The sequence below is a fragment of the Rhodopila sp. genome, assembly GCF_035548095.1.
Taxonomy (GTDB): Bacteria; Pseudomonadota; Alphaproteobacteria; order Acetobacterales; family Acetobacteraceae; genus Rhodopila.
The window spans coordinates 1-57,671 of record NZ_DASZUV010000021.1 but is presented as its reverse complement, the minus strand read 5'-3'; the positions used below and the strand labels follow the sequence as shown (position 1 = coordinate 57,671).

Annotated in this window: 48 protein-coding genes; 16 read left to right on the top strand and 32 right to left on the bottom strand. The window is 68.5% G+C overall.

Features of this window, described 5'->3' with window-relative positions; genetic code table 11:
- Positions 1-302 precede the first annotated feature (302 nt).
- Complete coding sequence (locus VHC04_RS16320) at positions 303-1,607, bottom strand: alpha-hydroxy acid oxidase (protein ID WP_325683179.1); 1,305 nt, start codon at positions 1,605-1,607, stop codon at positions 303-305.
- 181 nt (positions 1,608-1,788) lie between these two features.
- On the opposite strand from VHC04_RS16320, the gene VHC04_RS16315 reads away from it, so the two are divergent.
- The 3 genes from VHC04_RS16315 to VHC04_RS16305 all read left to right on the top strand — a co-directional run bounded on the left by VHC04_RS16315 (position 1,789) and on the right by VHC04_RS16305 (position 5,101).
- On the top strand, positions 1,789-2,253 hold the full coding sequence (locus tag VHC04_RS16315; protein ID WP_325683177.1) for a VOC family protein: 465 nt from the start codon (positions 1,789-1,791) through the stop codon (positions 2,251-2,253).
- 268 nt (positions 2,254-2,521) lie between these two features.
- A complete protein-coding gene (locus tag VHC04_RS16310; protein WP_325683175.1) occupies positions 2,522-3,679 on the top strand; it encodes an LLM class flavin-dependent oxidoreductase in 1,158 nt (385 codons plus the stop codon).
- A 231-nt stretch (positions 3,680-3,910) separates the two neighbouring features.
- Complete coding sequence (locus tag VHC04_RS16305) at positions 3,911-5,101, top strand: CaiB/BaiF CoA transferase family protein (RefSeq protein ID WP_325683173.1); 1,191 nt, start codon at positions 3,911-3,913, stop codon at positions 5,099-5,101.
- A 207-nt stretch (positions 5,102-5,308) separates the two neighbouring features.
- On the opposite strand, the gene VHC04_RS16300 is transcribed toward VHC04_RS16305, so the two are convergent.
- From VHC04_RS16300 to fgd, 5 genes are read right to left on the bottom strand one after another with little or no spacing between them, the layout of a single operon-like run.
- Complete coding sequence (locus tag VHC04_RS16300) at positions 5,309-6,100, bottom strand: arylamine N-acetyltransferase family protein (protein WP_325683171.1); 792 nt, start codon at positions 6,098-6,100, stop codon at positions 5,309-5,311.
- Positions 6,101-6,102: 2 nt separating this feature from the next.
- Complete coding sequence (cofC, locus tag VHC04_RS16295) at positions 6,103-6,759, bottom strand: 2-phospho-L-lactate guanylyltransferase (RefSeq protein ID WP_325683169.1); 657 nt, start codon at positions 6,757-6,759, stop codon at positions 6,103-6,105.
- A complete protein-coding gene (gene cofD / locus VHC04_RS16290) occupies positions 6,759-7,715 on the bottom strand; it encodes a 2-phospho-L-lactate transferase (RefSeq protein ID WP_325683167.1) in 957 nt (318 codons plus the stop codon). The genes cofC and cofD overlap by 1 nt, the downstream gene beginning before the upstream one ends.
- On the bottom strand, positions 7,712-8,479 hold the full coding sequence (gene cofE / locus VHC04_RS16285; protein ID WP_325683165.1) for a coenzyme F420-0:L-glutamate ligase: 768 nt from the start codon (positions 8,477-8,479) through the stop codon (positions 7,712-7,714). The genes cofD and cofE overlap by 4 nt, the downstream gene beginning before the upstream one ends.
- Before the next feature lies 1 nt (position 8,480).
- A complete protein-coding gene (gene fgd, locus VHC04_RS16280; protein WP_325683163.1) occupies positions 8,481-9,488 on the bottom strand; it encodes a glucose-6-phosphate dehydrogenase (coenzyme-F420) in 1,008 nt (335 codons plus the stop codon).
- A gap of 324 nt (positions 9,489-9,812) precedes the next feature.
- Between fgd and VHC04_RS16275 the strand changes: the two genes are divergently transcribed.
- Together VHC04_RS16275 and VHC04_RS16270 are read left to right on the top strand one after the other, a co-directional pair.
- Positions 9,813-10,202 carry a DoxX family protein gene (locus VHC04_RS16275; protein WP_325683161.1) on the top strand — a complete coding sequence of 130 codons (390 nt, stop codon included), beginning with the start codon at positions 9,813-9,815 and terminating at the stop codon, positions 10,200-10,202.
- A 157-nt stretch (positions 10,203-10,359) separates the two neighbouring features.
- The gene (locus VHC04_RS16270) at positions 10,360-11,709 is read left to right on the top strand and encodes a discoidin domain-containing protein (protein WP_325683159.1); all 1,350 of its coding nucleotides are present in this window, start codon (positions 10,360-10,362) and stop codon (positions 11,707-11,709) included.
- Between the two features lie 109 nt (positions 11,710-11,818).
- Here VHC04_RS16270 and rbfA read toward each other — a convergent pair whose 3' ends face one another.
- The 5 genes from rbfA to rimP form a co-directional block, all read right to left on the bottom strand.
- Positions 11,819-12,271, bottom strand: a complete 453-nt coding sequence (gene rbfA, locus VHC04_RS16265) for a 30S ribosome-binding factor RbfA (RefSeq protein WP_408903826.1) — start codon at positions 12,269-12,271, stop codon at positions 11,819-11,821.
- Positions 12,241-15,015, bottom strand: coding sequence for a translation initiation factor IF-2 (gene infB, locus VHC04_RS16260; RefSeq protein WP_325683155.1), 2,775 nt, complete (start codon positions 15,013-15,015; stop codon positions 12,241-12,243). Before infB ends, rbfA begins: the two co-directional genes overlap by 31 nt.
- The gene (locus VHC04_RS16255) at positions 15,012-15,533 is read right to left on the bottom strand and encodes a hypothetical protein (RefSeq protein ID WP_325683153.1); all 522 of its coding nucleotides are present in this window, start codon (positions 15,531-15,533) and stop codon (positions 15,012-15,014) included. Before VHC04_RS16255 ends, infB begins: the two co-directional genes overlap by 4 nt.
- Before the next feature lie 268 nt (positions 15,534-15,801).
- Positions 15,802-17,367, bottom strand: coding sequence for a transcription termination factor NusA (gene nusA, locus VHC04_RS16245; protein WP_325683151.1), 1,566 nt, complete (start codon positions 17,365-17,367; stop codon positions 15,802-15,804).
- A 36-nt stretch (positions 17,368-17,403) separates the two neighbouring features.
- Positions 17,404-17,925 (bottom strand): ribosome maturation factor RimP, encoded by a 522-nt coding sequence (gene rimP / locus VHC04_RS16240; RefSeq protein WP_408903825.1) that lies wholly within the window; start codon positions 17,923-17,925, stop codon positions 17,404-17,406.
- Between the two features lie 281 nt (positions 17,926-18,206).
- On the opposite strand from rimP, the gene VHC04_RS16235 reads away from it, so the two are divergent.
- The 3 genes from VHC04_RS16235 to VHC04_RS16225 are packed head-to-tail and all read left to right on the top strand — an operon-like array spanning position 18,207 to position 21,289.
- Positions 18,207-19,463 carry an acyltransferase family protein gene (locus tag VHC04_RS16235; RefSeq protein ID WP_325683146.1) on the top strand — a complete coding sequence of 419 codons (1,257 nt, stop codon included), beginning with the start codon at positions 18,207-18,209 and terminating at the stop codon, positions 19,461-19,463.
- 9 nt (positions 19,464-19,472) lie between these two features.
- On the top strand, positions 19,473-20,507 hold the full coding sequence (locus tag VHC04_RS16230; RefSeq protein ID WP_325683144.1) for a TrmH family RNA methyltransferase: 1,035 nt from the start codon (positions 19,473-19,475) through the stop codon (positions 20,505-20,507).
- On the top strand, positions 20,507-21,289 hold the full coding sequence (locus VHC04_RS16225; RefSeq protein ID WP_325683142.1) for a 2-keto-4-pentenoate hydratase: 783 nt from the start codon (positions 20,507-20,509) through the stop codon (positions 21,287-21,289). Before VHC04_RS16230 ends, VHC04_RS16225 begins: the two co-directional genes overlap by 1 nt.
- A gap of 1 nt (position 21,290) precedes the next feature.
- On the opposite strand, the gene VHC04_RS16220 is transcribed toward VHC04_RS16225, so the two are convergent.
- On the bottom strand, positions 21,291-21,704 hold the full coding sequence (locus VHC04_RS16220) for a type II 3-dehydroquinate dehydratase (RefSeq protein WP_325683140.1): 414 nt from the start codon (positions 21,702-21,704) through the stop codon (positions 21,291-21,293).
- Between the two features lie 401 nt (positions 21,705-22,105).
- Here VHC04_RS16220 and VHC04_RS16215 point away from each other — a divergent pair, with 401 nt between their 5' ends.
- The 3 genes from VHC04_RS16215 to VHC04_RS16205 all read left to right on the top strand — a co-directional run bounded on the left by VHC04_RS16215 (position 22,106) and on the right by VHC04_RS16205 (position 24,619).
- Positions 22,106-23,137, top strand: a complete 1,032-nt coding sequence (locus tag VHC04_RS16215; protein WP_325683138.1) for a zinc-binding dehydrogenase — start codon at positions 22,106-22,108, stop codon at positions 23,135-23,137.
- Between the two features lie 3 nt (positions 23,138-23,140).
- Positions 23,141-24,034 (top strand): lipid A biosynthesis lauroyl acyltransferase, encoded by an 894-nt coding sequence (locus VHC04_RS16210; protein WP_325683136.1) that lies wholly within the window; start codon positions 23,141-23,143, stop codon positions 24,032-24,034.
- Between the two features lie 117 nt (positions 24,035-24,151).
- Positions 24,152-24,619 (top strand): hypothetical protein, encoded by a 468-nt coding sequence (locus VHC04_RS16205; RefSeq protein ID WP_325683134.1) that lies wholly within the window; start codon positions 24,152-24,154, stop codon positions 24,617-24,619.
- An 85-nt stretch (positions 24,620-24,704) separates the two neighbouring features.
- Here VHC04_RS16205 and VHC04_RS16200 read toward each other — a convergent pair whose 3' ends face one another.
- Both VHC04_RS16200 and VHC04_RS16195 read right to left on the bottom strand, forming a co-directional pair.
- Complete coding sequence (locus VHC04_RS16200) at positions 24,705-26,210, bottom strand: flavin-containing monooxygenase (RefSeq protein ID WP_325683132.1); 1,506 nt, start codon at positions 26,208-26,210, stop codon at positions 24,705-24,707.
- A gap of 81 nt (positions 26,211-26,291) precedes the next feature.
- Complete coding sequence (locus VHC04_RS16195; protein ID WP_325683130.1) at positions 26,292-28,613, bottom strand: xanthine dehydrogenase family protein molybdopterin-binding subunit; 2,322 nt, start codon at positions 28,611-28,613, stop codon at positions 26,292-26,294.
- 137 nt (positions 28,614-28,750) lie between these two features.
- Between VHC04_RS16195 and VHC04_RS16190 the strand changes: the two genes are divergently transcribed.
- A complete protein-coding gene (locus tag VHC04_RS16190) occupies positions 28,751-29,134 on the top strand; it encodes a c-type cytochrome (RefSeq protein ID WP_325683128.1) in 384 nt (127 codons plus the stop codon).
- A 203-nt stretch (positions 29,135-29,337) separates the two neighbouring features.
- Here VHC04_RS16190 and VHC04_RS16185 read toward each other — a convergent pair whose 3' ends face one another.
- Complete coding sequence (locus VHC04_RS16185; protein WP_325683126.1) at positions 29,338-31,071, bottom strand: MFS transporter; 1,734 nt, start codon at positions 31,069-31,071, stop codon at positions 29,338-29,340.
- Positions 31,072-31,505: 434 nt separating this feature from the next.
- Here VHC04_RS16185 and VHC04_RS16180 point away from each other — a divergent pair, with 434 nt between their 5' ends.
- Positions 31,506-33,899 carry a CaiB/BaiF CoA-transferase family protein gene (locus VHC04_RS16180; RefSeq protein ID WP_325683124.1) on the top strand — a complete coding sequence of 798 codons (2,394 nt, stop codon included), beginning with the start codon at positions 31,506-31,508 and terminating at the stop codon, positions 33,897-33,899.
- A 290-nt stretch (positions 33,900-34,189) separates the two neighbouring features.
- Here the strand turns inward: VHC04_RS16180 and VHC04_RS16175 are convergent, their stop codons facing one another.
- The 9 genes from VHC04_RS16175 to VHC04_RS16135 all read right to left on the bottom strand — a co-directional run bounded on the left by VHC04_RS16175 (position 34,190) and on the right by VHC04_RS16135 (position 43,196).
- A complete protein-coding gene (locus VHC04_RS16175) occupies positions 34,190-35,599 on the bottom strand; it encodes an NAD(P)(+) transhydrogenase (Re/Si-specific) subunit beta (protein ID WP_325683122.1) in 1,410 nt (469 codons plus the stop codon).
- Positions 35,600-35,611: 12 nt separating this feature from the next.
- A complete protein-coding gene (locus VHC04_RS16170; RefSeq protein ID WP_325683120.1) occupies positions 35,612-36,007 on the bottom strand; it encodes an NAD(P) transhydrogenase subunit alpha in 396 nt (131 codons plus the stop codon).
- Between the two features lie 18 nt (positions 36,008-36,025).
- Complete coding sequence (locus tag VHC04_RS16165) at positions 36,026-37,165, bottom strand: Re/Si-specific NAD(P)(+) transhydrogenase subunit alpha (protein WP_325683118.1); 1,140 nt, start codon at positions 37,163-37,165, stop codon at positions 36,026-36,028.
- Between the two features lie 153 nt (positions 37,166-37,318).
- Positions 37,319-38,095 carry an enoyl-CoA hydratase-related protein gene (locus tag VHC04_RS16160; RefSeq protein ID WP_325683116.1) on the bottom strand — a complete coding sequence of 259 codons (777 nt, stop codon included), beginning with the start codon at positions 38,093-38,095 and terminating at the stop codon, positions 37,319-37,321.
- Complete coding sequence (locus tag VHC04_RS16155; protein WP_325683114.1) at positions 38,095-39,312, bottom strand: CaiB/BaiF CoA transferase family protein; 1,218 nt, start codon at positions 39,310-39,312, stop codon at positions 38,095-38,097. Before VHC04_RS16155 ends, VHC04_RS16160 begins: the two co-directional genes overlap by 1 nt.
- A 179-nt stretch (positions 39,313-39,491) precedes the next feature.
- Entirely contained in the window at positions 39,492-40,499 is a 1,008-nt protein-coding gene (locus VHC04_RS16150) for a putative transporter (RefSeq protein WP_325683112.1), read from the bottom strand.
- Positions 40,500-40,626: 127 nt separating this feature from the next.
- Positions 40,627-41,955: an ATP-binding protein gene (locus VHC04_RS16145; protein WP_325683110.1), complete on the bottom strand. Its 1,329-nt coding sequence runs from the start codon at positions 41,953-41,955 to the stop codon at positions 40,627-40,629.
- Between the two features lie 3 nt (positions 41,956-41,958).
- Complete coding sequence (locus VHC04_RS16140; protein WP_408903824.1) at positions 41,959-42,660, bottom strand: response regulator; 702 nt, start codon at positions 42,658-42,660, stop codon at positions 41,959-41,961.
- Entirely contained in the window at positions 42,660-43,196 is a 537-nt protein-coding gene (locus VHC04_RS16135; protein ID WP_325683108.1) for a MarR family winged helix-turn-helix transcriptional regulator, read from the bottom strand. Before VHC04_RS16135 ends, VHC04_RS16140 begins: the two co-directional genes overlap by 1 nt.
- 112 nt (positions 43,197-43,308) lie before the next feature.
- Between VHC04_RS16135 and VHC04_RS16130 the strand changes: the two genes are divergently transcribed.
- Complete coding sequence (locus VHC04_RS16130) at positions 43,309-44,211, top strand: branched-chain amino acid aminotransferase (RefSeq protein ID WP_325683106.1); 903 nt, start codon at positions 43,309-43,311, stop codon at positions 44,209-44,211.
- 286 nt (positions 44,212-44,497) lie between these two features.
- A complete protein-coding gene (locus tag VHC04_RS16125) occupies positions 44,498-45,361 on the top strand; it encodes an isocitrate lyase/PEP mutase family protein (protein ID WP_325683104.1) in 864 nt (287 codons plus the stop codon).
- A 12-nt stretch (positions 45,362-45,373) separates the two neighbouring features.
- Here VHC04_RS16125 and VHC04_RS16120 read toward each other — a convergent pair whose 3' ends face one another.
- From VHC04_RS16120 to purB, 7 genes are all read right to left on the bottom strand, one after another.
- Positions 45,374-46,312: a hypothetical protein gene (locus tag VHC04_RS16120; RefSeq protein ID WP_325683102.1), complete on the bottom strand. Its 939-nt coding sequence runs from the start codon at positions 46,310-46,312 to the stop codon at positions 45,374-45,376.
- Positions 46,313-46,485: 173 nt separating this feature from the next.
- Positions 46,486-47,862 carry an Hsp70 family protein gene (locus VHC04_RS16115; protein ID WP_325683100.1) on the bottom strand — a complete coding sequence of 459 codons (1,377 nt, stop codon included), beginning with the start codon at positions 47,860-47,862 and terminating at the stop codon, positions 46,486-46,488.
- 75 nt (positions 47,863-47,937) lie between these two features.
- Entirely contained in the window at positions 47,938-48,999 is a 1,062-nt protein-coding gene (locus VHC04_RS16110) for an isocitrate/isopropylmalate dehydrogenase family protein (protein WP_325683098.1), read from the bottom strand.
- 123 nt (positions 49,000-49,122) lie between these two features.
- Complete coding sequence (locus VHC04_RS16105) at positions 49,123-49,896, bottom strand: creatininase family protein (protein WP_325683096.1); 774 nt, start codon at positions 49,894-49,896, stop codon at positions 49,123-49,125.
- A gap of 211 nt (positions 49,897-50,107) precedes the next feature.
- On the bottom strand, positions 50,108-51,475 hold the full coding sequence (locus VHC04_RS16100; RefSeq protein ID WP_325683094.1) for an MATE family efflux transporter: 1,368 nt from the start codon (positions 51,473-51,475) through the stop codon (positions 50,108-50,110).
- A gap of 457 nt (positions 51,476-51,932) precedes the next feature.
- Positions 51,933-54,305, bottom strand: coding sequence for an HAD-IC family P-type ATPase (locus tag VHC04_RS16095; RefSeq protein WP_325683092.1), 2,373 nt, complete (start codon positions 54,303-54,305; stop codon positions 51,933-51,935).
- Between the two features lie 261 nt (positions 54,306-54,566).
- A complete protein-coding gene (purB, locus tag VHC04_RS16090; RefSeq protein ID WP_325683090.1) occupies positions 54,567-55,898 on the bottom strand; it encodes an adenylosuccinate lyase in 1,332 nt (443 codons plus the stop codon).
- A gap of 178 nt (positions 55,899-56,076) precedes the next feature.
- Here purB and VHC04_RS16085 point away from each other — a divergent pair, with 178 nt between their 5' ends.
- Complete coding sequence (locus tag VHC04_RS16085) at positions 56,077-56,664, top strand: YjbE family putative metal transport protein (protein WP_325683088.1); 588 nt, start codon at positions 56,077-56,079, stop codon at positions 56,662-56,664.
- Between the two features lie 12 nt (positions 56,665-56,676).
- Here the strand turns inward: VHC04_RS16085 and VHC04_RS16080 are convergent, their stop codons facing one another.
- On the bottom strand, positions 56,677-57,210 hold the full coding sequence (locus VHC04_RS16080) for a phosphatase PAP2 family protein (RefSeq protein WP_325683086.1): 534 nt from the start codon (positions 57,208-57,210) through the stop codon (positions 56,677-56,679).
- Positions 57,211-57,671 lie beyond the last annotated feature (461 nt).

Sequence of the window (57,671 nt, the reverse complement as noted above, 5' to 3'; positions counted from 1 at the left end):
GAAGGGCTCTCCCGTTCGCCGTGGAGACATACGCGCAGGTTGTGGCAAAGCCTGGGCAGGTTGTGTCAAAGCCAAGGCGGCACGGATGAAAATTCCGTGTTCCTGCCATGCCGGATTCGCGGGAAAAGCGCTGCGCTGCCTTACGTTGTAACGGCCGTGATCGCTGGCTGTTCAGCGGGTTGCAGGCCGCCGTTCGATCAATGGTTCAGCATTCACAGAAGCCGGTGTTACCGGAATCCGAGCGGAGACGCGTATGCAGCGAATCACGCTTGCCCGCTCGGACCCCAACGTCCCGACGCGCCTCAGCCGCGATATTCCGGCGTCGTCTGCAGCAGCGGAAACGCGCTATGGGCATGGGGCTGCGCCACCACCGGTGCGTTGCGGAACACATAGCCCGGATGCAGCTCGGCCAATGAGCGCGCCCCGCTCAGCGCCATCGCCACGCCGAGCTCGTGCTCCAGCAGTTCCAGCATCTTCGCGACCCCGGCCTCGCCATCCGCGGCCAGCGCGTAGCAATACATGCGGCCCATCGCCACCGCGTCCGCGCCCAGGGCAACCGCCTTCACGATGTCCGTGCCGCGGCAGATGCTGCCATCCACGATCACCTTCGCCCGGCCCCGCACCGCCGCCATCACCTCGGGCAGCACGTCCATCGAGCCGCGGCCATGATCCAGCTGCCGCCCGCCATGGTTCGAGACATAGACGCCGTCGACGCCGTATTCGCAGCACAAAGCCGCATCCTCTGCCGTCGCGATGCCCTTCAATATCAGCGGCATCCGGTGCTTCGCCTTGAAGCGCTTCACGTTTTCCCAATTGAAGCCGGCCTGGTAGCTCTGCCCGGTCGCCACCGCGCGCCAGGGCTTCACGAACCGGCCGGCGATGTCCCGCTCCCGCCGCGAATAGGCAGCGGTGTCGACGGTAATCGCGAACGCATCGTATCCGGCGGCCGCCGCGCGCTGCACATGCGCGTCGATCCACTCATCGTCACCACGCACGTAAAGCTGGAAGATCTTCGGACCGCTGGCCGCCGCCGCGGCTTCCTCCAGCCCCGGATGGGTCACCGAGCTGACCATGATCGGCACGCCGAAGGCCGAAGCCGCCCGTCCGGCTGTCGCCGCGCCGCCCGGATGGAACGATTCCAGCGAGCCGACGGGCGCCAGGATCACCGGCAGCCGCAGGGACCGGCCGAACAAGGTCGTGCCCAGCTCCACCTTGGAGACATCGACACAGACCCGCGGCCGCAGCGCCAGACTGTCCAGCGCCAGCCGATTACGGCGCAACGTGGTCTCGCTCTCGGTCGCGCCGACCAGATATCCCCAGATATGATCGGACAATTTCGCCCGAGCGGCGGGAATGAATTCATGCAGACACTGGAAGTCACCCGCTGGCTCGAACAGATGCTTTCCTTCCTCCTGGCCCATCATCCCCTCCATATCTGGCTGATACCTATCAATGCCAGCCCGGCCGGGCGGTGGGAAGAGGTCGGGGGTCTCACCCCGAGCCTGCGCCGCCGCGTTGCGGACCAGCTTGCCGGGGCGGGCCGAAGTATATTCGCCTTGGTCGAAGACGGGCGTACCGCCGACCAGGGTGGTGGTAGAGCCGCCCACGCGCTGGACGAGGTGCTTGCCGCCGGCGGCGGATTGTCGCGTCCCGCGCGGCGGGCTCGTTTTTATATCGATATAGCCTGCCGCCGGTCGATCACGCGCTTGTGTTCGCTTTATGTTCCTATCTGCCGCAGCCGTCTGTATGATGCCGGCAGGCACATCTTTTCACAGGAGGACGACGACAATGGCCGTATCACCCGTTCCCGCCGGCTATCACAGCATCACCCCGTACCTGGTCGTCAACGGCGCCACCAAGGCGCTGGACTGGTACCGCGAGGTTTTTGGGGCGCGCGAGGTCATGCGTCTGGATGCGCCGGGTGGCCGCATCGGCCACGCGGAATTCCAGATCGCGGACAGCCGGCTGATGATCGCCGATGAGAACCCGGACTGCGACGCCAGAGGGCCGGCCGCGTTCGGCGGTTCGCCGATCACGCTGCTACTTTACGTGCCGGACGTGGACGCCGTTTTCGCCAAGGCCACCGCCGCGGGCGCCGAGGTCAAGCGCCCGCCGGCCGACATGTTCTATGGTGACCGCTCCGCCACCGTGGTGGATCCGTTCGGCCATAGCTGGCACATCTCGACCCATATCGAGGACGTGTCGGAGGACGAGATCAAGCGGCGCCTGGCAAAGATGGCGGCGCAGGGATGATACCGGGCGGCATTGCTGCCGACGTTCCGCTTCCCATTCCCGTCATGGCGGGCGCAGGCCCGCCATCCACGCCCTTGCCGGCAAGGCGCAGGGTGCAAACGGGATTTCCGACGAGAGCCGTGGCTGGCGAACCCGCGCCTGGCCGGTCGAAGAGGGCTCATCATGAGATCATGAGGCAGCCGCCGCGGCGGTGCCTCCCCTTGGGGCCTCCCCTTGACGCCACCCTCCGCCTGCCGCCGGATATCCCCCAAAATCAGGAGGCTGTCCGATGATCACCAAATTCGCCACTGTCTACCCCGGCCATGTCGACCTGCCCGACCATGGCCAGAATGCCACCCCGGCCAACGAACGCCGCTTCAGCAACGAGCATCTCGCCAGCGTGTTCGCCAAGACCGAAGCGGTCGCCGAGGTCATGGACAAGGGCGGCTGGGACACGTTGTGGCTGGCGGAACATCACTTCCAGTACGAGGGTTACGAGGTCATTCCGAACCTGCTGATGGTCGCGGTCCACCTCGCCCACCTGACGAAGACCTTGAAGACCGGCTGCGGCTTCAACATCGCGCCGATGTGGCATCCGCTGCGCCTCGCCGAGGACTACGCCGTCGCGGACATCCTGACGAAGGGCCGCACCGTGTTCGGCGTCGGCCGCGGCTATCACACGCGGGAAGTGGAAACGTTCGGCGCCCCCTTGCTGGATCAGAACGCCAACCGCGAGCTGTTCGAGGAGCAGGTCGAAATCATCTTCAAGGCGTTCAACAACGAAACCTTCAGCCACAAGGGCAAGCACTACACCCTGCCGCCCGAGGTTCCCTATCGCGGCTATGTGCTGAAGGAGCTGACATTGGTGCCGCGTCCGCGGCGCCTGCCGGTGGAAACCTGGCAGCCGGTGGTCAGCGCGACGCCGCGGGCGATGGACTTCATGGTGAAGCACGGCATCAAGGGCGCGGTGGGCGGCGGTGCGGCCACGCTGCAGCAAGGACCCATCACAGCCTATCGCGACGCCGCCGCCCGCGCCGGCCAGGACCTGAAACTCGGCGAGAACCTCATGCTCGGCATTTTCTTCCATCTCGCCGACAGCAAGGAAAAGGCCGTGCAGCGCATGCGCCCGCTGTATGAGGAGCACGCCAAGATGTTTGCCCCGCTGGGCTTCCTGCCCGGCGCGACACCGGACCAGGTCGCCGCCATCGGCCGCCGCGGCGGCTGGTACGAAGCCGGTGTGCCACAGCTGGAAAAATACATGGAGACAGGCGCCTGGTTCGCCGGCACGCCAGAGCAGCTCGTTGCGTATCTGAAAGACCTCGAAGAGCGCTATCCCGGCATGGAGCACATCAATCTCAGCACCCCCATGGGCACGCCGCAGGCAGTGATGCTGGAGCAGCTTCAATGGGTGTCGGACGCGGTGATGCCGAAATTCCGGCGCGGGTAAGGTCACGCCGCCCCGTTCCGGTCGAGCGTCTTCGCCGGCGCACCGCCTTTCCCGTTCGCGACAGCCAACGAAAACCGCCGCTCCGTCAGGAACGCATCATCCTGCGACGCGCTGGCAACGGGCTTTACCGACCCGACACCCGAGGCTTACGCTTCGGCAAAACAGGAAGAGCGCACCATCCATGGTCATTGTCAGACGGACCGATCCCACATGCCGCCATGGGAAGCGGGCATGAGCAGACTTCCGCTCGATGGCGTCACCGTCATCGATTTCGGCCAGATCTTTCAGGGCTCCTACGCTTCGGTCCTGATGGCCAAGGCCGGAGCGCGGGTCATCAAGGTGGAGCCGCCGCGCGGCGAACCGTTGCGCCAGCGCGTGCCGCCCGGACGCAAGAGCACCCTGCCCTTCGCCATGCTGAACGCCAACAAGCGGGGTATCACGCTCAATCTCAAGGCCCCGCGCGGCAAGGAATTGCTGTTCGAGATGGTGCGTCGCGCCGACGTGCTGCTGGAGAACTTCGCGCCCGGCGCGATGGACGCGCTTGGCGTCGGCTGGTCCGTCCTGCACGCGGTCAATCCGCGCCTGATCTACGCCACCGCGTCCGGCTACGGCATCTCCGGCCCGGACAAGGAAGCGCTGGCGATGGACCTGACCGTGCAGGCGGCATCGGGCATCATGAGCGTCACCGGCTATCCCGACAAGCCGCCGGTGCGCGCCGGCATTACGGTGGCCGACTTCATGGGCGGCACACATCTTTACGCCGGCATCATGACCGCGCTGTTCGAGCGTGAACACACCGGCGAAGGCCGCCTGGTGGAGATCGCAATGCAGGAATCGGTCTATTATACACTGGCGGCCGCGCTGGAATCCTACAGCCGGCACGGCAAGGTCCCGCCACGCGTCGGCAACAATTCCGGCGGCTCCGCCGCGCCCTATGGCCTGTATCCGCTACAGGACGGCTGGCTGGCGGTCCATCCGGGCACGGAACAACACTGGCGGAACATCCTGCAGGCCGCCGGGCGGGAGGACCTGCTGGACGACCCGCGATTCAGGACGATGCATGACAGGGCGGCGCACCTGGAGGAAACCAACGCGATCGTCAGCGCCTGGACCAGCCGGTTGACGAAGGCCGAGGCCATCGCCATCGCCCGAAAATTCAAGATTCCCTGCTCACCCGTGCGCGACGTGTCCGAAGTGATGCACGACCCGCACATGCACGAACGCGGCATGCTGGAAACGGTCGACCACCCGGATCTCGGCCGGGTGGTCCTGCCGACCACGCCGCTGCGGCTGCACGGTGCCGGCGTGGCACCGGCCGAACCCAGCCCGCGCCTCGGACAGCACAACGCCGACATCTACGGCACCTGGCTGGGCCTCGGCGCGGCGGAGATCGAGGAATTGCGGCGGCAGGGGGTGATCTGAGGTCAAGCGGCGCCGAGCCCGCCTGGGCGGTTGCGGCCTGTGCGCCATGCTTTATCGCCTCTTTGAGTCAAGGGCGCCATTTATGCCTTCCAACCGCCGGCTTCAGGCGAGCGCGCTCCAAGGCCCGCGATAACCGGACGGCCCAGGCGGGGCGAGCGGACTTCGATAAAATGGTATGATACGAAATCAACGCGCAGGCTGCCGGCCCTACTCCCACCCGGGCACGGCGGACACACGCAGCGTTTCGATCTCCGGCAGGTCGAACCCGAAATGATCCGCCACGAACGCCCGCAGCGCCGGCCGGTCCGGCAGCGTCACGGTCCGCGCTGCGCCGTCCTGAACGATCTTCGCCTCCCGGTTCATCACCGTCACCTGACCGGACGGGATGAACCGGCTCATCATCACGTTCTGCGTGAACGGTGAGGCGGGATGTGAAGCGACGTAGTGATTACCGACCTCGAAATCGACCGGCTGATCCTCCCGCAGCAAGGACCCCCAGCACGGCCGGTCGCCGTCCAGCAGCACCCAATACGCACCGTCCCGCGCGATGCGGTGCCGGCCGACCGTTTCGCCCGACAACGGCAATGGCACGGGTGCGGCAGGGCCGCCGAACCCCGGGTCGGACACGAAACGACCCTGCGGCAGGTCCACGACAAGCAGCATATGCGTCAGCGGCGCCGCCTCCAGCGGCGTCACCAGCAGGACGCGGGCCATGTGCGCCGTGTGACGAAACCCCAACGCGTCCAGCACGGCGGCGAACAACGTCGTGTGCTCGAAACAATAGCCGCCGCGCCGCGCGCCGACCAGCTTGGCCTGGAGACGATCCAGGTCCAGGGACACGTCGCGCCCCAGCAGCACGTCCAGCCCCTCGAACGGGATCGCCATCATGTGCGCGCGCTGCAGCGCCGTCAGCGTCTCCAATGTTGGCGTCAAGGCGCCGCGGTAGCCGATGCCGAGGTAGCCGATACGGGCCAGATAAGCATCCAGGTCCAGCGCCATGGCTACAGTCCGAACTCCTCCAGCAATGCCAGGGTGCGTGTCGGCATGCGTGGCTGCGCCGCCATCAGCTTGCGCAGGTCGGCGCCGTGGTCGATGTCCAGGCCGATGCCCGGCAACCGCACGATGGTCGGCTCGATGCCGGCCTTCCGCGCCGCCATGAGGTGCGGGAAATAGGAATCGTCGCCGAACCGCAACGGCACCGCGAAGGGTGGCGCGCACAGGACGGCGTTGGAGCCCAGTTCGTCATGTGCCGGCACGATGGTGAAGGACGGCGCCGGCAGGGCCGACCCCACGACGATGTCGATCTCGGCCGAGGTCACGCGCGGGATGTCGCCCGGCACCGTCAGCAGCGCCCCCCTGCCCTCGGCGGTGAGAATCCGAGCCATGCCGTTCACGGCGCCGGTGTGGCCATCCAGGGCACCTTCGGTCACCACGCGCGCGCCGTACCGATCCGCCAGCGCGACGGCCACCGGATCGACGGTGTTGACCAGGATGCCGGCCAGCCGCGTCGCGCCGGCCAGGGCGCTGAGCACATCCTCCACCATCGTCGCCGCCAGCTTCTCCCGCTGGGCCTGCGACAGCACCGATCCGGTGCGAGTCTTCGCGCCGGTGAACTGCTTCACCGGCACCGCCGCCCAGACCTCCAGCGCCGCCGGCATCAGCGCTGGCCGCGCGGGGTCCGCCGCCGACGCAGGACGGCGGCGGCATCCAGCACGATCCGCGCCAGCGCCTCCCGGTCTTCCAGCGTCGTCATCAGGGTTTGCGCCAGCGTGACGCGGGCGTCGATCGACACGACCTCCGACATGTCGGCATGGTCGATCACATAGCCGTCCAGCAGGTCGGCATAGCGCGCGGCGACCGATCCGGCGCTGGCATCCAGCCCCAGCTCCGTCATCATCTTCGCCGTCGGGCCCTTCACCGCGCGCCCGGCGATGATCGGCGACACCGCAATGATCGGCGCGGCGCAGGCCGCCATGGCGGGACGCACGCCGGGGATGGCCAGGATCGGCTCCACGCTGATGAACGGGTTGGACGGGCAGATCACCACCGCTTCCAACCTCGGATCGGCCAGCGCCGCCAGGAAATCGGGATGCGCCCTGGCCGCCTCCGCGCCATGAAACTTCAACGCCCTGACCACCGGCTCACAGCGGCGATGAACGAAATATTCCTGGAAATCCAGCCAGCCCTGGTCGGTCAGCAGCCGGGTCCGCACCGGATCGTCGCTCATCGGCAGCACCCGCGGGCCGACGCCCAGCTTGCGGCACAGCACCTCGGTGACGTGCGACAGCGTTTCCCCGGCCCGCAGTCGGCGCGTCCGTTCCACGTGCAGCGCCACGTCGCGATCGCCCAGGCGGAACCAGGTCTCGCCGCCCAGCGCCTCCATCGTCTCCATGAACGACCAGGTCTCGTCGTGCCGGCCCCAGCCGACCTCCTTGTTGGCCAGGCCGGACAGCGTATAGGCGACCGTATCGATATCCGGCGAGATCGACAGGCCCAGATGCTCGAAATCGTCGCCGGTGTTGACGACCACCAGCAGGTCGTCCCGTGGCAGGACGCGTGACAGGCCCAGGGCGAGCTTGGCGCCGCCCACCCCGCCGGACAGGGCAATGATCACCGGAACAGATCCTCCTCCGGCGGCCGCACCAGTTCGGCCACCGGGACGGTGGGGGCATGCCACGTCAGGCCGCGCAGGACAACCACGGGCTGGCCTTCGGCGGCCTGGCCCTGCAGCAGCGAGGCGGCCGAGGCGATCTCATCGGCGAAGCCGATGATGGAGACTTCCAGCGTGCGCCCGAACAGGTCCGGCTGGCCGCGCAGGTCGATCAAAGAGGGCAGCCCGGCCGCGCCGATCGCCACGCCGGCGGTGCCGCGGCGCCACGGACGCCCGAAGCTGTCGCTGATCACGACCCCGACCTCCACGCCATGCGCGCCGGACAGCCGCGCTCGGATCGCCTCGGCCGATCCGTCGGGATCAACCGGCAGCAGCAGCGCACGCTGGGCACCGTCCTGCTCCGCCACGTTGGACTGGTCGACGCCGGCATTGGCCATCACGAAACCCAGCCGGTGCTGCATGATCATCAGGTTGGGGCGGGAGCGCACGACCTTGACTGATTCCGACAGCACGACTTCGACGATGCGGGGATCCTTGCCGACCTCCTTCGCCAGCTCCACCGCGCGCCGGGACGGCGTCACGTCGGCAAGGTCCACCGTGCGGCCTTCCGCCTTGGAGACGATCTTCTGCGCCACCACCACCACGTCGCGGTGCTGCAGGCGCTGGCCGGCGGCTTCCAGGCCGCGCAGGATCAGCGCCGGCAGGTTGTCCCCGGCCCGCACCATCGGCAGGTTCGGGACCGCGAACAGTTCCAGTCGCGTGGTCATGTCACCCGAAACGCTGGCGCAGCTTCGGCAGCACCATCTCACCATACAGCTTGATGAAGCGGGCCTGGTCCGGGCCCGGCGCGTGGAACACCAGGTGGCGGAAGCCCATGTCGATATACGGCTTGATCTTCTCGATATGCTCGTCCGGATCGCTGGACACGATCCAGCGGCTGGCGGCCCGTTCGATCGGCAGCGCGTCGGCCAGACGCTCCATCTCCCGCGGGTCGTGCACCGTCATCTTCTCCTCCGGGGTCAGCGCCAGCGCGGCCCAGACCCGGGTATCCTCCAGCGCCTTCTGCTTGTCGGTGTCGAAGGAGACCTTCATTTCGATCATGCGATCATAATCCGGCTTCGGCTTCGAGGCGAGCTTCAGCCCTTCCTCCACATTCGGCAGCAGGGTCTGCGTGTACAGGTCCCATTTCTTGCCGCTGGTGCAGATGAAGCCATCGGCCATGCGGCCGGCATATTTCGCCACCTGCGGGCCGGCCCCGGCGACATAGATCGGCAGATGCGCGCCCGGCTTGTCATACACCGTCGCATCCTGCGTCTTGTAGTACTCGCCCTGGAACGACACGTGGTCCTCGGCCCATAGCTTGCGGATCAGGCTGATCGCCTCCCGCATGCGGGCGAAACGCTCCTTCATCTCGGGCCAGACCATGCCGGTGGAGGGCACCTCGTTCAGTCCCTCGCCGGTGCCGACGCCCAGAATGACGCGCCCGGGGAACATCGAGCCCAGCGTGCCGAAAGCCTGCGCCACCACCGACGGGTGATAGCGGAAGGTGGGGGTCAGCACCGAGGTGCCCATGACGATGCGCCGGGTGGAGGCGCCCAGCGCCCCCAGCCACACCAGGGCGGCCGGTGCATGGCCATCAGTGTGTTTCCAGGGCTGGAAGTGGTCGCTGGTGAAGACGGAATCGAAGCCCGCCTGCTCCGCCAGGACCGAGAAATCCAGCAGCGGCCTCGGCGCGAATTGCTCCGCCGATGCCTTGTAACCCAGCTTCAGGGTCATGGACCTGCCTCCTTTTGCGAATGGGCGGCAGGCTAGTCCCGCCGGAAGCGGCCGGCAATGCGGGCCGGCGCAACGGTGTTCCCCCACATCCGGCCGCTGCGGCGGCGGTTGCGGCACGTGGAATCGGCCCTACGCGCGACGCGTCACCCTTCGGCATGGCGGGCGCGGGGCGGCACGCCATGGCTTTCCGCTGACCCGTGTTCATCGCTATGCCTTCTCGGCGAAGGCGCGTCGGGGTGGACGGGTGGCGGGGCACATCCCTTGCCGGAGGCCGCCGCGCATGGTGAAGCTTCACGACCGATATCGTGACCAAAAGGACGATCAATGGACTTCCTCGCTCGGTTCGCCCCATTCCTGCTGTCCGTGCTGCGGTTCATGGCGGGGCTGCTGGTGCTGCAGCACGGCACCTCGAAAATCCTGCACTTCCCCACCGGGCCGATGAACGCCACGCCGCTGGCCAGCATGAGCGGGATCGGCGGCTTCTTCGAGCTGATCTGTGGCGCGCTGCTGGTGATCGGCTTTCAGTCCAGGATCGCGGCCTTCCTGCTGAGCGGCATGACCGCGGTGGCCTATTTCACGGTCCACGCGGAAAAGGGCTTCTATCCGTTGCTGAACGGTGGCGAACTGGCGGCGCTGTACTGCTTCACCTTCCTGTATCTCGCGGCGGCGGGTCCCGGCCCGATTTCCATCGACGCCGCGAGCGGGCGGCGCTGACCCCCCCGGTCGGGACATGGGATCGTTGCTCGCACCGCCATGAACCGCTACCCATCGGGTCATGGCGCGACATCGCTTTTCCCTGATCGCCCGTGCCCGCCGGGAAGGCCAAATGGGGCAAGGCCAAATGGGGCACGGCCAGATGGAGCAAGGCCAAATGGGGCGGCTTGCGGCGCTCCAGGACTGGATCGCGTATCACCGCGCCATCGGCATCAGCCATATCTATCTCTATGCGACGGACCCGGACCCGACGGAGCTGGCCGATGTGCTGATCCCGCATCTGTACGGCCAGGCTCCGTTCGTGACGCTGCTGCACTGCCCGAACGCCGACCGGCGGACGATCCACCTGCACGCGGTGGAGAGGTTCCGGCAGGAGACGGACTGGTTCTGCGCCCTGGGTGTCGAGGAGTTCCTGGTCCTGCGGCAGCTGGACGATCTTTATGCCTTCATGCTGGACCATCGGCACCGCTGCGATGGCCTTTGCTTCCACACCGTGCCGTACGGGGCCGCCCATCTGCCGCGCCACACGGTCGCGCCGATGCTGATGACCCATCTGTGGCGCGCCGCCGCACCGATGGCGTCCACACGCATGCTGTGGCGCGCGGACGCAGTGACTCCAGACCAGGCGCGCGACGCTGCAGGGCCCTTCTGGCAGGCGCCGGATGCCCTGGGCGCGGCCGGCCTTCGCTGTCACGATGTCCTGTTCCAGGACATGGCGGGCTACAGCGCCGATTCGGACCGCTTCATCCGCCGGCCCGGCTTCGCCCAGGCCGTGCTGGACCGCGCCTATGTGGCCGATCTGCGCCGGCCGGACCCGCTGGCCCCCGCACCGGCGGTCTACGACCCTTATCTGGCCGGTTTCTGGCACCGCTACACCGCGTCGGCAGCGGATATCGCCATCCTGCCCGACCAGCCGCCATCCGCACACGGGAACGCGGCGCCCGGGAGCGTTGCACCGGGGAATGCCGCCGCTATCGGCGATACCGCACCAGGGAACGGCGCATTTGGAAACGTCGCGCTGGGCAAGCCCAGCTGGCAAAGCTCGATCTTTCACCCAGGGCAGACCGAACCGATCGGCAGCCGCAGCTTCGGCGGCGGCAATAACGGGCTGCGCCCCCGCAGCTATGGCTTCCACACCACGCGGGAACCCGGACCCTGGTGGATCGTCGATCTGCTGGCCCCGCACGAGATCGCCGAGATTCGCATCCACAACCGCGGCGACAATCCCGACGTCGCGGGGCGCGCCTCGGCCCTGGAGGTGCGGATCAGCGTCGACGGCGCGGCGTGGCACGGTCTTTTCTCTCAGCCCGACCGGCCGTTCGGGCTCGACCACCAGCCGCTGCGGATCGTTCCGGACGCACCCGCCCTGGCCCGCTTCGTCATGGTGCGGCTACGCGAGGCGGGGATCCTTCATCTGGAGGAGGTGGAAGTGTATGGCACTCCATCCAGCGCGGCGACACCGCTGGTCGGCACCGCCCTGACCCGCGAGGCCCTGTCACCGGCCTGACGCCGAAATCCGATCGGGGGCTGACATCCGCTCGGGCACCCGGCGCGCCACTCCATCCGGCCGAGCCGGACTCACCCCGGGCCTCGCGCCCGAAGCTCACGCCCGAAGCTCACTCCCGGGACGGAGTGTCGTCGGCGTTCCCCGGACCATGTTCCAGATCGCGTGCGACATCGGGCCGGTGCATCAGGGCGTCGATCTTCATGGCATAGTCCAGCGCGTGATCCGGCTGGAACACCAGGTCGGGGGCGAATTTCAGCCGCATGGCGTGAGCCACCTGCCCGCGCAGATAGGGCGCGGCGCGTTTCAGCGGCGGCAGCAACGCCTCCACATCCGAGCGTCCCAGCCGCGAAATGAATACGTGTGCGTGCTTCAGGTCAGGGGTGACCCGCACTTCGGTGACGGTGATCTCGGCGGCCGCCAGGTCGGGATCGCGGAATTCGTGCCGCGCGAAGACGCCGGCCAGCACGTGGCGGATTTCCTCCGCCACGCGCAATTGCCGCTGGGATGGTCCTGTCGTGGGCGACTGCTTCCTCAACCGGGAATCATCTCCACTTCGAAGCACTCGACAACGTCGCCTTCCTGCAGATCGTGGAAGTTGGCGAAGGACAGACCGCATTCGTATCCACGTGCGACCTCGCGGACATCGTCCTTGAAGCGCTTGAGCTGCGACAATTCGCCGCTGTGGATGACCACGTTCTCGCGCAGGACGCGCACGCCGGCGCCGCGCTTGACCAGGCCCTCGGTGATGTAGCACCCCGCGACCTTGCCGGTCTTGGTGATGTTGAACACCTTGCGGACCTCGGCGTAGCCCAGGAACTTCTCCCGCGCCTTCGGCGCGACCTTGCCCTTGACCAGCTTCTCGACGTCGTCCGCGACCTCGTAAATGATCGAGAAGTAGCGGATGTCCACGCCGTCGCGCTGTGCCATCTCCCGCGCCTGGGACGTCGCGCGGACATTGAAGGCGATGATCACCGCGTTGGACGCCTTGGCGAGCTGGACATCGGATTCGGTGATCTGGCCGACGCCGGCCAGCAGCACGCGGACCTTCACCTCCTCGTGCTCCAGCTTCATCACCGTGGTCTGGATCGCCTCGGCGCTGCCCTGGACGTCGGCCTTGATCAGGACGGCGACCTCCTTCTGCTCCCCGGCCTGGATGCGGGCCAGCATCTGGTCCAGCGTGCCACGCGCACCGGCGGCCGCGCCGGCGGCCTTCTCCCGCAGGCGCCGAGCGCGGAACTCGGTGATCTCGCGCGCTCGGCCCTCGTTCTCGACGACGACGAACGGCTCGCCGGCCGACGGTGCGCCGGACAGGCCCAGCAGCTCCACCGGCATGGATGGCCCGGCTTCCGGCAACTGCTTGCCCTTGTCGTCCAGCATGGCCCGCACCCGGCCCCATTCGGCGCCGGCGACGACGATGTCGCCCTGCCTCAGCGTGCCGCGCTGCACCAGCACCGTGCCGACCGGGCCGCGGCCACGGTCCAGGCGGCTTTCGATCACCGTGCCCTCGGCGGTACGGTCGGGGTTGGCGCGCAGATCCAGGATTTCGGACTGCAGCAGGATCGCCTCCTCCAGCATGTCGAGGCCGGTCTTCTGCAAGGCAGACACCTCGACATCCTGGGTTTCGCCGCCCATCGCCTCGACGACGACCTCGTGGCTCAGCAGCTCATTGCGGACGCGATCGGGGTTGGCGTCCGGCCGGTCCATCTTGTTGATGGCGACGATCAGCGGGGCGTTGGCCGCCTTGGCATGCCGGATCGCCTCGATCGTCTGCGGCATCACGCCGTCATCGGCGGCCACGACCAGCACGACGATGTCGGTGACCGAGGCGCCGCGCGCGCGCATGGCGGTAAACGCCTCGTGGCCAGGGGTGTCGATGAAGGTGATGCGATCGCCGCTGGCCAGCTGCACCTGATAGGCGCCGATATGCTGGGTGATGCCGCCGGCCTCGCCGGCCGCCACGTCGGTCGCGCGCAGCGCGTCCAGCAGCGAGGTCTTGCCGTGGTCGACATGGCCCATGATCGTCACCACCGGCGGACGCGCCAACAGCTCGGCTTCCGAGTCCACGGCGCCTTCCAGGCCGACTTCGACATCCGCCTCCGACACGCGGCGCACGCGGTGGCCGAACTCCTGTACCACGAGTTCCGCGGTATCGGCGTCCAGCGACTGCGTGATGGTCGCCATCACGCCCATCTTCATCAGCGCCTTGATGACCTCGCCGGCCCGAGCGGCCATGCGGTTGGCGAGTTCCTGCACGGTGATCTGCTCCGGCAGGATGACCTCGCGCACCACCCGGACCTGGTCGGACCGCAGGCGATCCAGCTCCGCCTGCCGCCGCTCGCGATCGCGCTGGCGGCGAACCGAGGCCAGCGAGCGGACCCGCTCGTCCTCGTCATTGATGGCCGCCTGCACGTCGATGCGTCCGCCACGGCGGCTGTCGCCGCCCTTCTTCGGCACCACGACGGTCGGCTTGCGCGGCGCGGCGGCGCCGGGGCGCCGGATCGGACGGCCTTCCTCCTCCTCATCACCGGCGCGGCCGGTGCGCAGGCGCAACGTCTCGGTGGCGCCGGACGGCGTGCCGGGCGACGGTGCTCCGGCCGCGGGGGCGCCCGGAGCATTGGATGAAGGCGCACCAGACGGTGTCTGCGCACGCGCCGCCGGCCGTTCCGGGGAACGGGCGGTGGCCGGCGGCGAAGCCGGACGCGCGGCGGCCGGCGGCGCCTTCGCCTCGGCGGGCGCTGCCGGGGCCTGGGCCGGGACCTCGGCGGTCTCCGCGGCCTGGCGCGCCGCCTCGGCGGCTTGTGCCTCGACCTCTCGCCTGGCGGCTTCCTCGCGCTCGCGCTCCCCGGCCAGACGGGCTTCCTCCTCGGCCGCCTTGCGGGCTTCCTCCTCGCGGCGACGGGCTTCCTCGGCCGCGGAGAGGATGGAGATCTTCTCCTGCTCGCGCCGCTCCGCCTCACGCCGCGCGTTGTCGCGGGCGAGCTGCTCCAGCGCGCGTTGCCGTGCCGCCTGCTCCGTCTGGGTCAGCGCGCGGCCGGCCCCCGGCGGCGGCTTGCCGCCCGGAGATGCGGGGCGCGCGGCCTGACCGCCACCCGGCGCACCGGATGGCGCGCGCGCGCCCGGCGCGTTGGTGGGCGCGGGTGCCGGGGCCCGCTTCTTGCGGACTTCGACCTGCACGACCTTCGACCGGCCATGGCTGAAACTTTGCCGCACGGAACCGGCATCGACCGTCCGCCCCAACTCCAGCCGCCCCGCGGGGCGCAGAGAGAGCCGACCCTTGCTGCCGTCCTGATCGTTGCTTTCGCTCATGTGTATCCGTTGGCACCCAATACTGTGTTCACCGGACCGGTTACCCGTTCCGTGGCCCTCGCGGACCCCGTGGCCCTTGCGGACCTGCTTCTCAATCCGGCCAGCCGCCCCGCTTCCACCGCGAGGCTGTCGGCCAATCTGCCCGGCGCGACCGCGACGTGCACCACGTAGTCCCGACCGAAGATCCGTCCCAGCGCCGCGCCCGGCAGCGGGTCGAAGACCTGAATCCCGGGCGGCGCCCCGGTCAGAAAGCGCGCTCGTTCGGCGGCGCTTCCGTCCTGCGCCTGCAGGACCAGCCGCGCCGACGCGGTCCGCAGGTGTTCCCGCGCCTTCTCGAAACCGGCAACGGCCTGCCCGGCGCGGCGGGCGAGGCCCATGAGTTCGCCGATCCGCCGGACCAGCGCTGCCTGAAGCAGGGAACCGAGATCAGAGGGAACCACCACCGGGCCGCGTGCGGCCCTGGCGAATGCCTGAGCCAGCCGACGGTCCGCAACCCCGTTCTGTCGCCGTCCGTTCAACGTGGTCTGCCGCGCTTGCCCTTCGGCAGAGCCATCCGACGGTTCATCAACACCCGCCGACACTATCACATCGCCGGACGCGCTCAACCACATTCCCCGTCCAGGCAGCCTTGCAGCCAGGTCCGGGACCAGTTGCCCGCCCGGCGCCAGGACGAAGCGAATCATCCGCTCCCTGGGAAGCCGCTCGCGCGTGACGATGCAGCGGCGGAACGGGCCGGTCTCGGGCTCCGTACCCTCCGGATCGAGGGCGTCCGCCGGGTCGACGATCTCAGTCGTGGCTGGCCTCCTCCTCGGCGTGGCCCGCTTCCGCCCCGGCCGCCACCGGCTCCGCGTCCTCGTCGCCGAACCAGTGGGCGCGCGCCGCCATGATCACGTCATTGGCGGTGGCCTCGTCCATGTTGTCGGCGCCGACGATCTCGATCAGCTCGTCGGATGCCAGGTCGGCCAGATCGTCCAGCGTCTTCACGTCCTTTTCACCAAGCGCCACCAGCATGGCGGGCGTCAGCGTTTCGATGCCGGCAACCTCGTCGGTCACGCCCAGCGCGATTCGCCTGTCGTTCAGCTCATTGTCGCGCTGCGCGAGATAGCCTTCGGCGCGGCGCACCAGCTCCTCGGCCACGCTTTCGTCGAAGCCTTCGATGGACGCAACCTCCTCGATCGGTGTGTAGGCCAGCTCTTCGACGCTGGTGAAGCCCTCGGTCACCAGCAGGCCGGCGATCATGTCGTCGACATCCAGCGCTTCCACGAACAGGCCGGAGCGGCGGCGGAACTCCTCCTGCCGGCGTTCCGATTCCTCGGCCTCGGTCAGGATGTCGATGTCCCAGCGGGTCAGCTGCGAGGCGAGCCGGACGTTCTGCCCCCGCCGGCCGATCGCCAGCGACAGCTGTTCATCGGGCACCACCACCTCGACGCGGCCGGCTTCCTCATCCAGCACGACCTTGGTGACCTCGGCCGGCGCCAGCGCGTTGACGACGAAGGTCGCCGCCTGGCTGGACCAGGGGATGATGTCGATCTTTTCGCCCTGCAGCTCCTGCACCACCGCCTGCACGCGCGATCCGCGCATACCGACGCAGGCACCCACCGGATCGATCGAGGAATCGCGGCTGATCACCGCCATCTTGGCGCGGCTGCCGGGGTCGCGGGCGACCGCCTTGATCTCGATGATGCCGTCGTAGATTTCCGGCACTTCCTGGGCGAACAGCTTGGCCAGGAAGCCCGGATGCGTGCGGCTGAGGAAGATCTGCGGGCCGCGCGGCTCCTCGCGCACGTCGTAGATATAGGCGCGCACGCGGTCGCCATTGCGAAAACTCTCGCGGGCGATCAATTCGTCGCGGCGCAGCAGCGCCTCCGCCCGGCCAAGCTCGACCATCAGGTTGCCGTACTCGGTGCGCTTCACCACGCCGTTGACGATCTCGCCGACGCGGTCCTTGAACTCCTCGAACTGCTTCTTGCGCTCCGCCTCGCGGACACGCTGCACGATCACCTGCTTGGCGGTCTGGGCCGAGATGCGGCCGAAATCGATCGGCGGCAGCGGGTCGACGACGAAATCGCCCACCGCCTTGTCGGGAAACAGCTTGGCCGCGTCGGCCCTGGACATCTGGGTCTCTTCGTTCTCCACCGCCTCGACGATCTCGGTCCAGCGGGACAGGCGCACATCGCCGGTCTTGCGGTCGATCGTGGCACGGATGTCCTTCTCGTGCCCGTATTTGGCGCGGCCGGCCTTCTGGATGGCCTGCTCCATCGCCTCCAGCACCTCTTCGCGCTCGATATTCTTCTCCCGCGCGACGGTCTCGGCGATCAGCAGCAATTCTGGACGGGCGATTGCGGTATCCATGGCGACCTCTGTGCGTCCGTTCGTATGGAGTCGGTTTCAGTTGGCCCGCGGCTTGGCCGCCGTGGCGTCGATCAGTGCATCCGTCAAGACCAGTTTTGCGCGGCGGATGTCGGCCAGCGGCAGACTGGCTTCGGTTCCATCATCCAGGCGCAGCCGGGCGGCCTGTTCATCGGCGCCCAGCACGATGCCGGAAAACCGCTTGCGCCCGTTCTGCGGCACGAAGGTCTCCACCCGCGCCAGATGCCCGGCGAAGCGGTTCCAGTCCTTGGTCCGCGTCAACGGGCGGTCGATACCGGCTGAACTGACCTCCAATGTCCAGGCCCCCGGGATCGGATCCTCGACATCGATCGCGGCGCTGATGTCGTGGCTGATCAGCTCACAGTCCTCCACGGTGATCAGCGCCCCGTCCGCCCGGTCGGCCATGACCTGCACGGTCGGGCGTTCCCGGCCCAGGATGGCGACGCGCACGAGTTCGTATCCCATGGCTTCGAGCCGTGGGGTGATGATGGAGGCCAGGCGGGCCTCCAGCGTGGTGTGGTTGGCTTCGGTTCCGTCCAAGGCAGCGTGTCCGCTTCGTGCCCCGCCGCAAAACAAAAAGGGCGGCCCGCAAGGGGGACCCTCGCGAAAGCCACCCCCCGTAAACAGCGGAGAATGTCAGAGGCCTATCTAGCGTGCGCCCAACCGGTTTGCAAGGCTTCACGACCGCCATTTCGCGACCGCCACGGGCGCGGCCGCACCGTTCGGTTCGGCTCGCAAACGTTGACCGGGCGGCGGTGGTTGGCCAGGTTTTGCGGCGATGCTTCGCAAGTTGTTAATCTTTTGTCCGCCATGCTGGGCGCATGAAGCGTCTGGAGTGCCTCGACGGGCTGCGCGGCGTGCTGGCGATGTACGTGGTGCTGGGCCACGCGGCCCCGTTCGCCATGCTGCCGGACTGGCTGCAATCGGCGGTCGGCCATGGCGGCGCCGCGGTGGACATGTTCTTCATCCTCAGCGGCCTGGTGATCAGCCAGTCGCTGGACCGCGTGCAGGGCCATCGCCGCCGGTTCCTGCTCGCCCGCGTGCTCCGCATCTATCCGGTGTTCCTGCCCGTCTTCGCCCTGGCCGTCGCGGTGCAGCCATTGTCCTGCGGCTTCGGCGCCATGCCGTGGATCGGCGCTGACAGCGCCGCGCGGGACATCTGCTCGGATCATTGGCAGCAGCCCTGGCCGGCCGAGATATCGGCCCACCTGCTGATGATCCATGGCCTGTTCCCGCGCTGGCTGCTGCCGGATGTCTGGGTCAGCTTCCTGGGGGCCGCCTGGAGTCTGTCGACGGAATGGCAATTCTACGTGCTGGCGATGCTGGCCTGGCGGCCAGGAACGGCACATGAGGGGACGGCTGAGGGAACGGCACACGAGGGGATGACGCGGAACCCGACGCCGCAGCACGGGCAGCGGACGATCATGCTGCTCCTGCTGCTGGCCGCGGCCGGGCTGGCCTGGCAGGCCTGGTCCCCCACCGCCTGGACGTTCAGCCGGGCGTTCCTGCCCAACAAGGCGCATTTCTTCGCGCTGGGCGTGGCGAGCCTGGCAGTGGTCCGGCAGGGCCGCCGCGGCCTGCCCGGCTACGCAACGGTGCTGGCGGCGACGCTGACGGTCTGCGCGGCGCAAGGCCAGGGCGGCAAGTTGTTGCCGCCGCTGGTCTGGTCCGCCTGCCTGGCCGCGCAATGCCTGCCTGCGGCTCCGCTCACCCACTCCGGCCTGAGCCTGGTCCGCCGGGCGCTGCAGGGCCGCGTGGCATTGTGGTTCGGAGCGATTTCCTATCCGGTCTACCTGGCCAACGAGCCGATCCAGAAAATCCTGTCACCCGCCCTGGGCAGCATCGCGGCGGGCGATGCGATACTGTTCAGCCTGCTGTGGCTGCCAGCCGCCATCGGCCTGCCGGTCCTGGCCGCGTCGTGGCTCCACCGGCACATCGAGTTGCCGGCCATGCGCCGGGGCCGGCACCGTTTCGATCCCGGCCGGGACTCGGCCGGCCAGCCCGCTCGGCCCGCCATCGCCGCGCCGGCCGGCGCGGACGCGCGCGCGTCTGTGCAGCGGGTCATGCGCGGTCTATAGAACGGCGCAATGAAACCTCCGCACGGCAATCGTCCCGGCGGCCCGCCCCGGCCGCATTCCGACCGAGGCCCGCCCCGCGGGCCAGGCGGTTCGTCGCCTCGCCCCTTCACCGCGGGCAACGACCAGCGCGCGCGCGACCCCAAGGGTCAGGCCGCGCCAAAAGCCCAGGCATTCCAGGGTGGTGCATCGCGCCCGCAGCGCGATACCGGCAGCAAGCCGGGACCCGGCGGCGCGCCCCGCGAAGGCTTCAAGCCCCGTCATGGCGGACCGCCGCATCGTGGCGCCGACCATGGCGGCCACCGGCATGCCCCGGACGCGCCGAAGGGCGCCGTCTGGCTCTACGGCCTGCACGCCGTCGCCGCCGCCTTGGCCAATCCCTCTCGGCGGTTGCGGCGCCTGCTGCTGACCGAGGAAGCCGAGGCCGCCCTGACGGAACGCCTGGCGCCGCCCTGGGCCCTGTCGGTGGAGCGTGTGGAGCGAGGCCGGCTGGACCACCTGCTGGGCCGCGAGACCGTACACCAGGGCGCCGCGCTGCTGGCCGACACGCTGGCGCCGCCCAGCCTGCACTCGGTCCTGGAGAAGCCGGGGCCGATCATCGTGCTGGACCAGGTGACGGACCCGCGCAATGTCGGCGCGATCATGCGCTCCGCGGCCGCGTTCGGCGCCGCCGCCGTCATCACGCAAGACCGTAACGCGCCCGAGGAAACCGGCAGCCTGGCAAAAGCCGCGTCCGGCGCGCTGGAGACCATGCCCCTGCTGCGGGCGGTCAACATCGCCCGCACCCTGATCGCGCTGAAGGCGGCGAATGTCTGGTGTGTCGGCCTGGACGCGGCGGGCGCGCCGCTGTCCGGCCCCGCCTTCGCCGGCCGCCGCGTCGCGCTGGTGCTGGGCGCCGAGGGCGAGGGGTTGCGCCGGCTGACCAGGGAAACCTGCGATGAGATCGCCGGCCTCACGATCAGGGGCGCGATCGAAAGCCTGAACGTCTCCGCCGCCGCCGCCGTGGCCCTGTACGAGCTGACGGCGCATCGTCCGACGGGCGGCTGATGGCCTTCGATCCGGCCCCGGCCGCCGCGGCACTGCACCGCATCCGGCGGGACCGCGGGATCGTCGCCGGACTGCCGTCCGGCATCGCCCCCGCCACCGAGGCGGAGGGCGCCGCCGTGCAGCATGCCCTGGCGCGGCTGCTGGATGCCGATCCTCCCGGCGGCTTCAAGATCGGCGCGACCGGACGACGGATGCAGGACTATCTGGGCGTGGCAACGCCGATCGCCGGCTTCATGCGCGACGCGGACATCCAGGTCGGCCAAGGCGCCGTGGCATTCGACCGGCTGATCCGGCCGGGCGTGGAATGTGAGGTTGCCGTGCGCCTGCGATCCGACCTGCCGCCGGCACCCTGCTCGCTCGATCAGGCGCTGGATGCCGTCGGTGACTTCGTCGCCGGGATCGAGCTGGTCGAGAACCGGTACGCCGATCCGAAACGGCTGGGCGCGCCGATGCTGCTGGCGGACCAGATGTACCACGCCGCGGCGGTCATCGGCACGGTCGCGGACTTGGACTGGCGGATGCTGGACATTGCGGCGCTGCACGGATCGATCACCCTGGCGGACGGGTCGGGCGATACCGGCGTGACCAGCGACCTGCTGGGCCATCCGCTGAACGGGCTGGCCCTGCTGGCGGCATCGCCGCTCGCCGCGGCTTTCGGCGGCCTGAAGGCCGGCCAGATCATCATGCTGGGCAGCGTCACCCCGCCGGTCTGGCTGGACGGACCGACATCGGTGACGGTGCGCTTCCCGCCCCTGCCGCCGGCCACCCTGCGGCTGACCTGAGCTATTTCTTGCGCGTTTCCTTCAGGCCGCGCAGCGCCAGGTAGTAGCCATACACGCCATAGCCGGCGACGACACCCAGACAGGCCGCGGCGGTGTCGGAGACCGGGCCGCGGCGGATCGGGTTCGAGATATGCACTTCGATCACCGGGAAGCTCACCTGCCCGATCGCGGCCGTCAGGGCCGGATAACCGCGGGAGAAGCCGGCCGGATTGATCAGCGCCGCATCGAAGCCCTGGTCAATCGCGGCGTAAAGGCGGTTGATGACTTCGCCTTCGATATTGGAGTGGAATATCTCGACCGCGATCTCCAGCTCTTTCGCATACTTGAGTATGTTCTGATTGTATTCGTCCATGGTCATGGTGCCGAAAATCTCGGTCTGGACCTTGCCGCGCATGTTCATGCCGGCGCCTTGCACGACCAGGATCTTCATCGATACCGTTTCCTTCCCAATCCTCGGATGGGCGGACGCTAGGCGCCGGCCTTGCCGGTGGCAAGCCGGGGTCACCCGGGAAGCAGCCGGTCCGAGGTCCGGACCGGCCAGCCTCCTACTTCCGGATCAGCCTGATCTTGACTTTCAGGTCAATAATCAGGATTATCCTCGGCAGAAGGAAGAGATGGTTCAGCATCGCTGTCCTCCTCGTGTGAGCCGGCCGGGCCATATCCCGTCCGGCTCTTTCGTTCTCCGGCCACATCCTGAAGAATCCGTTAAAGCTCATGCCCGCTCGCATCCGCCGGGGATTGCCCTTGACGCCCCGCCTGGCGTACTGCGCGCCCATGCAGACACCGAGACCCCAGGCACACACCGGGACCCCAGCCATGACCACGATGCGCGCGCTGCGCCTGCTGGCCGACCGCGAAGTCGCGCTGGTCGACGCCGAACCGCCGCCGCCGCCCGCGCCGGATGAAGTGCAGTTGCGGGTCCGCAGCGTCGGCCTGAACCACATCGACGTGTGGGGCTTTCGCGGCATGGCCTTCGCCAAGCGGCTCTATCCGCTGACGGTCGGCGCCGAGGCCGCCTGTGAGGTCGTCGCCGCCGGAGCGGACGTCACCACGCTGAAGCCAGGCGACCGCGTCGTCCCCTACTCCGCCCTGACCTGCGGCGTCTGCAAGGCCTGCCGGCGCGGCCGCGACAATCTGTGCGAGGATGTGCGCGGCGTGCGCGGCTTCCATATCGACGGTTTCGCGCAGGAGCTGACCAACCATCCGGCGCGCCTGGCGGTGCCGGTGCCGGCCGGCGTCGACTGGCACGACGCCGCCTGCGTCGCTGTCGCCTATGGCACGGTCGAGCACATGCTGTTCGACAATGCCGCCCTGGAACCGGGGGAGACGATCCTGGTGCACGCCGGCGGGTCCGGCATCGGCAGCATCGCCATCCGCATCGCCAGATCGATCGGCTGCACCGTCATCACCACGGTGGGTTCCGCCGACAAGGCGGCCAAGGCTGTCGCCCTGGGCGCCGACCATGTGATCAACTACCGGGAGGACCGGTTCGAGGGCGTGGTGCGCAAGCTGACCGCCAAGAAGGGCGTGGATGTGGTGTTCGAGCATACCGGCGCCGATACCTGGCCCGGTTCATTGCTGTGCCTGAAGCGCGGCGGGCGGCTGGTGACCTGCGGCGCGACCTCCGGCCCGATCGGCAGCATCAACCTGATGCAGCTGTTTCAGCAGCAATACCGCATCATCGGGTCGTTCGGCGCTCCGCTATCGGCCCTGGCGCGCGGCCTGGAGCGGATCGCGTCGGGCGTGCGGCCGGTCATCGACACCGTCTATCCGTTGACCGCGTTCAGGGCCGGCGTCGACCGGCTGGAACACCGCGACGTCTTCGGCAAGCTGCTGATCGACCTGTAATTCGTGGCAAGCCGCCTGGAACAGTTCGGCGACCGGCTGCTGGGCCGGGCCGTCAAGACCGCCATCCGCCTGCTGCGCCGCACCAACCCTGACAAGGTCTCGGACCTGTGCGGCGCGGCCGCGCGCCGGATCGGCCCATGGTTTCCCGCCCACCGGATCGGCCGGGCCAACCTGCGCGCCGCCTTCCCCGAGAAGGACGATGCCTGGATCGAGGCCACCCTCCGCGATGCCTGGGAGAATCTCGGCCGCGTCGCCGGCGAATATGTGCATATGGCTCGGATCTGGGATTTCGACCCGGAGCATCCCAATACCGGCCGCATCCTGACGGACGACATCGGGATGTTCGAGGCGCTGCGCGACGACGGCAAGCCGGCACTGATATTCGCCGCGCATCTGGGCAACTGGGAGTTGCCGGCGATTGCCGCCGCGGCGCACGGGCTGCCGTCCGCCATCGTCTACCGCATGCCGAACAACAAGGCCGTGGCGAAGGAAATCATTCGCATCCGAGCGCCCTTGATGGGCCGGCTGATCCGAACGCGGGCACAGGCGGCGCTGGAGATGGCGGGGGCGCTGCAGGCCGGCGAGCATCTGGGGATGCTGGTGGACCAGCATTTCTCCCGCGGCGTCGACGTGACGTTCTTCGGCCGCCGCTGCAAGGCCAATCCCGCGATCGCCCGCCTGGCCCGCAGCGTGGACTGCCCGGTGGTCGGCGTGCGGGTGGTGCGGCTGCCCGAGCACCGGTTCCGCATCCTCGCCAGCGGTCCGTATGCGCTGCCGCGCGACGCGGCGGGCGAGGTCGACGTTCCGGCGGCGACGCAGATGATCACCACGATCATCGAGGGATGGATTCGCGAGCATCCGGGCCAGTGGCTGTGGTTCCATCGCCGCTGGCGGTGACCCCTCACGAAGCGGTGAGAAGCCGCGTCCGATTGCATGCGCGACCCGCGACGCGCGTTGTCCGGGCCGTCCCACAACCTCATATGTCGCGGGTGACTTTTGAAGGAGTCCAACAGGATGCGTAAATTGATCCTTGCCATTCCGATGGCTGCGGCCCTGGCCGGCGGCGCCCTGGCGCAGACGACGACCCCGACCGGCGCCCGCCCCGGCAATGTGATCGGCACCGGCATGTCGGAACCGCGGAGCGACCGCGCCAGCAACCTGCCCGGCTCGCCCATCAGGTCGACGATCGCGCCCAACCTGCCTTCGCCGGCCGTGCCGCAGGACAACCCGTCCGATTTCGTGCAGGCGGCGATCAACGCCCTGGCGTCGGGCGCGACGGGAAAGGCGCAGCAATCGATGGAGATGGCGCAGACCAGGCTGTTGAGCCGGTCGGTGCCGATGGGGCAGACCGGCGTGCCGGATACGAGCCCGGTGGTGGCGCAGATTTCCCAGGCGTTGAGAGAGCTGGGCGCCGGCAACAAGGCCGGGTCGATGAACACGCTGCAGTCGGCGCTGGCGACGCTGAAGGCGGCGGGGGTCTAGCTGGTCCCATGCGGGCTTGTCCGACCGGACAAGCCCGTTTCATGAGGCCTGTCGTTTTTCTTCAGAAACACTCCTCATACCGCGTTCAGCGGTAGACGAAGGCGGCATCGTCCAAATCGATGGCCGGGAACTCGTCCTTCTCGGCCCAGTAGTCCTGGTTGTGCATCCACTCAGGCTTGTCGCCGCGCTTCGGCAGCAGGTGCATGCCGCGCAGCATGTAGCCGGGATTGAAGTTCTCGGTATCGATCCAATCCAGCAGCTTCATGTCCTTGTCTTCCGGCCGCAACGCGACCTCGACCTTCTTCACGCCCTTCGCATCCATGTGCTTCAGCAGCCGGCAGACGAAGTCGCCGACGAGGTCCGCCCGCAGCGTCCAGCTCGCGCGGAAATAGCCGAATACCCACACCATGTTGGGCACGCCGGTGAACATCATGCCGCGATACGTCACGGTTTCATGGAAATTCAGCGGCTTGTCGTCGATCGTGAAGTCAATGTCGCCCAGCACGCACAGGTTGAAGCCGGTCGCGGTCAGGATGATGTCGGCCTCCAGCACCTTGCCGGACTTCAGCTGCACGCCCGTCTCGACGAAGCGCTCGATCTCATCGGTCACCACCGAGGCCTTGCCCGAGGAAATCCCCTTGAACAGGTCCGCATCCGGCACGAACGCCAGGCGCTGCCGCCACGGGCGATAGCGCGGCGTGAAATGGGTCTCCACGTCGTACCCTTCCGGCAGCTCCTTGCGCACCAGGCCGATCAGCTCCTCGCGCACCGTCTCCGGCTCATTGAAGGTCCGGCGGGTGAACTTGTCCTGCTCGAACAGGATCTTGCGGCGGACGATCTCATGGATCCATTCCTCGGCGATGCCGATTTCCCGCAGCTCCTCGGCGATCTGGATCGCGTTGCGGCCGGTGCGGAAATAGGTGGGCGAGCGCTGCAGCATCGTCACATGCCTGGCGCGCGGCGCCATGTTCGGCACCACGGTCGCGGCGGTGGCGCCGGAGCCGATCACCAGCACGGTCTTGTCCGTGTAGTCCAGGTCCTCGGGCCAGGTCTGCGGATGGACGGTGATGCCCTTGTAGTCCGACATGCCCGGCCATTCCGGCGTATAGCCCTTCTCGTGCCGGTAATAGCCCTGGCACATCCACAGGAAACCGCAGGTGAAGAACGCCGCTTCGCCGGTATCGGTCTTTGTCGCCTCGATGGTCCAGAGATTGGTCTTCGACGACCAGGAGGCGTGGGTGATCCTGTGGCTGTAGCGGATATGCTCCGCCAGACCGTTCTCCGCGATCACCTCGCCCATGTATCTGCGGATTTCATCGGCGGTGGCGATCGGCGCGCCGACCCAGGGCTTGAACCGGTAGCCGAAGGTGTGCAGATCGCTGTCGGAGCGGATGCCCGGATATTTGTGCGTCCACCAGGTGCCCCCGAACGTCTCCTGCACCTCCAGCACGACGAACGTCTTGTCGGGACATTGCGTCTTCATGTGATAGGCGCCGCCGACACCGGAGATACCGGCGCCGACGATCAGAACGTCGAAATGCTCGACCGACGGCCGCGCGGAGGGCCGTTCGAGGACTGCGGTTTCGGACATGGGGCGGTGGCCTCTTGGTCTTATGACGGGAGTGGTTACCGGCCGGTAGCCATGCCGGAACGCCGCGAAGACTGCAAGCAACTATTCGCGGGCGCGGCGAATCGCCTCCCAGACCCGCGCCGGGGTCGCCGGCATGTCGAAATGGCGGATTCCCAGCGGCGCCAGGGCGTCGTTGATCGCGTTCATTGCCGCCCCCAGGGCGCCGACCGTGCCGGCCTCCCCGACGCCCTTGGCGCCCAGCGGGTTCACCGCCGTCGGCACCTCCCGCGTTGCCAGGCGGAATGCCGGATACTCGCCGGCGCGCGGCATCTGGTAGTCCATGAAGGAGGCGGTCAGCAGCTGGCCGGAGTCCGGATCATGCACGATGATCTCCCCCAGCGCCTGTCCGACGCCCTGCACCACGCCGCCATGAATCTGGCCGGCCACCAGCAGCGGGTTCAGCACCTGTCCCAGCTCCTCCACCGCGCTGTAGCGGACGATGTCGGTCACCCCTGTCTCGGGGTCGATCTCCACCTCGCAGATATGCGTGCCGTTCGGGAACGTCACGGCGGTGGGGGTGAACTCACCGGATTCCACCAGCCCGCCCTCCTCTCCCGGCGGAATATGGGCCGGGTCGTGGGTCCATTCCGCGATCTCCGCCAGGCCGACGGACCGGTCGGTGCCGGCGATGCGGAAGCGGCCCTCGGACAGCTCGATATCGGCGACGGCGGCTTCCAGGACCTCCGCGGCGATGCGCGTCGCCTTGTCGATCACCTTGTCCACCGCCAGCGTCACCGCCGATCCGCCGATGCACAGCGCGCCCGACCCGCCATTGCCTTTGCCGGACGGCAGCAGGTCGGTATCGCCGCCCTGCCAGATCACCTGGTCCTGCGGGATGCCGAACCGGTCGGCCACCAGCTGGGTGAACGCCGTCTCCAGCCCCTGCCCGACCGACATGGAGCCGGACCGCAGCACCAGCCGCCCATCCGCGGCCAGGGCCAGGCTGGCGGTGTCCTTTGCCGGGCGCAGGAACGGCCCGCCGGCGACCTCGATGCAGTTGCACAGCCCGATGCCGCGCAACCTGCCGCGCGCGGCCGCCTCCGCCCGCCGCGCCGGGAATGTGTCCAGCTCCGCCAGCGCCGCCGCCTCCTGCATGTTTCCCTCGAATTCGCCGCAGTCATAGGTGAAGGTCAGCGCGGTCTTGTAGGGCATCGCCTGGGGCGGGATCAGGTTCCGGCGGCGCAGCTCATACGGGCTGACGCCGAGCTCGGCGGCCGCGACATCGATCAGCCGCTCGATCGTATAGGTCGCTTCCGGACGCCCGGCGCCGCGATAGGCGGCGGTCGGCACGGTATGGGTCAGCACGCCGCAAACCTCGGCGGCGATGTGCGGGATCAGGTAGACGCCCGCCACGCCGCCCACATTGCCGACGCCCCAGCCGGACCGCGCGGACACATAGGCGCCCAGGTTCACGTCCCAGCGCAGCCGCAGCGCCGTGAACCGCCCGTCCGCGTCCAGGCCCAGCTCCGCGTGGATGCGCATCTCCCGCGCCTGCTCATCGGTCAGGAACCCCTCGGTGCGGTCGGCGATCCAGCGCACCGGGCAGCCGAGCTTGCGCGCCGCCCAGGCGACCAGGATCGGCTCCTGATGCACGCCCGACTTCATCCCGAAGGACCCGCCCACATCGCCGGGCAGCACGCGGATGTCGGTGTTGCCCAGCCCGAAGACCGGGCCGGCCATGCCGTTGCGCAGGGCGAAGGGTGACTGGTGCGAGGCGTGCAGCTCGATGCGCCCGTCCGGCGCGACGCACGCCCAGGCGCCGCGCGGCTCCATGCTGTTGGCGGTGACGCGGGATACCGTGAAGTCCAGCGCCGTGACATGCGCCGAGGCCGCCAGCGCCGCCTGGGTGGCATCGGCATCGCCGCGCTTCCACAGAAAGCCGACATTGTCGGGCACCTCGTCCCATACCGGCGGCGCGCCGGGACGCAGCGCCGCCGCCACCTCGGTGACGACGGGCAGGCTGTCATAGCCGACCTCGATCGCCTCCAGCGCCTCCAGCCCGGCCTGACGCGTCTCGGCCAGCACCATCGCCAGCGGCTCGCCGACGAAGCGCACACGGTCCGCGGCCAGCAGCGGCCGGTCGGTCTTCGGCGCCGGCCCGCCATCGGGCCGCGGGAAGCCGATGCCGCCCGGGATCGGCTTCACATCATCCAGATCCGCCGCCGTGACCACGGCCCGCACGCCGGGCAGGCGCCGCGCCGCGGACACGTCCAGCGCGACGATCCGCGCATGCGCGTGGGGCGATCGCAGGAACACCGCCGTCAGCAGGCCGGGCGGCGCGGCGTCGGCCGCGTAATTGCCCTGGCCGGTCAGCAGTCGAGCATCCTCGCGCCGTCGAACCGACTTTGCCTGTAGCGTCGCCACGATGTTTTCTCCCATTTCCGCCGAGCATATCCTCGCGCCGGGAAAAGCGCGATTCGCGCTGATGACCCGTGGCTTGCGTCCGATCAAGGCGGCAACCGCGGAGTGGGCGACTATCAGACGCGGAAGGACCCGGGGTCATGACCATGCAAGCTGATGTTCCAACTGGCAACGGTACCGCGCGACGCGCCGGCATGCGTGGCTGGGCGGTCGGCGCGGCGCTTCTGCTGGCGATGCCGGGCGCGGCCGGCGCGCAGATGGCCGGCGACGCCGCGGCCGGCCAGACGATCGCGCAGAGATGGTGCGTCAATTGCCATGTCGTCGGCCGCGACCAGACGCGAGGCACCAGCAACGGGGCGCCGTCCTTTCCCGCCATTGCCCGGCGGACCGAGATGACGCCGATGGCGCTGCGGGCCTTCCTGCAGACGCCGCATCACCGGATGCCGGACCTGCAGCTCAGCCGGGAGCAGATCGACGATGTCACGGCCTATATCCAGTCGCTGCGGCAGCCGGTCAAGAAATGACCGGCGGCACCGCGGCCGGTTTCAAGCCGGTACCCGGCCGCGGCCAGGCGCGACGGACGCGGGGACCGTCATCCGGACTCGGCACAGACTTTGGCATTGGCGATACCGGCATGGGTCGGGACGTTGCTGCCCGGATGCCGGCGTGACAACGCGCCGGGAAGGCGGGCATGGCGCCCGCCTTCCCGGCGGAGGGTCTGCACCGCTTAATAATCGGCGGCGTTCGGATCGAATTCCACCATCGTATCGCCGGGATGGACGGAGAAATCGCCTTCGAAGATGTCGCGATCCTTGGTTTCCGGCAGGAACAGCAGGCCGATGATGACGGTCGCCGCGGCGATGACGATCGGGTACCACAGGCCGAAATAGATGCTGCCGCTTTGGGCGTTCATGGCGAACACCGTGGCCGGCAGCAGTCCGCCGAACCAGCCATTGCCGATATGATACGGCAGCGACATGGATGTGTAGCGGATTCGCGTCGGGAACAGTTCCACCAGTGCCGCGGCGATCGGGCCGTAGACCATGGTGACCAGGATCACCAGGAACAGCAGGACGAGCACCAGCTTGGCCGGCTGCGGCCGGAACACGTCGAACACGTTCGCCATCTTCACCACCGACGGGTTGGAGGCCGCCGGATAGCCGACGGCCGACAATGTCGAAGCCAGTTCGGCGGCGAAATTGCCGGACTTCACGTCCAGCGTCTTGTCGTTGATGCGGACGCTGGCGGTGGTGCCCGCCGGCGCATCCTCACGCGTATAGACGACCGACGCGCGTGACAACGCCCCCTTCGCGATGTCGCAGCCGCTGGTGAACTTGGCGGTGCCGACCGGGTTGAACTGGAAGGAGCATTCCGACGGATCGGCGACCACCGTCACCTGGACCGTCTCCTGCGCCCTGGTCAGGGCCGGATTGGCCGTCTCGGCCATGAACTTGAACACCGGGAAATAGGTCAGCGCCGCGATCAGGCAGCCGCCCAGGATGACGGTCTTGCGCCCGATCTTGTCCGACAGCCAGCCGAACAGCACGAAGCCCAGCGTGCCCAGCGCCAGCGACCAGGCCACCAGCAGATTGCCGGTGAAACTGTCCACCTTCATCACCGATGTCAGGAAGAACAGCGCGTAGAACTGGCCCGAATACCAGACCACCGCCTGACCCGCGACCATGCCCAGCAGGGCCAGGATCGCCCATTTCGCATTCGACCACTGGAAGAACGCTTCGGACAGCGGCGCCTTGGAATGCTTGCCCTCGGCCTTCATCTTCAGGAAGGCCGGGCTCTCGGACAGCCGGGAGCGAATCCAGACCGACACCAGCAGCAGCAGGATCGACACCAGGAACGGCACGCGCCAGCCCCAGGCCTTGAACTCGTCCCCCGTCATGACGGACTGCGTCACCAGGATCACGATCAGCGACAGGAACAGGCCCAGGGTCGCGGTGGTCTGAATCCAGGACGTATAGAAGCCACGCCGGCCATGCGGGGAATGTTCCGCGACATAGGTCGCCGCGCCGCCGTACTCGCCGCCCAGCGCCAGGCCTTGCAGCATGCGCAACGCGATCAGGATGACGGCGGCGCTGAGGCCGATCTGATCCGATGTGGGCAGGATGCCGACGATGAAGGTCGACGAGCCCATGATCAGGATCGTCACCAGAAATGTATACTTGCGGCCAACGAGATCGCCCAGGCGCCCGAACACCAGCGCACCGAACGGGCGTACCAGGAAGCCCGCGGCGAAGGCCAGCAAGGCGAATATGTTTCGGGTATTCTCATCGAACTGACTGAAGAACTTGGCCCCGATGATCGCGGCCAGCGAACCGTAAAGATAGAAGTCATACCATTCGAACACGGTCCCCAGAGAGGAGGCCAGAATGACTTTCTTCTCGCCGGCCGTCATCGGCCGGTCCGCCGGCCTCAGCTGGCCAGGCGGCGACGTTGATTCACGCATGCTCTCGCTCTCCCTGGGCATCTCAACTCGTTCGCGCCGTTAGCAGCACCGCACCCGGATGCCTTGATTCACCGCAAACAAACCGGCCATGGCCACGCAGCGCGTGACTACAGCATTCATGAGGCGGGTCAACGGAAATTGGTCGGCCTTTGCAATGTTGCAGCGCAATAGTGGTACAATAACGATTCAGGCCGCCGGGGCCTGGTTCGGGTGCCTGTAGCGCCGGGTGCCTGTGGGCCGGGTGCCTGTGGGTCGGGCGAAGCCGCATGACCGTGCTCGTTCCATGCTCCTGGTGCCGATGGCGCGGCGTCGCCACCTGTCTGCGCGCGGTGGCCAAGAAGGGACCGAGCGACGTTTGTCAGGCGGGGCTCGGCTGTGCATGGTCGGCGCAAGGGCCAGGCAAACACCCCTGGCGACAAGGGAAATCGTCCTCGATGGAATTGCTCAACGGATATCGCGTCGTCCAACTCGGGTCCGGCCTCGCCGCGGCGGTCTGCGGCCGGCTGCTGGCGGATGTCGGGGCACATGTCACGCGAATCGCCGACGACACCGCGCCGGGGAATATCGCCGGGGAGACCGTCCCCGACGACGTCATGACGGGAGACGACCTGCTGCGGGCATACCTGAACCATGGCCCCGCCCCCATGACCGACCAAATGGCGCCCGACCAGCTGGCGCCCGACCAGTTGGCGCCCGACCAGCTGGCACCCGGCCACCTGGCGGCAGGCGGTCTCGTAACGGGCGGTCTGGCAACAGGCGACCTGGCAACAGGCGACCTGGCGGCGGCCGACCTGATCCTCGCCGAAGGCAGCCCGGCCAGCCTGCGGCGCGCCGGTCACGATGCCGACAGCCTGCGCCGGCGCAACGCCAGCGCGGTGATCGTGCTGATCTCCCCGTTCGGCCAGACCGGACCGGACGCGGACGCACCCGCCTGCGACCTGACGCTGCTGTTCGCGTCCGGGATCGCCCGCATGCTGACCGGCCAGGTCGACGACCTGGCCGAGGCCCCCATCAGGCCGGTGGGCGAGCAGTCCGCCTTCATCGGCGGCCTCGCCGCTGCCTGCGCGGGCATGCACGCCGCCCTGGCCCGGGCGCCGGCGGTCATCGACGTGTCGATCCAGGAGGCATTGGCCACCCTGGCGATGACGGAGCTCACCAAGGCTGGCCTGGCCGGGAAGGCCTGGTCGCGCCGCCGGACCGGAGACGGCAACGGCGCCACCGTCTGCATCCTGCCCGCCGCCGACGGCTATGCCGCGATCTCCCCGCGGGAGGAGAAGCAGTGGGCGGCCTGGCTGACGGTGATGGGCGATCCCGCCTGGGGGCGGGAGCCGCGCTTCGCCCGCAAGGCCGACCGCGCCGCCAACTGGGATGCCCTGCACCGGCTGATGAGCGCATGGAGCCGCGACAAGCCGAAGCAATGGATCGCCGATGCGGCGCAGGCCGCCCACGTGCCCAGTTTCCCGCTGCGCGAACCGATGGAGCAGCTGTCGACGCCACAGCTGGAGCACCGCCGCTTCTATCGGTCCGGCACCGTGGACGGGCAGGCGCTGCGTCTGCCGGGTGCGCCGTTCGGCGCCGGTTTTCACCACGCGAAGCCGGCCGCCGTGACCGCCGGCCCGCTCCCGTTGTCGGGCATCCGCGTGCTGGATTTCAGCTGGGTGATCGCCGGCCCGACCACCACCCGCTACCTGGCCGCCATGGGCGCCGAGGTGATCAAGATCGAGGCCCCCGGCCGCGGCGATCCCGGCCGCGGGTCGGAACTGCACACGGTACTGGGCCAGGCCAAGAAGGCCATTGTCCTGGACCTGAAAAAGCCCGAGGCGGTGGCGGTGGCGACGGCGCTGGCCGAGCGGTCGGATATCCTGGTGGAGAATTTCGCCACCGGCGTGATGGACCGCCTGGGCCTGGGCGCCGACACCCTGCGCGTGACCGCTCCGGGCCTGATCTACGTCTCGGCATCCGGGATGGGCCGCACCGGCCCGGAGGCCCATGCCGTCGCCTACGGCACGCTGCTGCAATGCTACGCGGGCTTCGCCGGGCTCAACCGCCATCCGGGGGCGGCGCCGCGCGTCGGCATGGCGTGGCTGGACCCGATGTGCGGCCTGATGCTGGCTTTCGCGTCGGCCGCCGCGGTCTGGCAGCGCCAGCGGTCCGGCGCGGTGGCACGGATCGACCTGTCGATGATCGAGGCGATGCTGTGGACCATGGCGGAGCCGCTGCTGCGCGCCCAGTCCGCCGGACCGCCACAGCCCGCCGGCAATACCCACCCCGCCTGGATGCCGCACGGCGCCTGGCCCGCCGCCGGCGGCTCCGCTGCCGAAGGGGCCGACACCAAGCGGGCCGACATCCAGCGGGATGACATCCAGCGGGATGACGCCTGGGTCGCGCTGGCGGCGCCTGACGATGCGGCCTGGCGCGCCCTGTGCGGCGTGGTGCCGGCGCTGTCCGGCCTGCAAGGGCTGGGCCTGGCCGACCGCCAGGCCGCACGGAACCGGATCGACGCCGCGCTGGCGGCCTGGCTGCAAGGCCGCGACGCCGCTTCCGCCGTCGCCACGCTGCGGGCGGCCGGCGTGCCGGCGGCGCAGGCCGCCACCTCGCTGGACCTGGTGCGGGACCCGCATCTGCGCGCCCGCGGCTTCTGGGAAGCGGTCGGGAAGGACGCCGGCGGGGGCGGGGTGCTGCCCGGCCTGCCCTGGGTCGCGGCATTCGGCCGCGCCAACGGCCCCGCCCCGGCGCTGGGCGCGGACACCGATGCGGTCCTGGCCGAGGTGCTGCGGCTGCCACCGTCCGAGATCGCTCGGCTGCGCGCCATCGGCGCGGTGGCGTGACGGCAGCCGGCGCCGACGTTGCACGTCCGTGATGACGGCGCCGGGTGGCGTGCAGCGAAGCAGCCGGCGCGGCGTCCGACCCGCCGCGAGCCTAATCGCCCTGGCGAAAAGCATCGCGGAACCGGTCGGCCGGGCCGTGGGCGCCGGGTGACCGGCTTTCACATGCACCCACCGGACCGGCAGCCGCTACCGCAGCACCGCCTCTGCCCCCTTGATCCCTGACCGGCTGGCCCCTGACCAGCTGGCCCCTGACCCGCTTGACCCCTGACCGCTTGACCCCATACCGGCGGTCAGCGACCCAGCGCCTGCACGATCTCCTCGGTCATCTTCTTTGCGTCGCCGAACAGCATCATCGTGTTCGGCCGGAAGAACAGCTCATTCTCCACCCCGGCATAGCCGGATGCCATGGACCGTTTCACGAACAGCACGGTCTGCGCCTTCTCCACGTCCAGGATCGGCATGCCGTAGATCGCCGACGTCCTGTCGGTCTTCGCCGCCGGGTTGGTCACGTCGTTGGCGCCGATCACGTAGACGACATCGGCGGTGGAGAACTCGTTGTTGATCTCCTCCAGCTCGAAGACCTCGTCATATGGCACGTTGGCTTCCGCCAGCAGCACGTTCATATGGCCGGGCATGCGGCCGGCGACCGGGTGGATGGCGTATTTCACCTCCACGCCTTCCTCTTTCAGCACGTCCGCCATCTCGCGCAGGGCATGCTGGGCCTGCGCCACCGCCATGCCGTAGCCCGGCACGATGATAACCTTGGAGGCGTTCTTCATGATGAAGGCGGCATCGTCGGCGTTGCCGGTCTTCACCGTGCGGTCGCCCGCCGCGCCGCCCGCCGCCGCGGCGGCGCCGCTGTCGCTGCCGAAGCCGCCCAGCAGCACGTTGATGATGCTGCGGTTCATGCCCTTGCACATGATGTAGGACAGGATCGCGCCCGAGGCGCCGACCAGCGAGCCGGTGATGATCAGCGCCAGGTTCTCGATGGTGAAGCCGATGCCCGCCGCCGCCCAGCCCGAGTAGCTGTTCAGCATCGACACCACCACCGGCATGTCGGCACCGCCGATCGGGATGATGATCAGGAAGCCCAGCGCGAAGGACAGCAGCGCGATCAGCACGAACAGGCCGGGGCTGCCGCCCGAGGCGACGAAGCCGATGATCAGCAGCAGCAGCAGGATGCCCAGCGCCAGGTTGAGCGGATGCTGATACTTGAAGGTGATCGGCGCGCCCTTCATCAGCGCCTGCAGCTTGGCGAAGGCGATCACGCTTCCCGAGAAGGTGATGGCGCCGATCGCCAGGCCCAGCGACATCTCGATCAGGCTCTGGGTATGGATGTGGCCGGGCACACCGATATGGAAGGCCTCGGGCGCGGCCAGTGCCGCCGCGGCGACGAACACTGCGGCCATGCCGACCAGCGAATGGAAGGCGGCGACCAGCTGCGGCAGCGCGGTCATCTGGATGCGGCGCGCCACCACGGCGCCGATGCCGCCGCCGATCAGGATACCCACGAGGATCACCAGATAGCCGCTGCCGGCCATGCCGTGGTGCAGCAACGTCGCCGCCACGGCGATCGCCATGCCGATCATGCCGAACCGGTTGCCCTGCTGCGAAGTGACCGGCGAGGACAGGCCGCGCAACGCGAGGATGAACAGGATGGCCGCGATCAGGTAGGCCAGGGAGGTCAGGTTGGGGGACATGGCGGCTTCCCCCTATTGCTTCTTCTTGAACATCGACAGCATGCGCTGGGTCACCAGGAAGCCGCCGAAGATGTTCACCGAGGCCAGGGTGACGGCGATGAAGCCGAACAGCATCGCCCAGCCCGAGGTCGCCAGGCCGGTGGCCAGCATGGCACCGACGATGATGACCGAGGAGATGGCGTTGGTCACCGCCATCAGCGGCGAGTGCAGCGCCGGCGTCACGTTCCACACCACGTAGTAGCCGACGAAGCAGGCCATCAGGAAAATCGCCAGCAGGAAGATGAACGGGCTGACCTCGGGCGCGACCGTCTGCGACACGGTGAAGGCCATGGTCTTGGCGTGGCCGGCCAGCTCAAGGGCCTGGGCGGCGAGGCGCGTCGCCTCGTCGGCGATCTGGTTCGGGTTCATCGATCGGTCTCCGCGCCGTCAGGCGGCCTTGGATGGCAGGAAGTTCGGATGCACGACGGCGCCGCCGCGGGTCAGCATGACGCCTTTGACGATGTCGTCATCCGCGGGCAGGGTCGGCGCCTTGGCGTCCTTGTCCCAGAACGTCGTCAGGAAGGTGAGCAGGTTGCGCGCGTACAGCGCCGATGCGGCGACGCCGATGCGGCTGGCCCAGTTGCGATAGCCCAGGACGGTGACGCCGTTGCCGGTCACGATCCGCTCCCCCGGTACGGTCGCGGCACAGTTGCCGCCGCCGTCGGAGGCCAGGTCGACGATGATGCTGCCGGCCTTCATGCTGTCGACCATCGGTTGCGTCACGATCACCGGTGCCCGCCCGCCCATCACCAGGGCGGTGCAGATCACGATGTCGTTCTTGGCGATCGTCGCCGCCATCAGCTCCGCCTGCTTCTGCCGGAACGACTCGCTCATTTCGCGGGCATAGGCGCCGGTCTGGCCGGCGGTTTCCGCATCCTCCACGCCCACGAAGCTGGCGCCCAGCGACTTGATCTCCTCCTTCGCCGCTGGGCGGACGTCGGTGGCGGAGACGATGGCACCCAGCCGGCGCGCGGTGGCGATCGCCTGCAGTCCGGCGACGCCGGCGCCGATGACGAAGACGCGGGCCGGCGGCACCGTGCCGGCGGCGGTCATCATCATCGGGAAGCCGCGCTGGAACGCCGCCCCGGCTTCGATCACCGACCGGTAGCCGGCCAGGTTGGCCTGGCTGGACAGCACGTCCATCGACTGCGCCCGCGTGATGCGCGGCAGCAGCTCCATCGCCGCGGCATCGATGCCGGCGGCGGCCAGGGAATCCACTAGATCCGGCTGGCCGAAGGCGCCGGCGATGCAGACCAGCAGCGCTCCTTTCGGGATCAGCGCCCTGACATCCGCCTCCGGCATCTGCACCGCGAAGACGATGCCGGCGCCGGACAGCAGGGCCGGCGCGTCGGGCGCGATCTCGGCCCCGGCGGCCTTGAACTCGTTATCCGCAATCGCCGCCGCGGACCCGGCCCCGGCTTCCACCGCGACGGTCAGCCCGAGGGCGATCAGCTTCTTCACTGTTTCGGGGGTTGCCGCGACGCGGGTTTCGGCTTCTCGCCGTTCCTTCAGGACCGCAAGGCGCATCCGTCAGTTCTCCGTCCTGTGTCAGCACATATCCTGCCGTGACGCCAGCTGCATCCGGCATGTCCGTTTCGGCAAGCAATGCACCTGCCCCCAAACGGGTGCAAGGGGGCAGGTGCAAGCGGGTGGGGCAAGGGCTGGCGGGGGCAAACGGCGTCAGCGGTTCTGCCAGTTCGGCTTCCGTTTCTCGGCAAACGCCTTCGGCCCTTCGATATAGTCCTGGCTTTCCAGGTTCTCCTGCTGGGCCGGATAGACGGTGCGCATCGCCGTTTCCAGCGCCTGCTCGTCCAACCCCCGGTAAGCGGCCTGTTTCGAGGCGCGCACCGCTTTCGGGGAGCATTCGAGGATTTGCGCCGCCCAGCGTCTGGCGCCTTCCAGCGCCTGGCCCTGCGGCACGACCTCGGTCACGAAGCCCAGCTCGAAGCCTTCGCGGGCGGAGACGCGGCGGCCGGTCAGGATCATGCCCATGGCCTTCTTCATGGGGATCATGCGCGGCAGCCGGTGCACCCCGCCGCCGCCGGCGATCAGCCCCACGCGGGGTTCCGGCAGCGCGAACGTCGCGTTCTCGGCGGCGATGATGATGTCGCAGGCCAGCGCCGTCTCGAACCCGCCGCCCATCGCCCAGCCATTGACCGCCGCGATCAGCGGCTTCCACAGGTCGAAACGGTGGCAGATGCCGGCGAAGCCGCGCGGACCGTTCGGCCGCCGCTTGCCGGCGGCCTGTACCTTCAGGTCGTTGCCGGCGGAAAATGCCCTGTCGCCGGCGCCGGTGATGATGCCGACCCACAGGTCGTCGCGGGCGGCGAATTCGTCCCACACCGAGGCCAGCTCATCATTCGCGTCGGCATGCAGCGCGTTGTAGACCTCGGGCCGGTTGAGCGTGACGATGCGCAGCGGGCCCTGATCCTCGACGAGGCAGTACTGGTAGGCCATCAGCCGATCACCGCCTGGGACCTCAGGTCGTCGACCGACTTGGCATCCAGCTTCAGCCAGTCATGCAGTACCTCGGCGCCATGCTCACCCAGCAGGGGCGCCGCCTTCACCTTCGGCGTATCGCCGCCGAAACGGACCGGCCAGCCGCTCATGACGTAATCCCCGACTTTCGGATGCGCCATGGTCTGGCGGATGCCGCGCTGCTCGAAGGTCTTGTCATTGGCCAGCTCCATCGTGTCCATCACGGCGCCGGCCGGAATGGTGGCGCTACCGACCAGGCGCATCGCCTCGTGCTTGTCGTGCTGGCGGGTCCAGGCGGAGACGATGGCGTCCACCTCCTCCCGCCGGGCGGTGCGGGCCTCGGGGGTGCTGTAGTTGGCATCGCCGATCAGGTCGTCACGGCCCATCACCCGCAGCAGCCGGTTCCAATGTTCCGGGTTCGCCGCGCTGGTGTAGATGTAGACGTAATCATTCGGCCCGCCGCCCTTGCACGGGTACACGCCGATCGGCGGATTGCCGCCGCCCACGGTCTTCGAGCCGGCGCGCGGGGCCGGCTTGCCGGTGCGTTCCATGAAGGTGAAGGCGTTGCGGATATAGTGCAGGATCGAGTCCTGCATCGCCAGTTGCAGATGCTCGCCCTGGCCGGTGCGCTGCTTGCGGATATAGGCGCCGAGGACGGAGATCGCCATCAGCATGCCGGTGCCGGTATCGCCGATCGTGGCGCCGGGCTTGCAGGGTGGCCCGTCCTCCTCCCCGGTGATCGACATCAACCCGCCGCAGGCCTGCGCGATCATGTCGAAGGCGAGATTTTTCTCGAACGGGCTGCCGGTGCCGAAGCCCTTCACCTGGCAGTAGATGATGCCGGGGTTGATCGCCTTGATGACGTCATAGCCCAGGCCAAGCCGTTCGATCGCGCCGGGGGCGAAATTCTCGATCATCACGTCGGCCTGCCTCGCCAGGTCCTTCACCACCTGCAGGCCGCGCGGGTCCTTCAGGTTGACGGCGATGGAGCGCTTGTTGGCGTTGTATTGCAGGAAATAGAAAGCATCCTTGTCGGACTTGCCGCCGACGGAGCGGCCGGGATCGCCGACGCCCGGATTCTCGACCTTCACGACATCGGCGCCCATCCAGGCCAGCGCCTCGGTGCAGGAGGGGCCGGCCTCGAACTGGGTCAGGTCGAGGATCTTCAGTCCGGTGAGGCAGTTCTCTCCGCTCATGGCTTGGCTTTCCTCTGCTTGGTGATTGGCCGGGAGGCTAGCCCGGGGTGCGGGGGGTGTCGAGGGCGGCGGGCCGGGTCGAGGGGGACAAGGGGCTGGCACCTCTCCAAGCTCAGGCGCCAATGCCGGAAGATCGAGCGGCGCGAATGGTGAGCAGAGCTGCTTGAAACCCTTCTCCCTCAACCGACCGGCACCTCCAACGCGCCCGCCCGTTCCCGTTCGCGGATCAGACGCTCGAACGCGCGCAGTCGTTTGTAGACGGAAATGAGCTCGATGATCGTCGCCCAGGAATTCACCAGATACTGAAACGATGCCTCCACCCGCCCGAATGCCCGCACCACCTGCTGCATCAGCCCCAGCGTGATCCCGCCCGCCACGACGGTGGGCCCCAGCGCCACATAGGGCACCAGCACGCCAACCTGCAGATAAGACCATTTGGCGACGTCGAAATACATGTAGTGAAAGAACATCCGGAAATTGTTACGCCGGACATGGCCGAACAGCTGCGTCAGCAGAGGGCCGTGCGCGCGCTGGTGATCGTCCTCGCCGTGCACCAGCTCCTTGCGATAGGCCGCCTCGACCAACTGGTTCTGAAATTCCAGCCCCGGCAGCTTGAAGCCGATCAGCGCCAACGCCACCGTCCCCGCCAGGGCGAACACGATCGCCACCCAGACCAGCGCCTGGTTCACCGGCCCGATCCAGGGCAACTCCTTCACCTGCGCGGAAAATCCCCACAGGATCGGCAGAAAGGCGAACAGCGTCATCACCGAGCGGACGAAGCTGATGCCCAGCCCCTCCATGATGCGGGAGAAGCGGGCGGTATCCTCCTGCACCCGCTGCGACGCGCCCTCGATGCCGCGCACCAGCGGCCAGTATCCGGTGTAGAAGTCGGTCATCGCGGTGCGCCAGCGGAAGATGTAGTGCTTGACGAAGAAATCCGTCAGCACGCCGATCACCACGTACAGCCCGGCGATCCAGCCAAAGGTGGCCAACTGGGCGAAATACTCCGCCATGGTGATGGAGCCCGGACTGCCCAGCGCCTTCTGGATCAGGTTGTAGAACGCGCCGAACCAGTCGTTGATCTGCACATCCAGTTCGACCTTGTACCAGGTCGCGAACAGGATCAGCGCGCTGCCGGGGACGGACCACGGAAACCAGCGCTTCGTCAAAAAGAAGGTTCGAAACACGTGAAGTCCCTGCTGTTATACGCCGGACATGCTGGACTGCCGCGCAGGCGTGTTACAAGCGGAAGCAGCGGATGGCAGCGACGGACGGAGCCGGACGGATCGCGGCGCCTGTCCCGCGCGCGATGGCCTATACCGGCAGCCGGATACAGGCGCGCAGACCGCCCAGCGGACTGTCTTCCAGGAAGATCTCCCCGCCATGGGCGCGGACGATGTCGCGCGCGATGGTCAGGCCCAGGCCGGTACCGTCGACGGACCCGCTTTCGAACGGGCGGAACACGCTCTCCCGCCGGTCGACCGCGATACCGGGCCCATCGTCATCCACCGTGACCAGGACCGATCGTCCCTGCTGCACCGCGGCCAGGACAACATGGCGGGCATGGCGCCTGGCATTGTCGATCAGGTTGGTGATCGCCCGCTTCATGGCGTCCGCCCGCAGCTTCAACGTCACCGGTTCCGGCACGTTCAGATCCAGGTGCGTGCCCGCTCGGCGTGCCCCCGCGGCGATGTCGTCCAGCAGGGACCCCAGATTGACCGCTTCCGCCTGCTCCGTCCCCTCGCCCCGAGCGAACGCCAGATAGGCGCCGATCATGCGGTCCATCTCCTCGACATCAGCGGTCATCTCACTGACATCCTGTTCCAGCTCCGGCGTGCGCGGCAGCATCGCCAGCGCCAGCCGCAGCCGGGTCAGCGGCGTGCGCAGATCATGGGAGACACCGGCCAGCATCTCGGTCCGCTGCGCCAGGAAGCGGCGGATGCGTTCCTGCATGCGGTTGAAAGCGGTGGCCGCCTGCCGCACCTCGGACGCCCCTTCCGGCCGGATCGGCCCCACGTCGCGGCCGCGGCCGAATGCCTCGGCTGCCCTGGCAAGGCGGCGGATCGCGCGGACCTGGTTGCGCATGAACAAGGCGGCGATGGTGAACAGCAGCAGGGCAGTGCCGACCAGCCAGCCGACGAACAGCCAGATGGTTCCGGTGGCCAGGCGCTTGCGCGGCGCTTCCACGTCCAGCACGCCGTCAGGCAGCTGCAGGCGGATCAGGACGGTCTGCGGGTTGTAGCTCCAGTCCATCGTGAACGGGATCTTGAACTTCTCATGCAGCGCGGCCTCCAGGTCGTCGTCCATCGGCCCGATGACATTGACCCGCCGGTACGGCTCCAGCACCGCGCCGGGTTCCAGCTTCATGTCGGTGATGAACTGGCGCTTCGCCAGCCGCAGCACCATGTCGCGGTCGGCCTGGTCCGGCATGTTGTTCATCAGGTCGATGACGAAGGCGATCTCCCCGGCGATGGAGCCGGACAGGCGGCGGGACACCAGCCCCAGATGGCTGCCGTAGAAGATCTGCAGGGCGACGGCCTGCACGATCACCAGCGGCACCAGCATGATCAGCAGGGTCCGCCCCAGCAGCGACTGGGGCATGAAGCGCTTCAACCGGTGGCTGTACGGCAGCCGGACGCGCACGGCTCAGATTCCCGGCTTCAGGATGTAGCCGCGACCGCGGACGGTGTGCAGAAAGCGCGGCTCCTTCGGATCGACCTCGATCTTGCGGCGCAGCCGAACCACCTGCACGTCAACCGCGCGTTCGCCTGAATCGTCCATCTGCAAGGCCTCGGCGATCTCCTCCCGCGACAGCACCTCATTCGCCTTGCGGGCGAGCGCGGTCAGCAGCGCCGCCTCGCCGCCGGTCAGCCGGATCGTGCCGGAGGCGTCGCGCAACTCCCCGCGTTCGACGTCGAACTCGGCCGTGCCGATACGGATCGGCCCGGCCGGCGTGTCCGACGCCGGCGCCGGAGCGGCCCGGCGCAACAGCGCGCGGATGCGCAGCACCAGCTCGCGCGGCTCGAAGGGTTTGCCCAGATAGTCGTCGGCGCCGGCCTCGAACCCGGCGATGCGGTCCTCGGGGGCGCCGCGCGCGGTCAGCAGCAGCACCGGCAGATCGCTGTACTGGCCTTCGGTCCGCAGCGACTGCATCAGGTCCAAGCCGCTTTCACCCGGCATCATCACATCCAGCACCATCAGGTCGGGGTTGATGGCGCGCAGCCTCGCGCGTGCCTCGGCGGCGTCGCCCGAGGCGGTGACACGGAACCCCTCGCTCGCCAGGAATCGCGCCAGGCGCTCCCGCAGGCGGGGATCATCCTCCACAACCAGGATATGGCTATCGTCCACTATGCGTCCTCGGCCGATCCGGTCCCGTCTACATAGGCGCGGGCACCCTCATCCATCAGGGCCCGCAGCACGGCGCGGAACCCGTCCACCGCCTGCGGGCCAGCCTGGCGATACGCCCGGCCGAGCAGATCGCGCTGCGATTCGAACAGGCGACGCTCCAGCGCCTGGCCTTTTTCCGTCAGGGTCAGCAGGCGCAGCCGCCGATCCTGGTAGCCGGGCGCCTGGCTGACATAGCCCTCATCGACCAGCAGGTTCAGCACGCGCGCCAGCGACTGCTTGGTGATACGCAGGATCGCCAGCAAGGCGGAGACGGTCAGCCCAGGATTGCGGCCGATGAAATGCAGCGCCCGGTGATGCGCCCTGCCCAGTCCCAGCTCCTCCAGCACCTTGTCGGCGACGGTGGTGAAGTCCCGATAAGCGAAGAACAGCAGATCCTGCGCCAGTCGCATCTGCGCGTCACTGATATCCAGCACGGGGGCCGGCGGCGGCCGTTTCGCCGGCGGCGCAAACCGGTCGTCGGGGCGGCGCTTCAGCATGGCAGCCATACGGTGGAAAAGGGTCGCATATAGGTCAGCATTATTGACTTAACTATGCGTGCGTTTTAAACCGACGACGCTGCACGAAAGAAGATTGCGAGGAACCCTGGTCATGGCGCTCATTCCTTTCGACGACCGCGACGGATGGATCTGGCTGGACGGCCAGCTCGTGCCGTGGCGGGACGCTCGGCTGCATGTTTTATCGCACGGCTTGCACTATGCCAGTTCGGTGTTCGAAGGCGAACGCGCCTATCGCGGCAACATCTTCCGCCTGCGCGATCACACGGAGCGGCTGCTGAACTCGGCGCGGCTGCTGATGTTCGAGATCCCGTATACGGCCGAGCAGATCGACACGGCCTGCAGGCAGGTGCTGGAGGCGAACGGGCTGACCGACGGCTATGTCCGCCCGGTCGCCTGGCGCGGCACGGAGCAGCTGGCGGTGTCGCCGTCCGGCACGACCATCCACACCGCGATCGCCGCATGGCCCTGGCCCAGCTATTTCGAGGGCGAGCGGATGGCCGGCATCCGCATGATGGAGGGAACCTGGCGGCGGCCGCCCCCGGACACGGCGCCGACTCAGTCGAAGGCCAGCGCGCTGTACATGATCGGCTCGCTGAACAAGCTGCAGGCAGAGCAGGCGGGCTATGCCGACGCGCTGCTGCTGGACTGGCGCGGCTACGTCGCCGAGGCGACCGGCGCCAACATCTTCCTGGTGATCGACGGCGAATTGCACACCCCGTCCTGCGAGGCGTTCCTGGACGGCCTGACGCGCAAGACGGTGATCAGCCTGGCGCGGCGGGCGCAGATGAAGGTGGTCGAACGGCACATCCAGCCGGCCGAGCTGGCCCGGGCCACGGAAGTGTTCGTGACCGGCACCGCCGCCGAGGTGACCGCGGTGCGGGAGATCGGCGACCACTGCTTCACCCCGGGCCGGATCACCGAGGCGCTGATGCAGGGCTATGACGACCTGGTGCTGTGCTCGCCCGAGGCAGTGGATCGCGTGGTCGCTGCCTGATCCTGACAGCAAGCGGCGCTGAAACTGGTTCATGGAGCGGGCCGCCCTGTCACCCGGCCCTCATTCCAGCGTGGAACCGCGCTTCTTCAAAGGCGTGGGTGGGCCGGCGCCCGCCATGACCGGACAGCTGGAGTCCCGCCACCGCGATAGGGGTGACCGGCCGGTGGATGGCGGGCCGCGCCCCGATTGACCGATGCACCGTGCTGCGGTGTTGTGCCGGCGATCCGGCCGGCGCGGCCGGCGCGTCAGCATCGGCGGGATGCCGCCCCAGCGGGAGGGAAACACAATGAGACCACAGGCAGAAGCCATGCGCGCGGTGCTGGCCGAACCCGGCATCCAGGTCGTGCCCGGATGCGGCGACGGCCTGGCCGCACGGCTGGTCGAGGAAGCGGGGTTCCGGATCGGCTTCGCATCGGGGTCCTCGATCTCGGCGATGCGGCTGGCCTGGCCCGACGTGGATCAGTTGACCTATCCGGACATGCTGGATGCTGCGCAGCAGATGGTCGCCGCTGCGCCGAAGGTCTGCTGGCTGGCGGATGGCGATACCGGCTACGGCAATGCGATCAGCGTGCAGAAGACGATCCGCGGCTACGCCCGCGCCGGTGCCGCCGCGGTGCTGATCGAGGACAAGGCCTGGCCGCGTCCGCTGGGCAAGAACAACGCCAAGCTGGTGGTGGAACGCGATGAGGCGCGGCTGCGCTGCCGCGCGGCGGTGGCGGCGGCGCGGGAGGAAGGCATCCTGCTGCTGGCTCGCACCGATGCCCGCACGTCCCGCGGGTTCGACGAGGCGCTGGCACGGCTGAAGGATTTTGTCGAGGAAGGGGCTGACCTGTTCTTCCTGGACTCGCCGGCGACGGAGCAGGAGATGCGCGCCGCGGTCGAAGCCTGCCGGGGCAAGCCGGCGATCGCGGTGACCAACCCGGCCGGCAAGCATTTCAAGCCAGCGGATGACGTGTTGGCGGGGATCGGCATCAAGCTGGTGATCTACCCGCAGGAAATCCTGGCCTCCACCGTGCTGGCGGTCCGCGCCGCGCTGGCGGGACTGAGGAGCGGGCAGCGGGCGCCGATGGCCAGCGCGGCCGAGCTGGCGACCGCGCTGCGGACGGCTGACTACCTGGCGCTGGACGAGAAGCTGGCCGGGAAGGCCTGAGGCTCGGCCGGATCAGGCGGCTACGCCGGGGGTTGCCACCGCGCTGGGTGCGGCAACGTGTTGTCCCGCGACATGCGCCGCCGTGGCGGGCCTGGTCGCGGGGGCGCATGTCGCGGGGGCGGACGTGGTCGCGGGGGCGGTCATGGCCGGGACGGCGACGGCGCCCTGACCGGCCTTGCCTGCCTGGCGCGTGTTCCCCCCGCCAGCCGCCGGAATGCCCAGGCCGGTCTCGCGCGCCATCAGCGCCCGGTAGGTCGGGCCGACGCCAAGGGCCTTCACCGCCGCGGTGAAGATGAGTTCGTGGTCCGGCTGGGCGACACCGGGAACGTTGTCCGCGACGGCCGGCTTGGTCCCCGGATGGGCAGCCCGCTCGGCCGCCGACTGGTCAGGTGCCGGCCGACTGAGCGCCGACTGACCGGGCGCCGGCTGACTGGACGCTGATTGGCTGGACGCCGGCTGACTGGACGCCGGCTGGATCACCCGCGCCCGCGGCGGGGCTGATGCGGGGGCCGTGTCAGGCTCCGCCACTGGCTCCGCGTTGGCGTCCGCTGTCGCCATCCCGTCCGGCCGTTCGGCCGCCGCCTTGGCCGCCTGCCGGCGCTGGCGCTGCAGGGTGCTCAGCAGGCGCCGAGTGGACAGTTCGCTGCGCTGCATGATGGCGGCAGTACGGCGCAGCGTCAGGATGGCGGCTTCCGTCAGATGGGGTTTGCCCAGATCCTGCAGGACGGCGCCGACCTGCAAGCCGAAACCGGAAGCCTGGGCGGCAAGACGCAATTCCTCATACGTCCCGGGATCATACCCGGCGATCATCGCCAGCGCCTCATCCCGCGCCGCAGCGGCATCGCCACCGGCAGCGGGAAGCAGGTGCGGAACCAGCGGCATGACGACGAGCCTGAGCATGATGGGGGAGAAGGCCGCCAGCAGCGCGGACACGGGGATGGACATCATCATGGGCCTTTGCAGAGGGGCTTTGGTTCCCCTTAGTAGGATATAATTCTCTCAACTGTCAAGGATATATATCCTAGAGCGCGATCGCCTGAAGCCGGCGGTGAGACGGCGTGAACCGCGCTCCTGAATCAAAGAGATGGTAAAGGCATCACAGGGTCAGCCTGACCCGTGATGCTTTAGGTATCGGCCGGAACGGCATCGCCGGAGACCCGGTCACGCCCGATCAGCGCCAATTCTTCCGCCACGGACACGAACTCGCCGCCGCCCGAGACCTTCTCGGCACCGAAACGCCTCTCGAACAACGCCCGCACCGCCGGCACGAAGGATGTGCCGCCGGTCAGGAACACGCGATCGATCGCATCGGCGGCCACGCCGGCATTCGCCAGCGCCCGGTCCACCGTCTCCGCCATGCGGCGCAGGTCGCCGGCGATCCAGGCCTCGAACTCCGCCCGCGCGATACGGCGGTCGACCACGAAGTCGCGATGCGCGATGCGCAGCGTCGCGGCGTCCTGTCGCGACAGCGCCGCCTTCGCCGCGCTGACGGCCTGATACAGCGGATAGCCCATCTCATCCTCGATCAGGCCGATCAGCGCGCGCAAACGCTCTGGATGCGCGCTGGCCGCCGCCACCGCCGCGATATCGCGCACGGTACGCGGTGTCCGCATCATCGACAGGCTGTGCCAGCGGGCAAAGCCGCTGAAATAGTCCGGCGGCACCGGCAGCGCCTTGCCCATCACCGTATAGGTATCGCCCTTGCCCAGCAGCGGCGAGACGACATGGTCGATGATACGGTAATCGAACGTATCGCCGGCGATCCCGATACCGGCATGGCCCAGCGGCGTCACCCGCCGGCTGCCGCCGAGGGGATCGAAGCGCATGACCGAGAAGTCGCTGGTGCCGCCACCGAAATCGCCGACCAGCACCGTGGTCGCGGCCTCGAAGGTGCGGGCGACGCGATAACCCGCCGCCTCGGGTTCAAGGGCGACCTCGATGTCGGGGAACCCGGCCTCGGCGAAGGCGCCGCGCAGGCGGGCGACGCCGAATGCGTCATCGGCGGACTCGCCGGCAAAGCGGACCGGGCAGCCGGCGACGATACGGACGTCACCCGGATGAGCGTCGTGCGGACGAACATCATGCGGACGGCCGTCACCCGGATGAACGTCATGCGGACGAAGGCCATCCGGCGGGGGATCGCCCGGCTGGCCGCCCAGCAGCGCCCGCAGGAACAGGGCGACGAGCTGCTCCAGGGTGAACGGGCGGCCGAAGATGCGTGTCTGGGTGAAGCTGCGCTGCGCCAGGTAGGTCTTCATCGACATGATCAGGCGGCTGTCCAGCGGCTCGTCCAGATAGGCCTGCACCCCTTGCGGGCCGGCCGCGTGATGCAGCCTGGCGCGGCCGCCAGCTTCCTCGGACCAGAAGCACAGCACGGTGCGGAACACGTCCAGCTCCGTCCCGTCCGCAGGGAAGCGGCGCGTGCGCACGCTGCCATCCGGGCGCAGGATCGCCACCACGCTGTTGGTCGTGCCGAAATCGACGCCGATCACTGTGGTCATGCACCGCCCCTCCGGCCCAAAAGGGGCGGGTTCAACCGCATCCGCGCCGCGGATGCAAGGGGAACGGCGCGCTGCCTACAGCGCCGAGGTCACCCGCCGCACCAGGGCCTGGGCGTAATCGCGCGTCGAGGCCTTGCCGCCCAGGTCACCGGTACGGACGTTGTCCCGGTTCAGCACATCGTCGATCGCCTTGCGCAAGGCGGCGGCGTGCTGGGCCAGGCCGACATGATCCAGCATCAGCCCGGCGGCCAGCAGCAGCGCGGTGGGGTTGGCGATGCCCTTGCCGGCAATGTCGGGGGCGGAACCGTGCACCGCCTCGAAGATCGCCGCCTTCTCCCCGATATTGGCGCCCGGTGCGGCGCCCAGCCCGCCGACGAGGCCGGCGATCAGGTCGGACAGGATGTCGCCGAACAGGTTGGTGGTCACGATCACGTCGAACTGCCACGGGTTCAGCACCAGCTGCATGGCGCAGGCATCGACGATGCGGTCGTCGCAGGCGATGCGGCCTTCATAGTCCCTGGCGATCTCCTTCCCCGCCTCCAGGAACACGCCGGTCAGCGCCTTCAGGACATTCGCCTTGTGGACGATCGTCACCTTCCTGCGGCCATGGCTCACCGCGTGCTCGAACGCATAGCGGATGATGCGTTTCGCCCCGTCGCGGGTGTTCACGCCCGAGGAAATCGCCACCGCGTGCGGATCGTCGCCGACCGGGATGTAGTGTTCGAACGCGACATACAGGCCTTCCAGGTTCTCCCGCACCAGGATCAGGTCGATATTGTCGAAGCGCCCGCCGGGCACCAGGGTGCGGGCCGGGCGCAGATTGGCGAAGAGCTGGAATTCCTCCCGCAGCCGCACGTTGACGGAGCGGAAGCCGCCGCCGACCGGCGTGGTCAGCGGGCCCTTCAGCGCCAGCTTGTTGCGGCGGATGCTGTCCAGGGTGGCACCGGGCAGCGGGTCGCCGGCGGCTGCGATGCCGGCCATGCCGCCCTGCTGCACATCCCACGCGAACGGCGTGCCCATCGCGTCCAGCACCTGGATCACCGCCTCGACGATCTCCGGCCCGATCCCGTCGCCGGGGATCAGCGTGCAGGGGATCTTGTTGCTGCCGGCGGCGGTCGGTGCGGTCGGTACGGTCATGGGCGTCTGGCTCTCGTGCGGGGCGTTGGCGTCAGGATGGCGGACAACGGTCTATACTGCCGCCTGTCGTGACGGCGAAGCCTGTTATTGCGATGCAGCACAACGCGCCAGCCATGACGCCGATCAAGCCGGACCGGCCTGGGGAGTCTCCTCGACGAACGCCGCATAGGCCTTGGCCAATTCCGGCACCGAGGTCTCATAGAACCGCTTGCCCTTCTCGGGCGAGGCCAGGCCGGGGTTGGAGCCGATCCGGCCATCCGGGAAGCGGCGGCGGTAGTCGGCCGGCCCGTGGAACCGCCCGCCAGGCGCCCGCGGCGGATGCATCTGCGCCTGCTTGATCGTTTCCGGCAGCGCGAACTGGGTCAGGCTGACCTCGCTGGCGGTGGCGTGGCTGCCCTCATCATCGCCGAACACCTCCTTCGACAGCGTGGCCATCGCCTTGCCGTCCCACCAGTTGGCCAGACGGCAGCGCACCTCGTCGTCATCGGCGCGGCGCAGACCGATCGCGCCCTCGAACTCCGCGTAGATTTCGGAAAACGCCGCCTGGCAGGTGGCGATGTTGCCGCCATGGCCGTTGATGAAGAAAAAGCGCCGAAAGCCGTGGCGGGCGAGCGACAGCACATAGTCGCGCATCAGCGCGATCAGGGTGGAAGGCCGGACGGTCATGCTGCCGGCGAAGCCCATGTGGTGCACAGCGATGCCGACGCCGATGGTGGGGCCGACCATCGCGTTCGCCGCCTCCCCCACCCCGCGGGCGACGATTTCGGCGCAGATGGCGTCGGTGCCGATCAGCCCGTTCGGGCCGTGCTGCTCCGTCGAGCCGATGGGCAGGATGATGCCGGCGGAGCGGATGAGGTAGGTCTCGACCTCCTGCCAGGTCTGGTGTTGCAGCAGCATGGGGATGGCTCCTGGTTGACGGGCCAGGGTGCCTGCTGGCGTGCGCGCTGGATAGGGGTCAGGAATTGGCGTCGACGGCGCGGCGGTTGGGCGTCCCCCCTCAGGTTGGACACAGTGGCGATTGTCAGGCCTCGCAATGACCAGGCTGACAACGCGCCCCGGAAAGCCAACGTCGCGCGCCGCCGCGAAGGCGACGCAGCCCAACGCTGTCCTATCTCGGCGTCCCACCATGTTCCCGCAAGCGCCACAGCCGCCGCTGCAGGCGGATGACGTACAGGGCCGTCGTCGCGCACGCTCCCATAAGGAGGCCGATCCAAAGACCCAGGACCGGCATGGCGATCATGTGAGCCAGCAGAAATCCAGCCGGCAATCCGATGACCCATGAACCGGCGATGGAAATGACCAGGGGACCGCGCGCATCGCGCATTCCGCTCAACGCGCCGCCAATCGCGGACTGCATGCTCTCCAGGAACAGGATGCAGGCCGCCACCGGGAGCACCGCCACGGTCGCGGCGACACCGGAGGGATTGCCGGTCCCCAGGAACCACGATGCCACTTGCACCGGCGCGGCCAGCATCATGGCGACGATGGACAGGCTGACGCCGGCGGAGAGCTGGACCGCGATCCAACCCGCCGACCTGACCTGGCGGAACTGACCGGCACCGATCCCGATACCCACACGGGCGTTCGCCGCATCGCTGAAGCCGAACGAAAAGACGCCCAGGAGGTCCACAATCCGCCCCGCGACCGCGTGGGTTGCGACCGCGCAAGGGCCAAACGGCGCGACGATGAAGGCAGCGACCGGCAACACGCCTTCACGCAGGACGATACGGAATGCGAATGGGAGACCAAGCCGCACGATCTCCTGATACCGGCGCCTGTCCCACGTGACAGGAGCGGAGAGCGAGCGGCTGAACGCGTCGGCGGGTGATCGGCGGATGATGATGAACAGCAGGCCCCACGCCAGCACGGCGACCAGCGAGTAGGCCAGGCCGGCTCCCACCGCGCCGAGAGGCGGAAGACCCAGCCCGCCGAATGCCAACCACCAGGTCAGGGCGGCGTGTAGCGGCACTGCCGCGATCATGATTGCGGTCGTGACACGTACTCGTCCCGCCGCGACGGCGAAACTGCGAACCGCGACGTAACAGACCCACGCCGGAAGACCCCATGCGGCACCGACCAGATAGTCCGCGGCGGCTTTTGCCTCCGGGCTGCCGTGGTGACGCAGAAGCAGGACGCTGCCCAGCAGCAGAAGCGCGGCGCCCGGCAACGAGAAAGTGAGGCCAACCCAAAGAGCGTGCTGACCGGCAAGGCGCACGCTTTCCTCGTCGCCGCGGCCGCGCGCCTCGGCGGCAATCGGCGTGACGGCGGTGACCACGCCGAGGGCGAAGAGAAAAATCAGCAGATAGGTGCTGAGAGCCAGCGTGACGCCCGCCATGACGGCGATGCCCAGCCGCGCGACGATGACGGTTTCCACAGCCGAAATGACCAGCTGTGCGAACATGGTGAGGGTTACGGAAACGGAAATGCCGCCGATGGCCCGCGCTTCCGCGATCCATTCTCGGGTGAAGGGACGCATCGTGATCTCTCGACATCGGGCACGTCGCGCCAAAGGGCGCGAGACCCGGGAGGGACAGTCGCAAGGGACCGCGGCCGGCCAGGACGGCAGCCGCGTGCTGCGTCAGTCAGAGCAGGGTCGAGAGGTCAGGACGCCGGGAGCGTCAAACGAGCCGCTATTCCCGCCCTGCGACACAATGCCGCAGGGCCTGCCAGGGGGCACGCGGCTGATGCTTGCGGTGCATGCTCATACATCCTCCCTCCGGCGATCGGTTGCGATAAACCCGAGTGTAATGATCGTTCGCGCAGACCGGCAAGTCTGGTCATGCTCGTCCGGTCATGCTCGCCGATCCGGAATGGCATCAGCCGTCCCGCGCGCCGTCGACGCCTCGACCGGTGATCACGGGCCGGCGGCAGCCATCACCCCCCTCATCGGTGGCGCTTCACTCTTTCGCCTGGTGAAGCGCCCAATCCGCGCGTCATCGGCGATCCACCGGCCGCCACCGCAGCATGGCGACCTTCACGGTGTCCAGCACGAGGCCATATCCCAGGCTGGCGCCGAACAGCGCCACCACGACCCGGCCAGGCAGCGGCGCCATGAACCAGCCTTCCCAGGCAAGGCCCGTGGCGATCGTCGCGGCGATCACCATCGCCGCCAGCAGCACGGCCGCGGGGCGCGAATGCCACACATGCTCGCTCTCCCGCAGCACGAGGCTGGTCGCCTGACCCGCCAATACAAGCGTAAGGAATGTCAGGCTCCGCATCGTCTCGGCGTCCAGTCCAAGCCAGAACCAGCCGAGCGCCAGGATTGTCATGACATAAGCCAGCTTCACGGACCCGAGCGGCAGCGCGACGAGCGTCAGTTCCCGGATGCGCCAGGCGTTTGGATAGGGGGTGGGCTTCGCCCGATCGCCGGCGCGCGCCATCATCGCGATGTCGCTGGTCAGCATCCAGAGAGCCTGCAGCAGCGGGGTGAGCACCGCGTGGCGGGTCATGACCAGGCCGCCGCCCATGACAATGAGCGTCACCGACTTGTTCACCAGCATGCTGAGAGTGAATGTCAGAACCCGCCGGAAGGCGGCCCGCCCCTCCTCGATACACGCCAGGATGCCCCGCAGACCAGGCTCGGTCAGCACGAGTCCGGCGGCGGACTTGGCGACATCGGTCGCGCTGGAGACCGCGATGCCCATCTGCGCCTGCCGCAGCGCCGGCGCGTCGTTCGCTCCGTCGCCGCACATGCCGACAGCGTAGCCTTCACTTTGGAAGGCGCGGACGAGCTTGAACTTGTCTTCGGGAAAGACGCCGGCATAGACGGCGTAATCCCCCGGCCCGGCCTGCCGCGGAATCCCGCCGGGCCGGCAGACCGGCCCATCCAGTCCGATGGCGCGGGCGACCGTGCTGGCGGTTTCCGCCGTGTCGCCCGTCATCATGACGGGGACGATCCCCAGCGTCCTGAGCTCGCGCAGCAGGGGCGCGGAATCGGCGCGCGGCGGATCGCTGAGCCCGATAAGCCCGATCACCGCCATGGCGCCCGGCTTGCCCGCCGCGACGGCCAGCACGCGGAATCCCGCACTGCTCAGGCTGGCCGCCGCAGCCTCGGCCTCGGGACTGAAGCGGGCGAGCGCGGAGATGGCAATGGGCGACCCCTTGGCGATATGGATCGCCTCACCGTCGGGCCCGGCGACGGTCGCGCCTGCCATTTTGGCGGCGGGATCGAAGGGCGTGAAGCGAAGCACCTTCATGAGCGGCCCGTCCAAACGGGACGCGGCCGCGCGAATGGCCGTGTCGACCGGATCCTGGCCGTCGGCCGAGCTGGCGGCAGCCGCGGCGGTGAGCACCGCATCCTCGCCGGTCCCCTCGGCCAGCGGGATCACGCGGCCGACACCGAGGCTGTTCTCGGTCAGCGTCCCGGTCTTGTCGACGCAGAGCACGTCGATCATCGCGGCTTCCTGCAGGGCCGCGAGCCGTGCCAGCAACACGCCCTGCTGCGCGAGCCGCCGCGCGCCGAGAGTCGCCGCCAGGGTGAAGACCGCCGGCATGGCAACCGGGACCGCCGAGAGCAGCGCCGCGAGCACCAGCGGGACGATCTGCGCGACCGTCATGCCGATGGCGTAAGCATAGGCGACTATTGCCACCACGATCGTCATGTTGACCGTGGTCAGCGCCTTGACCACGCCCAGCACGGCCTGCTGTTCGCTGCTTTCGATATCGGCTGTCCGCACCAGCTCCGCGGTGCGGCCGAAATAGGTGCGAGGTCCGGTCGCGACGACTTCGGCAATGGCTTCGCCGCGCCTCACCAGGGCGCCGGCATAGGCCGTGGCGCCGCGCTCCTGGTCCACCGCCACGGATTCCCCGGTGAGCATCGACTGGTCCAGGAGCACCGAACCGGACAGCAGCCGCACATCGGCGGGCACGATGCCGCCAAGCGAGAGCTGGATGATGTCGCCGGGCACCAGCACCGATGCCGGCGCTTCAGACCAGGCACCGTCGCGCCGCAGCCGCGCCCGCGGCGCGAGGCGCTGACGAAGCAGGGAAAGGGTTGCGCTGGCACGTCCCTCCTGGACGATGCCCAGGACGACGTTGATCAGCAGAAGCGTCCCGACCATCGCGGCCTCCAGCCGCTCGCCGGCCGCCAGTTCCAGGATGATGCTGATCTCCAGCATCCACGGCACGGGCGACCAGAAATGGTGCAGCGCTCGGCGTACCGGGTGCTCCTCCGACGCGACCACTTCGTTCGGACCGGTTTCAGCGAGACGACGGGCTGCCTCTTCTTTCGAGAGACCCCGCGGCACCCCGGTGGTGCCGCCGCTGCGCTCCGACGGCGGCCGTGGGGACGTGGTATCAGGCTTCACACCTCGGCTCCCGGCCTTGATCCTCGGGCGGTTCATGGCCCTGGCAAAACCATCCAGGTTCGGATGGACGCGGCGCGCCGCCGCCCGCATCAGGTTCCCGCTGGCGGCGCACCCTGAGGGCAGAACATCCGCGGCGGGACGATACATCCGGCCGCCTGGTATGAGAGGCGGTCGCACACCCGTCCATGATCGCCGGACAGGGGGCGCGGACGGCGGCCGCCATGGGGCCACCAGTCTCCGGTCACGCGGTCACCGGCCGCCCTACCCAAACACCCGCGCGAAGATCGCATCCACCGCCTTCATGTGCAGTGCCGGGTCCATCGCCGCGTCCAGTTCCGCCGGCTTCACCATCCGTGCCACGTCCGGATCGGCGTCCAGGTTCGCGCGAAACGACCGCCCCTGCGGCGTGCCCAGCTTCGTCCATGTCTCCATCGCGCAGCTCTGCACGATCCGGTACGCGTCCTCCCGCAGGATGCCGGCCCTGGTCAGCGCCAGCAGCACCTCCCCCGAGTGGACCACGCCGCCCAGGCTCTCCAGGTTCGCCCGCATCCGTTCCGGATAGACCAGCAGCTTCTCCATCATCCCGGCCAGGCGCATCAGCGCGAAGTCCAACGTCACCGTCGCGTCCGGCGCGATCGCCCGCTCCACCGAGGAGTGCGAGATATCCCGCTCATGCCACAGCGCCACATTCTCCAGCGCCGGCGTCACGGCGGAGCGGACGATGCGCGCCAGCCCGCACAGGTTTTCGCTCAGCACCGGGTTCCGCTTGTGCGGCATGGCGCTGGAGCCCTTCTGGCCGGGATGGAAGAATTCCTCCGCCTCCCGCACCTCGGACCGTTGCAGATGCCGCACCTCGGTCGCCAGCCGCTCGATCGCGCTGGCGATCACGCCCAATGTCGCGAAATACGCCGCATGGCGGTCGCGTGGGATCACCTGCGTCGACACCGGCTCCGGCTTCAGGCCCAGCTTGCCGGCGACGTAGTCCTCTACCCGCGGGTCCAGGTGGGCGAAGGTGCCCACGGCGCCGGACACCGCCGCCACCGCGATCTCGGCCCGCGCCGCCACCAGCCGGTCCCGGTCGCGGGCAAACTCGGCGTAATGGCCGGCCAGCTTTAGCCCGAATGTCGTCGGTTCGGCGTGGATCCCATGGCTGCGGCCGATGGTCAGCGTGTATTTGTGCTCCAGCGCCCGGCTTTTCAGCGCCGCCAGCACCGCGTCGATATCCGCCAGCAGCAGGTCGGTCGCCTGGGCCAGCTGCACGGACAGGCAGGTGTCCAGCACGTCGGAGCTGGTCATGCCCTGGTGCACGAAGCGCGAATCCGGCCCGATCGCCTCGGCCAGCCAGGTCAGGAAGGCGATGACGTCGTGCCGCGTCTCCCGCTCGATCGCGTCGATCCGCTCGATGTCGGCGGCGTTGATGGCGGCCAGCTTGGGCGCCCCCTTTTCCCGGATGGCGCGCGCGGCGGATTCGGGGATGGCGCCGACCCGGGCCATGCCCTCGGCGGCCAGGGCCTCGATCTCGAACCAGATGCGATAGCGGTTCTCGGGCGCCCAGATGGCGGCCATTTGCGGACGGGAGTAGCGCGGAACCATGGCGGGCCTTGTCCGGTTGAGGAGCGGGAGATCGGCGCACGCACCGTTCCAATGATGGAACCCGAACGAAACGCACGCTGAAACAACATGTTAGGACAGATTCACCCTGCACAGGCGGGGCGGATTCGGTCTAGACCGCCGGTGCCCCTGCTGGCAAGCGCGGAAAGGCTCTGAGCGGATGAACTGGACGCAGGACCTGCTGGCATTGGCCCAGGTCATTCTGATCGACCTGGCGCTGGCCGGGGACAACGCGGTGGTGGTGGGAATGGCCGTCGCCGGCCTGCCCGCCAACCAGAAGCGCCCCGCCATCCTGCTGGGGATCGGCGGCGCCACGGTCATCCGCATCGCGCTGGGGGCGGTGGCCATCCAGTTGCTGGCGATCATCGGCCTGCTGCTGGCCGGCGGGCTGCTGCTGCTATGGGTGTGCTGGCGGATGTTCCGGGAATTGCGCGCGCCGCACGGCGTCAAGGCCAGCGGCGGCGGCCGGACGCTGCGCGGAGCCCTGCTGCAGATCATCCTGGCGGACGTGTCCATGAGCCTGGACAACGTCCTGGCGGTGGCCGGCGCGGCGCATGAGCGGCTGTGGGTCCTGGCGACCGGCCTGGTCTTCTCGGTGGTGCTGATGGGGCTGGCCGCCAACCTCGTCGCCGCCCTGCTGGAGCGCTACCGCTGGATCGCCTGGCTTGGCCTGCTGATCGTGCTGTACGTGGCGCTGTCCATGATCTGGGACGGCGCCCACGACGTCGCCGGCATGGTCGACTGGTAACCGGCGCAACATCTAGCGAAACCGGCACGATATCGAATTGATCCATTCCTCGGCATGCAGCCTGGTGCCGTGCAGCAGCAACGCCACCACCGCGAAGGCGGCGATCAGCAACACCGGAGGCAGCCGCGGCCGCGGCATGTCGGCCTGTGCAAACAAGCCGATCCCCACCGCCCCCACGACGCCGCCGGTCAAGACCTCGGCCGGCGTGTGGACACCCAGCGCCAGGCGCGTCGCGCCGATCGCGGCGCCGACCGCGATCCCGCCCAGCACCGCTGCAGCGCGCCATCGGCGGTGCGGGCCCGCCAGCAGCACGAATATCCCGCCTGCCACCAGCGTCGCCGAGGCGGTGTGCCCACTGGGCGTGCGCAGCGCACCGACCAGCGACGTGCACGGCAGGATCATCTTCAGCAGGAACATCGTCCCCAGCACGAAGCCACAGCACAGCATCCAGGCGACGACTGTCCGCCAGGGCTCCGCCACCCACAGCCACAGACCGATCAGCGCGACCATCGGCAGCACCAGCGACTGGTCTGCGAAGTCACTCAAGAACTGGACCATACGGAAAAGACCATCCCCCTTGGCGTCCCAGCCAGTCAGCACGGCGCGGCCGCCGCCCGCAAGCGGCGTGCCGCGGCGCCACCATCGCCGGGACAGGTGAAGATCTTGCTAAAGCATGCCAGGGTCGTGCCAGCGTCGGATCGACCCTGGCATGCTTGATCACCTCTCTGATTCATGAGAGCGCGAGTCATGCCCTCTCACCGCCGGCTTCAGGCGATCGTGCTCCCATCGCGGCCGGGCCACGAACGCCGCGCGGGCTCGATACGCGTCACGGCCGCACCCTGGCACGGCCATGACGGTTGCGGGGTGGGCCGCCGGGCGCCACCGGCGGGTCAGGCCGGCACGGTTTCCAGCACGGAGTCGAAGCCCTCGAACACCGGATGGCCGGTTGTCAGCCGGGTGCCGGAGCCCGCGTCGCGGTGGGCCGCCCTGAACGCCTCGGACTTCGT

Bases quoted from the DNA above. Each gene is read 5' to 3' on its own strand.
- VHC04_RS16315 (WP_325683177.1), top strand. From the start codon at position 1,789: ATGGCCGTATCACCCGTTCCCGCCGGCTATCACAGCATCACCCCGTAC.
- VHC04_RS16310 (WP_325683175.1), top strand. From the start codon at position 2,522: ATGATCACCAAATTCGCCACTGTCTACCCCGGCCATGTCGACCTGCCC.
- VHC04_RS16305 (WP_325683173.1), top strand. From the start codon at position 3,911: ATGAGCAGACTTCCGCTCGATGGCGTCACCGTCATCGATTTCGGCCAG.
- VHC04_RS16300 (WP_325683171.1), bottom strand. From the start codon at position 6,100: ATGGCGCTGGACCTGGATGCTTATCTGGCCCGTATCGGCTACCTCGGC.
- cofC (WP_325683169.1), bottom strand. From the start codon at position 6,759: ATGCCGGCGGCGCTGGAGGTCTGGGCGGCGGTGCCGGTGAAGCAGTTC.
- cofE (WP_325683165.1), bottom strand. From the start codon at position 8,479: ATGACCACGCGACTGGAACTGTTCGCGGTCCCGAACCTGCCGATGGTG.
- fgd (WP_325683163.1), bottom strand. From the start codon at position 9,488: ATGACCCTGAAGCTGGGTTACAAGGCATCGGCGGAGCAATTCGCGCCG.
- VHC04_RS16275 (WP_325683161.1), top strand. From the start codon at position 9,813: ATGGACTTCCTCGCTCGGTTCGCCCCATTCCTGCTGTCCGTGCTGCGG.
- VHC04_RS16270 (WP_325683159.1), top strand. From the start codon at position 10,360: ATGGGGCGGCTTGCGGCGCTCCAGGACTGGATCGCGTATCACCGCGCC.
- infB (WP_325683155.1), bottom strand. From the start codon at position 15,015: ATGAGCGAAAGCAACGATCAGGACGGCAGCAAGGGTCGGCTCTCTCTG.
- nusA (WP_325683151.1), bottom strand. From the start codon at position 17,367: ATGGATACCGCAATCGCCCGTCCAGAATTGCTGCTGATCGCCGAGACC.
- VHC04_RS16235 (WP_325683146.1), top strand. From the start codon at position 18,207: ATGAAGCGTCTGGAGTGCCTCGACGGGCTGCGCGGCGTGCTGGCGATG.
- VHC04_RS16230 (WP_325683144.1), top strand. From the start codon at position 19,473: ATGAAACCTCCGCACGGCAATCGTCCCGGCGGCCCGCCCCGGCCGCAT.
- VHC04_RS16225 (WP_325683142.1), top strand. From the start codon at position 20,507: ATGGCCTTCGATCCGGCCCCGGCCGCCGCGGCACTGCACCGCATCCGG.
- VHC04_RS16215 (WP_325683138.1), top strand. From the start codon at position 22,106: ATGACCACGATGCGCGCGCTGCGCCTGCTGGCCGACCGCGAAGTCGCG.
- VHC04_RS16205 (WP_325683134.1), top strand. From the start codon at position 24,152: ATGCGTAAATTGATCCTTGCCATTCCGATGGCTGCGGCCCTGGCCGGC.
- VHC04_RS16200 (WP_325683132.1), bottom strand. From the start codon at position 26,210: ATGTCCGAAACCGCAGTCCTCGAACGGCCCTCCGCGCGGCCGTCGGTC.
- VHC04_RS16190 (WP_325683128.1), top strand. From the start codon at position 28,751: ATGACCATGCAAGCTGATGTTCCAACTGGCAACGGTACCGCGCGACGC.
- VHC04_RS16185 (WP_325683126.1), bottom strand. From the start codon at position 31,071: ATGCGTGAATCAACGTCGCCGCCTGGCCAGCTGAGGCCGGCGGACCGG.
- VHC04_RS16180 (WP_325683124.1), top strand. From the start codon at position 31,506: ATGGAATTGCTCAACGGATATCGCGTCGTCCAACTCGGGTCCGGCCTC.
- VHC04_RS16175 (WP_325683122.1), bottom strand. From the start codon at position 35,599: ATGTCCCCCAACCTGACCTCCCTGGCCTACCTGATCGCGGCCATCCTG.
- VHC04_RS16170 (WP_325683120.1), bottom strand. From the start codon at position 36,007: ATGAACCCGAACCAGATCGCCGACGAGGCGACGCGCCTCGCCGCCCAG.
- VHC04_RS16165 (WP_325683118.1), bottom strand. From the start codon at position 37,165: ATGCGCCTTGCGGTCCTGAAGGAACGGCGAGAAGCCGAAACCCGCGTC.
- VHC04_RS16160 (WP_325683116.1), bottom strand. From the start codon at position 38,095: ATGGCCTACCAGTACTGCCTCGTCGAGGATCAGGGCCCGCTGCGCATC.
- VHC04_RS16155 (WP_325683114.1), bottom strand. From the start codon at position 39,312: ATGAGCGGAGAGAACTGCCTCACCGGACTGAAGATCCTCGACCTGACC.
- VHC04_RS16135 (WP_325683108.1), bottom strand. From the start codon at position 43,196: ATGCTGAAGCGCCGCCCCGACGACCGGTTTGCGCCGCCGGCGAAACGG.
- VHC04_RS16130 (WP_325683106.1), top strand. From the start codon at position 43,309: ATGGCGCTCATTCCTTTCGACGACCGCGACGGATGGATCTGGCTGGAC.
- VHC04_RS16125 (WP_325683104.1), top strand. From the start codon at position 44,498: ATGAGACCACAGGCAGAAGCCATGCGCGCGGTGCTGGCCGAACCCGGC.
- VHC04_RS16120 (WP_325683102.1), bottom strand. From the start codon at position 46,312: ATGATGATGTCCATCCCCGTGTCCGCGCTGCTGGCGGCCTTCTCCCCC.
- VHC04_RS16115 (WP_325683100.1), bottom strand. From the start codon at position 47,862: ATGACCACAGTGATCGGCGTCGATTTCGGCACGACCAACAGCGTGGTG.
- VHC04_RS16110 (WP_325683098.1), bottom strand. From the start codon at position 48,999: ATGACCGTACCGACCGCACCGACCGCCGCCGGCAGCAACAAGATCCCC.
- VHC04_RS16105 (WP_325683096.1), bottom strand. From the start codon at position 49,896: ATGCTGCTGCAACACCAGACCTGGCAGGAGGTCGAGACCTACCTCATC.
- VHC04_RS16100 (WP_325683094.1), bottom strand. From the start codon at position 51,475: ATGCGTCCCTTCACCCGAGAATGGATCGCGGAAGCGCGGGCCATCGGC.
- purB (WP_325683090.1), bottom strand. From the start codon at position 55,898: ATGGTTCCGCGCTACTCCCGTCCGCAAATGGCCGCCATCTGGGCGCCC.
- VHC04_RS16085 (WP_325683088.1), top strand. From the start codon at position 56,077: ATGAACTGGACGCAGGACCTGCTGGCATTGGCCCAGGTCATTCTGATC.